The 56,449-nt window shown below is 66.1% G+C and carries 54 protein-coding genes (1 of these 54 cut by a window edge); 25 read left to right on the forward strand and 29 right to left on the reverse strand.

The window, feature by feature from the left end; all coding sequences use genetic code 11:
• Positions 1 to 236 precede the first annotated feature (236 nt).
• The 8 genes from olsB to sppA form a co-directional block, all read right to left on the reverse strand.
• On the reverse strand, positions 237 to 1,166 hold the full coding sequence (gene olsB, locus SMD10_RS01580) for a l-ornithine N(alpha)-acyltransferase (protein WP_432757153.1): 930 nt from the start codon (positions 1,164 to 1,166) through the stop codon (positions 237 to 239).
• 200 nt (positions 1,167 to 1,366) lie between these two features.
• Positions 1,367 to 2,359, reverse strand: a complete 993-nt coding sequence (gene acuI, locus SMD10_RS01585; protein WP_331683888.1) for an acrylyl-CoA reductase (NADPH) — start codon at positions 2,357 to 2,359, stop codon at positions 1,367 to 1,369.
• A 29-nt stretch (positions 2,360 to 2,388) separates the two neighbouring features.
• Entirely contained in the window at positions 2,389 to 2,907 is a 519-nt protein-coding gene (gene lspA, locus SMD10_RS01590) for a signal peptidase II (RefSeq protein ID WP_331683889.1), read from the reverse strand.
• Positions 2,908 to 2,916: 9 nt separating this feature from the next.
• Entirely contained in the window at positions 2,917 to 3,783 is an 867-nt protein-coding gene (locus tag SMD10_RS01595; RefSeq protein ID WP_331683890.1) for a TrmH family RNA methyltransferase, read from the reverse strand.
• Complete coding sequence (locus SMD10_RS01600) at positions 3,770 to 4,882, reverse strand: RsmD family RNA methyltransferase (protein ID WP_432757154.1); 1,113 nt, start codon at positions 4,880 to 4,882, stop codon at positions 3,770 to 3,772. The genes SMD10_RS01595 and SMD10_RS01600 overlap by 14 nt, the downstream gene beginning before the upstream one ends.
• A 54-nt stretch (positions 4,883 to 4,936) precedes the next feature.
• Positions 4,937 to 5,308 (reverse strand): LapA family protein, encoded by a 372-nt coding sequence (locus SMD10_RS01605; RefSeq protein WP_331683892.1) that lies wholly within the window; start codon positions 5,306 to 5,308, stop codon positions 4,937 to 4,939.
• Between the two features lie 419 nt (positions 5,309 to 5,727).
• The gene (locus tag SMD10_RS01610) at positions 5,728 to 6,012 is read right to left on the reverse strand and encodes an integration host factor subunit beta (protein WP_331683893.1); all 285 of its coding nucleotides are present in this window, start codon (positions 6,010 to 6,012) and stop codon (positions 5,728 to 5,730) included.
• A gap of 118 nt (positions 6,013 to 6,130) precedes the next feature.
• A complete protein-coding gene (sppA, locus tag SMD10_RS01615) occupies positions 6,131 to 7,090 on the reverse strand; it encodes a signal peptide peptidase SppA (protein ID WP_331683894.1) in 960 nt (319 codons plus the stop codon).
• Between the two features lie 195 nt (positions 7,091 to 7,285).
• Between sppA and lptC the strand changes: the two genes are divergently transcribed.
• The 6 genes from lptC to ptsN all read left to right on the forward strand — a co-directional run bounded on the left by lptC (position 7,286) and on the right by ptsN (position 12,405).
• On the forward strand, positions 7,286 to 7,999 hold the full coding sequence (gene lptC, locus SMD10_RS01620; protein ID WP_331683895.1) for an LPS export ABC transporter periplasmic protein LptC: 714 nt from the start codon (positions 7,286 to 7,288) through the stop codon (positions 7,997 to 7,999).
• A 7-nt stretch (positions 8,000 to 8,006) separates the two neighbouring features.
• Positions 8,007 to 8,588 (forward strand): LptA/OstA family protein, encoded by a 582-nt coding sequence (locus SMD10_RS01625; RefSeq protein WP_331683896.1) that lies wholly within the window; start codon positions 8,007 to 8,009, stop codon positions 8,586 to 8,588.
• Between the two features lie 114 nt (positions 8,589 to 8,702).
• Entirely contained in the window at positions 8,703 to 9,476 is a 774-nt protein-coding gene (gene lptB / locus SMD10_RS01630) for an LPS export ABC transporter ATP-binding protein (protein WP_432757163.1), read from the forward strand.
• A gap of 137 nt (positions 9,477 to 9,613) precedes the next feature.
• Positions 9,614 to 11,056: an RNA polymerase factor sigma-54 gene (rpoN, locus tag SMD10_RS01635; protein WP_331683897.1), complete on the forward strand. Its 1,443-nt coding sequence runs from the start codon at positions 9,614 to 9,616 to the stop codon at positions 11,054 to 11,056.
• Between the two features lie 242 nt (positions 11,057 to 11,298).
• On the forward strand, positions 11,299 to 11,874 hold the full coding sequence (hpf, locus tag SMD10_RS01640; RefSeq protein ID WP_331683898.1) for a ribosome hibernation-promoting factor, HPF/YfiA family: 576 nt from the start codon (positions 11,299 to 11,301) through the stop codon (positions 11,872 to 11,874).
• A 66-nt stretch (positions 11,875 to 11,940) separates the two neighbouring features.
• On the forward strand, positions 11,941 to 12,405 hold the full coding sequence (gene ptsN / locus SMD10_RS01645) for a PTS IIA-like nitrogen regulatory protein PtsN (protein ID WP_331683899.1): 465 nt from the start codon (positions 11,941 to 11,943) through the stop codon (positions 12,403 to 12,405).
• A 137-nt stretch (positions 12,406 to 12,542) separates the two neighbouring features.
• Here ptsN and SMD10_RS01650 read toward each other — a convergent pair whose 3' ends face one another.
• The 5 genes from SMD10_RS01650 to SMD10_RS01670 all read right to left on the reverse strand — a co-directional run bounded on the left by SMD10_RS01650 (position 12,543) and on the right by SMD10_RS01670 (position 16,438).
• Positions 12,543 to 12,791, reverse strand: coding sequence for a BQ00720 family protein (locus SMD10_RS01650; protein WP_331683900.1), 249 nt, complete (start codon positions 12,789 to 12,791; stop codon positions 12,543 to 12,545).
• A gap of 39 nt (positions 12,792 to 12,830) precedes the next feature.
• Positions 12,831 to 13,271, reverse strand: a complete 441-nt coding sequence (locus SMD10_RS01655) for an Hsp20 family protein (protein ID WP_331683901.1) — start codon at positions 13,269 to 13,271, stop codon at positions 12,831 to 12,833.
• A 246-nt stretch (positions 13,272 to 13,517) separates the two neighbouring features.
• Positions 13,518 to 14,015, reverse strand: coding sequence for a peptide-methionine (R)-S-oxide reductase MsrB (gene msrB / locus SMD10_RS01660; protein WP_331683902.1), 498 nt, complete (start codon positions 14,013 to 14,015; stop codon positions 13,518 to 13,520).
• Between the two features lie 169 nt (positions 14,016 to 14,184).
• Complete coding sequence (gene arfB, locus SMD10_RS01665) at positions 14,185 to 14,619, reverse strand: alternative ribosome rescue aminoacyl-tRNA hydrolase ArfB (protein WP_331683903.1); 435 nt, start codon at positions 14,617 to 14,619, stop codon at positions 14,185 to 14,187.
• Positions 14,620 to 14,827: 208 nt separating this feature from the next.
• Positions 14,828 to 16,438 carry a phosphoenolpyruvate carboxykinase gene (locus tag SMD10_RS01670; RefSeq protein WP_331683905.1) on the reverse strand — a complete coding sequence of 537 codons (1,611 nt, stop codon included), beginning with the start codon at positions 16,436 to 16,438 and terminating at the stop codon, positions 14,828 to 14,830.
• Between the two features lie 694 nt (positions 16,439 to 17,132).
• Between SMD10_RS01670 and SMD10_RS01675 the strand changes: the two genes are divergently transcribed.
• From SMD10_RS01675 to SMD10_RS01720, 10 genes are all read left to right on the forward strand, one after another.
• Positions 17,133 to 17,831, forward strand: coding sequence for a response regulator transcription factor (locus SMD10_RS01675; protein WP_331683906.1), 699 nt, complete (start codon positions 17,133 to 17,135; stop codon positions 17,829 to 17,831).
• Between the two features lie 13 nt (positions 17,832 to 17,844).
• A complete protein-coding gene (locus SMD10_RS01680; protein ID WP_331683907.1) occupies positions 17,845 to 19,653 on the forward strand; it encodes a sensor histidine kinase in 1,809 nt (602 codons plus the stop codon).
• Positions 19,650 to 20,123, forward strand: a complete 474-nt coding sequence (locus SMD10_RS01685) for an HPr kinase/phosphorylase (protein WP_331683908.1) — start codon at positions 19,650 to 19,652, stop codon at positions 20,121 to 20,123. The genes SMD10_RS01680 and SMD10_RS01685 overlap by 4 nt, the downstream gene beginning before the upstream one ends.
• Before the next feature lie 195 nt (positions 20,124 to 20,318).
• Positions 20,319 to 20,720, forward strand: coding sequence for a PTS sugar transporter subunit IIA (locus tag SMD10_RS01690; RefSeq protein ID WP_331683909.1), 402 nt, complete (start codon positions 20,319 to 20,321; stop codon positions 20,718 to 20,720).
• Positions 20,717 to 21,055 (forward strand): HPr family phosphocarrier protein, encoded by a 339-nt coding sequence (locus tag SMD10_RS01695; protein ID WP_331683910.1) that lies wholly within the window; start codon positions 20,717 to 20,719, stop codon positions 21,053 to 21,055. The genes SMD10_RS01690 and SMD10_RS01695 overlap by 4 nt, the downstream gene beginning before the upstream one ends.
• Before the next feature lie 84 nt (positions 21,056 to 21,139).
• Positions 21,140 to 21,601 carry a GNAT family N-acetyltransferase gene (locus SMD10_RS01700; RefSeq protein WP_331683911.1) on the forward strand — a complete coding sequence of 154 codons (462 nt, stop codon included), beginning with the start codon at positions 21,140 to 21,142 and terminating at the stop codon, positions 21,599 to 21,601.
• Positions 21,602 to 21,809: 208 nt separating this feature from the next.
• A complete protein-coding gene (gene ahcY, locus SMD10_RS01705; RefSeq protein WP_331683912.1) occupies positions 21,810 to 23,201 on the forward strand; it encodes an adenosylhomocysteinase in 1,392 nt (463 codons plus the stop codon).
• Between the two features lie 378 nt (positions 23,202 to 23,579).
• A complete protein-coding gene (locus SMD10_RS01710) occupies positions 23,580 to 26,003 on the forward strand; it encodes a sensor histidine kinase (protein WP_331683913.1) in 2,424 nt (807 codons plus the stop codon).
• The gene (gene tsaE, locus SMD10_RS01715; protein ID WP_331683914.1) at positions 26,000 to 26,539 is read left to right on the forward strand and encodes a tRNA (adenosine(37)-N6)-threonylcarbamoyltransferase complex ATPase subunit type 1 TsaE; all 540 of its coding nucleotides are present in this window, start codon (positions 26,000 to 26,002) and stop codon (positions 26,537 to 26,539) included. The genes SMD10_RS01710 and tsaE overlap by 4 nt, the downstream gene beginning before the upstream one ends.
• Positions 26,540 to 26,647: 108 nt before the next feature.
• Complete coding sequence (locus SMD10_RS01720; protein WP_331683915.1) at positions 26,648 to 27,388, forward strand: nucleotidyltransferase family protein; 741 nt, start codon at positions 26,648 to 26,650, stop codon at positions 27,386 to 27,388.
• A 22-nt stretch (positions 27,389 to 27,410) separates the two neighbouring features.
• Here the strand turns inward: SMD10_RS01720 and SMD10_RS01725 are convergent, their stop codons facing one another.
• Positions 27,411 to 28,382: an AraC family transcriptional regulator gene (locus SMD10_RS01725; RefSeq protein WP_331683916.1), complete on the reverse strand. Its 972-nt coding sequence runs from the start codon at positions 28,380 to 28,382 to the stop codon at positions 27,411 to 27,413.
• Between the two features lie 103 nt (positions 28,383 to 28,485).
• On the opposite strand from SMD10_RS01725, the gene SMD10_RS01730 reads away from it, so the two are divergent.
• The 5 genes from SMD10_RS01730 to trxA all read left to right on the forward strand — a co-directional run bounded on the left by SMD10_RS01730 (position 28,486) and on the right by trxA (position 37,470).
• Positions 28,486 to 29,250, forward strand: coding sequence for an SDR family oxidoreductase (locus SMD10_RS01730; protein ID WP_331683917.1), 765 nt, complete (start codon positions 28,486 to 28,488; stop codon positions 29,248 to 29,250).
• A 141-nt stretch (positions 29,251 to 29,391) separates the two neighbouring features.
• Positions 29,392 to 30,282 (forward strand): SDR family oxidoreductase, encoded by an 891-nt coding sequence (locus SMD10_RS01735; protein ID WP_331683918.1) that lies wholly within the window; start codon positions 29,392 to 29,394, stop codon positions 30,280 to 30,282.
• A 97-nt stretch (positions 30,283 to 30,379) separates the two neighbouring features.
• Positions 30,380 to 33,487 carry a double-strand break repair protein AddB gene (addB, locus tag SMD10_RS01740; protein WP_331683919.1) on the forward strand — a complete coding sequence of 1,036 codons (3,108 nt, stop codon included), beginning with the start codon at positions 30,380 to 30,382 and terminating at the stop codon, positions 33,485 to 33,487.
• Complete coding sequence (gene addA, locus SMD10_RS01745; protein ID WP_331683920.1) at positions 33,484 to 37,086, forward strand: double-strand break repair helicase AddA; 3,603 nt, start codon at positions 33,484 to 33,486, stop codon at positions 37,084 to 37,086. Before addB ends, addA begins: the two co-directional genes overlap by 4 nt.
• A 60-nt stretch (positions 37,087 to 37,146) precedes the next feature.
• Positions 37,147 to 37,470 (forward strand): thioredoxin, encoded by a 324-nt coding sequence (gene trxA / locus SMD10_RS01750; protein WP_331683921.1) that lies wholly within the window; start codon positions 37,147 to 37,149, stop codon positions 37,468 to 37,470.
• A gap of 117 nt (positions 37,471 to 37,587) precedes the next feature.
• On the opposite strand, the gene SMD10_RS01755 is transcribed toward trxA, so the two are convergent.
• From SMD10_RS01755 to SMD10_RS01780, 6 genes are all read right to left on the reverse strand, one after another.
• On the reverse strand, positions 37,588 to 38,922 hold the full coding sequence (locus SMD10_RS01755) for a bifunctional folylpolyglutamate synthase/dihydrofolate synthase (protein ID WP_331683922.1): 1,335 nt from the start codon (positions 38,920 to 38,922) through the stop codon (positions 37,588 to 37,590).
• A gap of 9 nt (positions 38,923 to 38,931) precedes the next feature.
• Positions 38,932 to 39,888 (reverse strand): acetyl-CoA carboxylase, carboxyltransferase subunit beta, encoded by a 957-nt coding sequence (accD, locus tag SMD10_RS01760; RefSeq protein WP_331683923.1) that lies wholly within the window; start codon positions 39,886 to 39,888, stop codon positions 38,932 to 38,934.
• 103 nt (positions 39,889 to 39,991) lie between these two features.
• Positions 39,992 to 40,828 (reverse strand): tryptophan synthase subunit alpha, encoded by an 837-nt coding sequence (trpA, locus tag SMD10_RS01765; protein WP_331683924.1) that lies wholly within the window; start codon positions 40,826 to 40,828, stop codon positions 39,992 to 39,994.
• 39 nt (positions 40,829 to 40,867) lie between these two features.
• Entirely contained in the window at positions 40,868 to 41,200 is a 333-nt protein-coding gene (gene cutA / locus SMD10_RS01770; RefSeq protein ID WP_331683925.1) for a divalent-cation tolerance protein CutA, read from the reverse strand.
• A gap of 2 nt (positions 41,201 to 41,202) precedes the next feature.
• Positions 41,203 to 42,423, reverse strand: coding sequence for a tryptophan synthase subunit beta (gene trpB, locus SMD10_RS01775; RefSeq protein ID WP_331683926.1), 1,221 nt, complete (start codon positions 42,421 to 42,423; stop codon positions 41,203 to 41,205).
• A complete protein-coding gene (locus SMD10_RS01780) occupies positions 42,420 to 43,091 on the reverse strand; it encodes a phosphoribosylanthranilate isomerase (protein ID WP_331683927.1) in 672 nt (223 codons plus the stop codon). The genes trpB and SMD10_RS01780 overlap by 4 nt, the downstream gene beginning before the upstream one ends.
• A 59-nt stretch (positions 43,092 to 43,150) precedes the next feature.
• On the opposite strand from SMD10_RS01780, the gene SMD10_RS01785 reads away from it, so the two are divergent.
• Positions 43,151 to 43,669, forward strand: coding sequence for a hypothetical protein (locus SMD10_RS01785; protein WP_331683928.1), 519 nt, complete (start codon positions 43,151 to 43,153; stop codon positions 43,667 to 43,669).
• Between the two features lie 111 nt (positions 43,670 to 43,780).
• Here the strand turns inward: SMD10_RS01785 and SMD10_RS01790 are convergent, their stop codons facing one another.
• The 6 genes from SMD10_RS01790 to polA form a co-directional block, all read right to left on the reverse strand.
• Entirely contained in the window at positions 43,781 to 44,554 is a 774-nt protein-coding gene (locus SMD10_RS01790; RefSeq protein WP_331683929.1) for a M48 family metallopeptidase, read from the reverse strand.
• Positions 44,555 to 44,764: 210 nt separating this feature from the next.
• The gene (locus SMD10_RS01795) at positions 44,765 to 45,199 is read right to left on the reverse strand and encodes a DUF2852 domain-containing protein (RefSeq protein ID WP_331683930.1); all 435 of its coding nucleotides are present in this window, start codon (positions 45,197 to 45,199) and stop codon (positions 44,765 to 44,767) included.
• Between the two features lie 165 nt (positions 45,200 to 45,364).
• Entirely contained in the window at positions 45,365 to 45,919 is a 555-nt protein-coding gene (locus SMD10_RS01800) for a GNAT family N-acetyltransferase (protein WP_331683931.1), read from the reverse strand.
• A 15-nt stretch (positions 45,920 to 45,934) separates the two neighbouring features.
• Complete coding sequence (locus SMD10_RS01805; protein ID WP_331683932.1) at positions 45,935 to 46,228, reverse strand: DUF1330 domain-containing protein; 294 nt, start codon at positions 46,226 to 46,228, stop codon at positions 45,935 to 45,937.
• A gap of 15 nt (positions 46,229 to 46,243) precedes the next feature.
• Complete coding sequence (gene pyrF, locus SMD10_RS01810) at positions 46,244 to 46,987, reverse strand: orotidine-5'-phosphate decarboxylase (RefSeq protein ID WP_331684179.1); 744 nt, start codon at positions 46,985 to 46,987, stop codon at positions 46,244 to 46,246.
• Positions 46,988 to 46,995: 8 nt separating this feature from the next.
• On the reverse strand, positions 46,996 to 49,926 hold the full coding sequence (gene polA, locus SMD10_RS01815; RefSeq protein ID WP_331684180.1) for a DNA polymerase I: 2,931 nt from the start codon (positions 49,924 to 49,926) through the stop codon (positions 46,996 to 46,998).
• A gap of 593 nt (positions 49,927 to 50,519) precedes the next feature.
• On the opposite strand from polA, the gene SMD10_RS01820 reads away from it, so the two are divergent.
• The 3 genes from SMD10_RS01820 to SMD10_RS01830 all read left to right on the forward strand — a co-directional run bounded on the left by SMD10_RS01820 (position 50,520) and on the right by SMD10_RS01830 (position 55,024).
• Positions 50,520 to 51,911, forward strand: coding sequence for a M20/M25/M40 family metallo-hydrolase (locus SMD10_RS01820; protein WP_331683933.1), 1,392 nt, complete (start codon positions 50,520 to 50,522; stop codon positions 51,909 to 51,911).
• Between the two features lie 67 nt (positions 51,912 to 51,978).
• Positions 51,979 to 53,802: a glycoside hydrolase family 15 protein gene (locus tag SMD10_RS01825; protein WP_331683934.1), complete on the forward strand. Its 1,824-nt coding sequence runs from the start codon at positions 51,979 to 51,981 to the stop codon at positions 53,800 to 53,802.
• Between the two features lie 70 nt (positions 53,803 to 53,872).
• Positions 53,873 to 55,024 (forward strand): DUF3616 domain-containing protein, encoded by a 1,152-nt coding sequence (locus SMD10_RS01830; RefSeq protein ID WP_331683935.1) that lies wholly within the window; start codon positions 53,873 to 53,875, stop codon positions 55,022 to 55,024.
• Positions 55,025 to 55,036: 12 nt separating this feature from the next.
• Here the strand turns inward: SMD10_RS01830 and SMD10_RS01835 are convergent, their stop codons facing one another.
• The 3 genes from SMD10_RS01835 to SMD10_RS01845 form a co-directional block, all read right to left on the reverse strand.
• Positions 55,037 to 55,843 carry a fructosamine kinase family protein gene (locus SMD10_RS01835; RefSeq protein WP_432757155.1) on the reverse strand — a complete coding sequence of 269 codons (807 nt, stop codon included), beginning with the start codon at positions 55,841 to 55,843 and terminating at the stop codon, positions 55,037 to 55,039.
• Entirely contained in the window at positions 55,840 to 56,313 is a 474-nt protein-coding gene (locus SMD10_RS01840) for a low molecular weight protein-tyrosine-phosphatase (RefSeq protein WP_331683936.1), read from the reverse strand. The genes SMD10_RS01835 and SMD10_RS01840 overlap by 4 nt, the downstream gene beginning before the upstream one ends.
• Positions 56,314 to 56,434: 121 nt before the next feature.
• Positions 56,435 to 56,449, reverse strand: the 3' end of a protein-coding gene (locus SMD10_RS01845) for an ABC transporter substrate-binding protein (protein ID WP_331683937.1). Its footprint extends 933 nt past the window's final position; the window shows 15 of its 948 coding nt (coding positions 934–948); its start codon lies beyond the right edge, outside the window — the gene reads right to left on this strand; it ends in the stop codon at positions 56,435 to 56,437.

Here is a 56,449-nt window from a genome sequence, read left to right on the forward strand (position 1 = left end):
GCGCGACAGACCGCCCTCCAGCACCGCCGAAACCACCCGAGCTCGCAAATCCATCGAATAGGGTCGCGCCATCCGTGCTGGCCTCCAACTCCAGCCCGTATGGTGAATCACATTTCCAGCCCCCAGGGAATCCCAGCCCGATTCCGCCTATAGCCATCCCGCTCTAGTCGGGAGCGCTCAATTGAAGCCGTGGCAAAGCGGTCGGCACCGCGCCGGACGGCTCGTCCAATGCTGCGTTAGGCCGCGAAGCGACCGGCGTCCGCCCCGTAATGGCCGATGTAGCGGGGATTGATGTTTTCCACCGGCAGCACGATCAGAACGTCCGTGGTGCCGAACTGCCGATCGACCACCGCGCCCTCGCCGACATAGCCGCCGAGCCGCAGGTAGCCTTTGAGAAGAGGCGGCAGCGCTGCCAGCGCCCGGCGTGGGTCGGAACACTCGCCGGTGACGTGGACGCCGCGGCCGGGCAGCGCCCGCACCCGCCATTCCGGCGGCACCGTCCCCTGGCTGTTCAGGAACGACAGCGGCAGGGCCAAGACCTCGGGCGAGGTTCCGGCCAACGAGGCGCAGCCGAACAGGACATCGATCTTGTGCTTCAGCACATAGGCCCAGATGCCCTGCCACAAGAGCTCCACGGTGCGCTTGCCGCGATAGTCCTTCAGCACGCAGGAGCGGCCGAGTTCCAGGAAGCGCTTGCCGGGATGGCGGGCGATCAACGGCCCGATCTCGAATTCCTGGGCCGTGTAGAAGCCGCCGGCGAGCGCCGCCGAATCGGCGCGCATCAGCCGATAGGTGCCGACGATCTGTTCCGTCAGAATCGGGCTGCGGCTGGTGTCGAGCACCAGCAGGTGGTCACAGAAGCGATCGAAGCCGTCCTTGTCGCGCCGGGTGACCCGCTGCAGCGCCGAGGGCTGGGCCGCCATCTCCTCGTAGAACACATGATAGCGCAGATGCTGGGCTGCCTTGACCTCCTCGCGGGATCGCGCCAGCCGCACTTCCAACGGACCGAGGCGCCCGAGCACCGTCGACATCGGATCGAACCGGGTCCCGAAACGCGGCATCGGGACGAAGGCGCGCATCTTGGCGCCGAGCGGCTTGACCTTTGCGCCGAACGGCACCTGGAAGCGCCGGACGTGTCTGTCTTCAGCCATCTGCAACAGGCTCATCGCCATCCTCCCGGCCACGGATTCGAAATCGCCGTCGATCTGCAATCGACGCCTGCCGTCAAATCGAGCGCATTTCGATCCTCTAGCCAACGGCAGCGACAGTTTGATGACCGCGCCATCATCGCCGTGCCCACCGGAAACCAAGACCATTTTGCTCAAATGTTGCGTCATCCGCAAGCAACCGGCTCCGGGAAGAGCAATCACCCCATCGTCACCACCAGCCGGCCGCGAATCTGACCTTCGGTGATTCGCTGTGCCGCCTCGGGAATATCGTCGAAGGCGATCTCGGTGGTGATCGCCTTGAGCTTGCCCGGGTCGAGGTCCTGGCCCAGCCGGCGCCAGGTCTCGGATCGCTTCGGCATCGGGGTTCGCGGCGCGTCGATGCCGTGCAGCGAGACGCCGCGCAGGATGAACGGCGCTACCGAGGCCGGCAGATCCAGACCCTGCGCGTTGCCGCAGCAGGCGACCGCCCCCTCGGCCATCGTCGAGGCCAGGACATTGGCGAGCGTATGGCTGCCTGCCGTGTCGATGCCGGCGGCCCAGCGCTGGGGGCCGAGCGGCTTTGCCGGTCCCGACAGGTCCCGGCGGTCGACGATCTCCGCCGCTCCCAGGTCCTTCAGATAGGCCGCCCCGTCCGGACGGCCGGTCACCGCGACGACGTCCCAGCCGAGCTTGGCCAGCACCGCGATGGCGACCGAGCCGACGCCGCCCGAAGCGCCGGTGACGACGATCGGGCCGCGCTCCGGCGTTATGCCGGCGGCCTCCAGCGCCATCACGCAGAGCATCGCGGTGAAGCCCGCTGTGCCGACCGCCATCGCGTCGCTCATGGAAAAGCCTTCCGGCAGCGGCACCAGCCAGTCGCCGCTGACCCGGGCGCGAGCGGCATAGCCGCCATAATGGCTCTCGCCGACGCCCCAGCCGTTGAGCACCACCTTGTCGCCCTCGCGCCAGCCGGGATGCGACGACGCGATCACCGTCCCGGCAAGGTCGATACCGGGGATCATCGGCCAGCGGCGGACGATCGGCCCCTTCCCGGTGACGGCGAGGCCGTCCTTGTAGTTGACGGTCGTGGCCTCGACCGCGATGTCGACATCACCCTCCATCAGGTCCTCGGGTCGCAGGTCGACGAACTCGGCCGATTGGGTCTTGTCTTCCCCGCGCGAGACGAGAAGCGCCTTGAAGGTGTTAGCCATAATCTGACTCCTGCGTTACAGTGGATAGCTTAGCGGCGGTCGCCCGCGCCGCCTCCCGGAGCGTCCGCGCCAGCCCGCGCGCGGCCGCGATTTCGCTCGAGAATGAACTCGTCCAGCAGGATCAACCCCGCCCCGACGGTGATGAAGGCGTCGGCTAGGTTGAAGATCGCGAACGACCAGACCGGCGTGTGAAACAGAATATAGTCCACGACATAGCCGAAGCGCAGGCGATCGATCAGATTGCCGACGGCGCCGCCGACGATGATCGCGAAGGCGACATGCGTCACCCAGCGATGGCGCGGCGTCTTCCACCACAGCCAGCCGACGAAGACGAGAACCAGGGCCGCGATCACGGACAGGCCGACATCGCCGAAACCGGCAAACATCGAAAAGGCGATGCCGTCGTTGTGGGCATGATAGAGCGCCAGAAACGGCAGCAGTTCGACCGGTTCGCCGAGCGGCAGGCGGGCCATGACCAGCGCCTTGACCGCCTGATCGAGCAGGATGGCGAGCCCGATGATCGCCGCATTGCCGGCAAAGAGCCTCATGGCGCCGTCCTACAGCCTCAGCGCCTTGCGCCGCGCCTCGAAGAGCATGACGCCCGTGGCGACCGCGAGATTCAGGCTGTCGGCGCGCCCGGCCTGGGGGATGCGCACCAGTATGTCGCAGGCGTCGGCCAGCGCATCGCTGAGCCCCGCCTGCTCGTTGCCCATGAGGAGAAGCGTCGGCTGCCCGCCGTAATCGGGCTCGCGGTAGTCGACGGAACCGGCCATGTGGGTGCCGGCGACGAGACCGGAAAAGCCGCCGCGCCACGCCAGGAAGTCGGCTTCCGACAGTCGCGCGATCGGCATCGCGAAGATCGAGCCCATGGTCGCCCGCACCGCCTCCAGCGAGAACGGGTCGACCGTTTCGCCGACCAGCATGACGCCCTGCGCGCCGACCGCGTCGGCGGTGCGCAGCACCGTGCCAAGATTGCCGGGGTCGCGCACCCGGTCGAGCGCGACCACCACGCCGGCCGTTCCGAAGTCGAGCTTGGCGGCCGGCACGACGCGATGGCGAAACACGCCGATGGCGCTTTGCGGATTGTCGCGCCGGCTGATCGCCGACAGCACCTTGTCATTCGCCTCGATCACGTCGGCGCCCAGCGCCACGGTGCGCGCCGCGGCCTTGGCGAGCAGCGGCTGGTCGAGAAGCGCCTTAGCGACGACCAGTGTCTCGATGCGCCAGCCGGCGTCGAGCGCATCGAGCACCAGCTTCAGGCCCTCTGCCAGGAACAGCCCGGTTTCTTCGCGATACTTCTTCTGGGCCAGCGCGCGGATGTCCTTGACCAGCGGATTGGCCGTACTGGTCACCTCCTTGACGCGGCCGGGCGCCGCCGTCGGGGCGCGGCGCGGGGTCTGCTCGTGGGGCCTATCGCTCGGCATCGTCGGAAATCCAGCGCGAGAACAGCGAGGTGGAGAGGAGGCGGGCGTCCTCGCCCGCTTCGGCGATGACGAGTTCGCCGGCCTCGATCCGTCCGCCGAGGCCGCGGAACTGCTCCGCCATCAACGCCGACAGCGAATAGAAGGAGGCGCGGATCGAATAAGCGGTGAGAATGACGAAAAGCGGCCTCGGGCTCAGAAGCTCGCGCGTGAGGTGAAGCAGATAGGGCAGATCCTCGAACAGCTGCCAGACCTCGCCCTTGGGGCCGCGCCCGTATTTGGGCGGATCGAGCAGGATCGCATCGTAGCGGCTGCCGCGCCGCACCTCGCGCTCCGCGTAGCGCACCGCATCCTCGCAGATCCAGCGAACCGGCCGATCGCCCAACCGCGCCAGTTCCTGGTTCGCCCGAGCCCAGGCGATGGCCTTCTTCGAGGCGTCCACATGGGTCACCTCAGCCCCGGCGCGCGCCGCCACCAGCGAGGCGATGCCGGTATAGCCGAACAGGTTGAGCAGCCGCAGCGGCCGCTTCGCTTCGCCGATGCGCTCGGCCATGAACGACCAGTGTGCCGCCTGCTCCGGAAACACGCCAACATGACGGAAGGAGGTGAAGCGGCCGAGGAACGGCAAACCGTCATAGGCGAGCGGCCAGGTCTCGCCCAGCGGTTCGAGGGGAAAGCGCCAGCGGCCGGTGCCCTCTTCGTCGGTATCGCCGGTAAAGACGGCATCCGCGTTGTCCCAGCGCGCAACGTCGACCCGTCGCGGCCAGATGGCCTGATTCTCCGGCCGTCGCACCGTCAGCGCCCCGTAACGCTCCAACTTCTCGCCATCGCCGGAATCGAGAAGTCGGTAGTCCTCGCTCGGCTCCGCCGTCAGGATCACCGGTTGGCGCAAATGTGGCCGCGCGCCCGACCGATGCGGCAGAGGCGGACGCGCGATGGGTTCGGCCACCGGCGAGGCCGGAGAGCGGGTCGGGCCGGGGCGGTCCTTTCCCTGCGGCGCAGAGCCACGACGCTTTTGCGGCCGCGACGTCTCCGATCTTGCGGGCTCGGCCGATGGCCGGCGCGGTCGGCGCACTCTCATCTCCAATGCTGATCCGTCCATCCAAGTCCGGGCGGCGTCCCTGCAAAGCCGACGCCGTCGGGAAACGCCGGCGTTCTACGCGGATCTCACCGGGGCCAGGGCCGTGGACGTGGACGTGGACGCGCCCTCGCGTTCGGTGCGCAGTCGCTGCGCCCGCTGCCGGGCCTCCTCGGCCTCGCGCCGAAGCCGCTCCACCTCGTTCTTCCGGCGCCAGGCGGTGCGGCGGTAATGCGCCTGGGTGAACCAGGTGCCGATGCCTCCCAGCACGACGCCGACGATGAGTGCGACCATCAGTAGCACGAACAGCGGCGCCGTCACCTGAAGCTGCGGCATCGTTCCCAAGGGATCGAGCGAGATCGCCGTCATCTGGCGATTGGCGACACAAAAGACGATCAGGATGATCGCCAGAGGGATCAGGATGACGATGGAGAGGAGCTTGGAGATCATGAACCGTTCCCACCAGATGCCAGAGCCAGAGCACCAGGCCCGGCGCGGCGCGCACGAGGCCAGCATCGCAAAGCCGCTCTAGGCCCTTGTTCGTTGAAGCTTGGCGTTGTCGAGAAAGACCGCACCCCTTCGACACCCTGCTCTTGAGCGGACACGAGCATTCTCGGGACCTACCGAGAAGAGCCGGTTCCGCTCCGCCTATCCCGGCCTTGTCGCACGATCCGGCCCGCGAAGGAAAGCGGTCTGCCGGAGGTCGTGGATCAAGGCACCGGCAGCCGAGCCGGTACGGTCTAGTATGGGAGCGGCGATGGGCGCGTCAATCGCGGAAGCCTCACGCATTGCGTTCGCCAACCGTCGAGCAGCCGGCCGTCCGCAACGAGGCGGGCGGCGCCATGCGCCGGTCGTTCGAGGGTCGGCGGTCAGGCCAGGCGGTTCAGCCGCTCGCGCAGCTCCTTGCCGGCCTTGAAGAAGGGAACCCACTTCTCCTCGACCTCGACCGACTCGCCGGTGCGCGGATTGCGACCCGAGCGCGGTGGCCGGTTCTTCACCGAAAAGGCACCAAAGCCGCGCAACTCGACCCGATCGCTCTCGCAGAGCGCCTCGGTGATCTCATCGAAGATCGCGTTGACGATCGTCTCGACGTCGCGCTGATAGAGATGAGGATTGCGGCTCGCGATGATCTGCACGAGTTCGGACTTGATCACGGACGTTCTCCAGCGAGGCGCCGGCTCGCAGTATTCGTGGCAGATACCCGTCGACGGCGCCTTTATTGGCGGCATTCTTGTTGGCGTGGCGGTATCGGAGCCCCCTATCCAGGACCGCCTAGGGAAGCTGCCAGAGCGACACGAGACCGTCAAGTCGCCGGCCAGGACCGATGATCGCATCCGTCAGGCTTTCGGCGCCGGGGTCGAGCCCCAGAACCGCGAACAGCGCGGATCGCGATGCGCCGAAGATCGACCACGAATCCTTGTCCACCGGCTTCCGGTCAATGATGTCGAGACCTTCCGGGACGCCCTTCTCACCCTCGAGCCAGGCCCGGATCTCGGCCTCGCCGCCGATGGCGTCGACCAGCCGATTGCCGAGCCCCTGATCGCCGGTGAAGATCGACCCGTCGGCCAGCGCCCGCGCCTCGGCCTCGCTCATGCCGCGACGCTCGGCGACCAGGGCGACGAACCACTCGTAGGTGTCCATGACCAGACGACGGATCATCGCCTCGGCTTCGGGCGAAGAGGGATGGAAGGGCGACGGTTCGGCCTTGAGCGGCGCCGACTTCACCGCCTTGACGTCGACGCCGATCGTATTGAGCAGATCCGAGGCGTCGACATATTGGAAGAGTACGCCGATCGAGCCGACGATCGAGGTGTGACGCGCGACGATGTGATCGGCGGCGCTGGCGATCATGTAGCCGGCGGAGGCGGCGAGCCCGCCAACCTCGGCGACCACCGGCTTGGCCGTGGCGAGCGCGCGGGCGGCCGTGAACAGTGTCTCGCCACCCACCGTCGTGCCCCCGGGCGAGTCGATCCGCAGAATGACGGCGTGGACCTTCGGATCGTCCTTGAGGTCCTCCATCAGCTCGATCAGCTTGCGATCCTCGGTGATGACCCCTTCGATCGAGACCCTGGCGATCTGGTCACGGCCGAGGCCGCCGCCACCGGGCAGGCGCAGCGCCAAGGCGATCGCGATCACCGCCAGCACCAGAATCGTGACGGCGGCGATCCGCCAGAAGGTGAGTTTGCGGCGCAACCACCGCCGGTCGAGCAGATCGTGAAGGTCGCTTGCCATGAGTCACATCCGATGGAGGGCTGCTGGCGATCGATAATGTCTTAAGCATATCCTGCCAAGAGGAGGGATGTCAGAGGACGCAAAATGCCCATATTGGGAGGCAATGGTGGCATCCCGGCGACAGGCGCCGGCTGGCATTTGGAGCTTTAGCGCGTCCAAATGCCCAATATAGCTTGGGAAATGCTGAAAAGGTTGGTGTCCAAGACTTTCGATCCGGCGATTGCATCCGCCCGTGGCGCGGCCGACGGTCCGTCGAGCCATCCGCATAACGATCGCCTGGAAAAGGAATTCCGGCGGGCGCGGCGCCATTCGGTCATCGTGCGCATGCTGAAGCTCGGCCTGCCTCTGCTCGCGGTCCTGATCCTTCTGGGCGCGGCCGTGGCGACGTGGATCGCCCGCAATCTGCCCGAAGACATGAGCGTTTCGGAGACCAGCATCGCCGATGGACGGGTGGTTATGGAAAATCCGCGCCTGACCGGCTTCGACAACAAGGATCAGCCCTATTGGATGGTGGCGGACCAGGCGTTCCAGTCCCTCACCTCGGGCGAGATCGAGCTCGACGGCATTCGCGCCAATATCACCCTCGGCGACGGCAGCACGGCCGACATCACGTCCACGAAGGGCTTTTTCGACCCCGACAAGCAGACCTTGTCATTGTCCTCCGACGTTCACGTCGCCACCTCCGACGGCACCACGATGGATCTCGATCAAGCCGAGATCGACATTGCAGCCGGCCAAATGGTCGGACAGGGCCCGGTATCGATCCTCAGACCCCACCAAACCGTCGACGCCGGGAGCATAACCGTCGAAAATGGCGGCAAGCAGTTGTCTTTCGGCGGCCGGGTCAAGATGATGCTATTGCCCGAGGGCCAGGATTCCATGGATCGACAAGCAAACGAAAGCCGGTAGAACCGACATGAAACGAGCTTCCTTCATTCACCTTGGATTGACGCTTTTCCTGGCGGCGGCCATCGTCCCGGTCGCCAGCGCCCAAACGACCAGCCGGTTCGGCGGTCTGCAGATGTCCAGCGACCAGCCGATCGCCATCGAGTCGGACCAGCTCGACGTCGACGATGCCGGCGCGACCGCCACCTTCACCGGAAACGTCGACGTCGTGCAGGGCGAGACGCGGCTGAAGACCAGCAAGCTGGTGGTCTTCTATTCCCAGAGCGCGGCCAATCAGACGGCCGGCGGCGAAGCGGCTCCCAGCGCCGGCGGGCAGACACTGCCGGGTGGCAACGACGACATCGAGCGGCTGAAGGCCACCGGCAAGGTCTATCTCAAGACGAACGGCCAGATCGTCACCGCCGACGAAGGCGATTTCAATCTCAAGGACCAGCTGGTCGTCATGACCGGCAAGGAGGTGGTGCTGACCCAGGGCGAGAACGTCGCCGTAGGTTGCAAGCTGACGGTTCACACCGACACCAACATCGCACAGCTCGACAGCAGTTGCGGTGCCCCGGGCCGCGTCAAGATGATGATCGGCGGCCAGAAATAACAGCGATGCGGTGACGCCGTTGCGCGCCGCGACAACGGCCGATCCGTCGGCGCCGGACACGAGCATTCCAGTATGAACACCGAGTTTCGACCCATGGCGGGCAGCGACGAGCCCATGGCCACGCAATCCCATCGGCCAGACGGCATGACGGCGACCGAGAGCGGAGCCGGCGCGCTGACGGCGGTCGGCCTGACCAAGTCCTATCGCGGCCGCCGTGTGGTCGACGACGTGGCGGTCGCGGTCAGGCGGGGCGAGGCGGTCGGCCTGCTCGGTCCGAACGGCGCCGGCAAGACGACCTGCTTCTACATGATCACCGGGCTCGTCCCGGTCGACAAGGGGCGGATCGAACTCGACGGCCGCGACATCACCGGCGTGCCCATGTACCGCCGGGCGCGACTGGGCATCGGTTATCTGCCGCAGGAGGCCTCGATCTTCCGCGGCCTGTCGGTGGAAAACAACATTCGCGCCGTGCTCGAGGTCGTGGAGCGCGACAAGGCCAAGCGCGAGGAGCAGCTGACCGCCCTGCTCGAGGAGTTCCACATCGACCATCTGCGCAAGCAGTCGTCCACGTCGCTGTCGGGCGGCGAGCGGCGACGCTGCGAGATCGCCCGGGCCGTCGCCACGCGGCCCACCTTCATGCTGCTCGACGAGCCCTTCGCCGGTGTCGATCCGATCGCCGTGGCGGACATCCAGGCGCTCGTCCGCCATCTGACGCAGCGCGGCATCGGCGTCCTCATCACCGACCACAATGTGCGCGAAACCCTCGGCCTGATCGACCGAGCCTACATCATGCACGGCGGTTCGGTGCTCACCCACGGGCGCCCCCAGGAAATCGTCGACAACATCGATGTCCGGCGCTTTTATCTTGGGGACCAATTCACCTTCTGACCCGATCCCGTGCGTTTCTTGGCGCGGCGTTGCGCGACTCAGCGTTGACAAGCCAGTCGCCGACCCGCTTTGATGGGGACCACCGGCCGCTTCCGGTTGGATCTGCGGCGTTGGGAATGGGGTAGTCACAAGCGCTCATGATGCTGTCGGCCAAACTTCAGCTCCGCCAGGCGCAGTCGCTGGTGATGACGCCGCAGCTTCTGCAGTCGATCCGGCTTCTCCAGTTCAATCACCTGGAATTGCGCTCCTTCATCGAATCGGAAGCGGAACGAAACCCGCTGATCGAACTGGTCGAGGCCGGCTCGGAAACCTCGCAGGACGGCGTCTACGTTTCGTCCGCCCCCCGGGACGCGACGGCAACCGTAACGCGCAGCGACGGCGAGGCTCCGGCCACGGCGCGGGGCGGCGAGACGGGTTGGACCGGCGGTGACGGATCGACGGCCTCGCAAGACAGCTCGGGCTGGATCGAGGACCTGCCGGAGACCGGCCGTTCGTTGATCGCCCACGCCGAGGCGGAGGTCGCTCAGGTGCTGCGCGATCCTATCGATCGCGCCATCGCCCAGGCCCTGCTCGACCATCTGGACGAGGCCGGCTATCTGCGCTGTGCCAGCGACGTGGTCGCTGCGGGGCTCGGGGTCGAGCTCGGGCGACTGGAGCAGGTGATCAAGACACTGCAGCGCGAGGTCGAGCCGGCGGGTCTGTTCGCCCGTGACCTGGGCGAATGCCTGGCTCTCCAGCTCGCGCGGCTCGGTCGGCTCGATCCGGTGATCGAACGCGTGCTCGCCAATCTCGACCTGCTGGCCCGGCGCGATTTCGCCGGCCTGAAGCGCCTGACGGGTGAGGACGAAATGGGGCTGATGGAGATCCTCAAGGAGATCCGCCAGCTCGATCCCAAGCCCGGCCGCGCCTTTTCCCAGGAACCGGCCGCCCCGATCGTGCCCGACGTGCTGCTGACGAGGGCGGCGGATGGAGGCTGGCGGGTCGAACTCAATCCCGAGACGCTGCCGAAGGTGCTCGTCGACGTCGACTACGTGCGGCGCATCTCCAAACATGGCCTGCCGGACGAGGAGCGCTCCTTCGTCACGGATTGCCAGCACTCGGCCAACTGGCTCGTGCGCTCGCTCGACCAGCGCGCACGCACGATCCTGAAGGTCGCCGAGGAGATCGTGCGCCGCCAGTCGGCCTTTCTCGACCATGGCGTCACCCATTTGCGGCCGTTGACGCTGATGGCGGTCGCCGAAGCGATCGGCATGCACGAATCGACGATCAGCCGCGTGACCTCGAACAAATACATCGCCACGCCGCGGGGCATCTTCGAACTCAAATACTTCTTCACCGTCGCGATCGCCTCGAGCGCCGGAGGCGACGCGCATTCGGCCGAAAGCGTCAAGCATCGGATCCGGCAGCTGGTGGATGCCGAATCGCGCCAGACCGTGCTGTCCGACGACGACATCGCGGCGCGGCTCAAGGAGGAGGGAATCGATCTGGCCCGTCGCACCGTCGCCAAATATCGCGAGGCCCTGGCGATCCCGTCGTCGATCCAGCGCCGACGCGAGATGAACGCACGCCAGCCCGCCTGAATGAAACTTCGCAGCGAACCGGAAACTGGCCGGAAACTGTTGGGCGGCGCTTCGCGTTGACAGTATGGGCGATCGTTCCTAGAAGGCGCCACCCATAAAGGTCCGACGGTTGAATCCAATACCGCGCCACAACAACGGCCCCTGAAGCAGATGCCGATCACCTCCGTTCTTCCAGTCGCCGCAGACATGAATCGAGGGATCGAGGCAGGTTCAGGCGGCGCATCTCTCCAAGGAGAATTTCGATGAGCCTTCGCGTTTCGGGCAAGCACATGGACGTCGGCGAGGCGTTTCGCACGCGAATCGAGGAGCGTCTCGACGAGGCCGTCACCAAATATTTCGACGGCAATTTCTCCGGAACCGTCGTCGTGTCGAAGGAAAGCGGGCGCTACTCGACCGACTGCACGGTCCATCTCGACACCGGCGTGATCTTCCAGGCGGCCGGCCAGGCGCATGAGCCGCAGTCTTCGTTCGAGGAGGCCGCCGGCCGCATCGAAAAGCGTCTGCGCCGCTATAAGCGCCGGTTGAAGGACTATCGGAGCGAAGGCAGCAGCCGCAACGTGGCCTATACGGTCATGGAGGCGATTCCCGAGGAGACCGAGGAGCTGCCGGAGAACTACGCTCCGGCGATCGTCGCGGAGACGTCGCTGGAGCTCGGAACCATGAGCGTCGCAGGCGCCGTGATGGAGCTCGACCGGCGCGACAGCCCGGTCGTGATCTTCCGCAATGCCGCCAATGGCGAGGTGAATATCGTCTACCGCCGCACCGACGGCAATTTCGGCTGGGTCGACCCATCCAGCTATCGGGGCGACAACGCTTGAGTTACGCGCAAGCTTGTGCGGCCAGGTTTTGCGCCGTCCGATGCTCTAGGCGGAAGGCAGCAGGCGATGGACTTTGATGATCTCATCGAGCAGGATGCCATTCTTCCCGCTCTGAAGGCCAATTCGAAGAAGCAGGTCCTGCAGGACCTGGCGCAGAAGGCTGCCGAGGTGACCGGTCTGCCGGAGCGCGACATCTTCGAGACCGTGCTCCAGCGCGAGAAGCTGGGCTCGACCGGCGTCGGCAACGGCATCGCGATTCCGCACGGCAAGCTGGCGGGCCTGGATCGTATCGTCGGGGTGTTCGGGCGGCTCTCCCGTCCGGTCGATTTCGATGCGCTGGACGAGCAGCCGGTCGACCTGGTGTTTCTGCTGCTGGCGCCCGAGGGCGCCGGCGCCGATCATCTCAAGGCCTTGTCGAAGGTGGCACGCCTGCTGCGCAATCCGGACACGGTCGAAAAGATCCGAAGCTCGCGCGACGCCAGCGCGCTCTACACCCTCATGACGCAAGCAGCCCCGCCGCATGCCGCCTGACATGGATCACCGAGCCTGAGAGCTTCGTGAACCCAAAGCGGCCGCATGGACGGGGCTGAAAATCGTCTGGAGGGCTCCCGGCAGCGATGCCTATTGGCCACAATCGGCTGCGACAACCGCTGGGCCGCGTCGGTCTCTCAATGAAGGCTGAGCGTCATCAACTCGTTGGCGGAGGCGCTGGCCAAGACGCTGCCGCGATCGTCCGATACGGCCAGCGGCGTGCCGTCGGCGGAAAACAGGGCCCACAGGTTGAGACCGGGGCGGATCGACTGGACGGACGGGAACTTGGCGCGCATGTCGTCGGACGTCATCTGGCGCAGATAGGCCAGATGGCCTTCGCCCATGGCAGCGAATTCGTCCTGGGTGATGTGATCTTCATGACGCATGGTACTTCGTCTCCTTGAGAGGCAAACGCAAATCACCGGTCATTCGATGACGGCGATGTCGATTTTTCTGACCACACGCTCGGGTTCGGGCCTGGCCAGGTCGATGAAGAGCAAGCCGTTCTTGAGTTTCGCCCCGAGGATGCGCATGCCGTCAGCCAACAGAAAGCACTTCTGGAACTGGCGGGAAGCGATGCCCCGATGCAGGTATTCCCGATCCTTTTCCTCGGTCTGACGACCGCGAATGATCAGCTGGTTCTCCTCCGTCGTCACCTCCAGATCGCCCGGCTGGAAGCCGGCCACCGCGAGCGTGATGCGCAGGAAATCCCCCACTCGGTCATCCGTGTCGTCACAACCGGCCCGCACACGCTCGATGTTGTACGGAGGATAGCCGTCACCGCCCTTCCCGATCCGCTCGAGGGTCTTCTCCACGCTGTCGAAGCCCAGGAGCAGAGGGCTGGAGAACGGCGTTAGGCGACTCATCACGAAAGTCCTTTTTCAAAGCGACTTTTTCGAGGGCCCGATTGGCACCCTCGTCTCTTCGTTCCTTCATATGGCGGCCGCCCTGGACGGCTTCAATGGCGGCCGGACAGACCGTGATGCGTGCCGATCGATGATGCGGCCACCTGGTAAAGGATGTTTTATGATGACCGGCGGCGCGTCCCACGGCCGGTCCGGCCGTGGGATCCGGCGGACATGAACGCTGCGATCCGAACGGCGAGATCGCCGTCAGGACGCGGCTTCGGTCTGGAAGTTCAACGCCACGCCGTTGATGCAGTGCCGCTTTCCCGTCGGCTGGGGGCCATCGTCGAAGACGTGGCCGAGATGGCCGCCGCAGCGGGCGCAATGCACCTCGGTGCGCGGGTAGATGAGCTTGTAGTCGGTGCTCATGCCGACACCGCCGTCGATCGCCTTCCAGAAGCTCGGCCAGCCGGTGCCGGAATCGAACTTCGTCTTGGACGAATAGACCGGGTTGTCGCAGCCGGCGCAGGAATAGGTCCCGGTCTTCTTGTTGTCATTCAACTGGCTCGAAAACGGACGCTCCGTCGCTTCCTCGCGAAGCACGGCGAACTGCTGTGGCGTCAATTTCTTGCGCCATTCGTTGTCGGACATGGACACGGGAAAAGAAGCTTCGCGCCCTTCCGCGGTGCGGCGGCCGTACAGGAGACCGCCGGCAGCGGCTCCCATCACGGCGATTCCGGAGAGCAAAACGTTGCGGCGGTTCATACTGACCTCCCTCGATCGGTTGGACCATTGCGTCGCCAGACGCGTTTCGGTCCTGCCGATATGGCAAGACCGGCGCCGACACGCCAGCCGCAAGACCCGTCCGGAGGGAGATCGCACGCTCTTGTGACGATTTGAGAGGTCCGACGAGCCTTCGATCGCGCTGGCGCGATCAATCGTCGATGCGACCTCGCATTTGCTTGATCTGCGAACGTCCCCGCTTGGCCTTGAGGCGGCGCTCGACGGCGCCCTTCGACGGACGCGTCTTCTTGCGTGGCGGCGGCGGCGGAACCAGCGCCTCCCGGATCAGGCCTGCGAGGCGCTGGCGGGCGTCCTCGCGATTGCGGTCCTGGGTACGAAACCGCGAGGCCTCGATCAGGATGTCGCCATCCTTGGTGGCGCGACTGCCGGCGAGCCTCAGCAGGCGCTGGCGGACATCGTCGGAGAGAGCCAGGCAGGCTGCGGCCGCGAAGCGGAGCTGGACGGCGGTGGCCACCTTGTTGACGTTCTGGCCACCCGGACCGCCGGCGCGAATGAAGGTCTCGGACAGATCGGCCTCCGGAATCGTCACACGACGACTAACCGAAAGTCCCTTTTCTTCATCCATCGCTACGATCCCTCGAAGGCCTTGACCATCCTCTTAAGCGGATCGGCAACGACCTGCCATCCCTGCGACCCGATGGGGTGCGATAGAACTCGGCCCACCGAGTGCCGATTGCCCGACGATAGCCCCCGTCGAACCGGCCAGGACACCGGGCAATAAAAAAGGCCCGCGGCCGAAACCGCGAGCCCGCCCCTCCCAGGGTGTCCTGGGTCTATTCTGCGGCCATCGCCGAGGCCGGAGCCGCCTGCATGACGTCGCTGTCGACATGCGCTTCGAACTTGGAGAAGTTCTTGCGGAACATGCCGACCAGCTTCTGGGCCTGCGCGTCGTAGGCGTTCTTGTCGGTCCAGGTCGAGCGGGGGTCGAGAATGCCGCTGTCGACACCGGGCACCGCGACCGGCACCTGGAAGCCGAAGTTCGGGTCGACGCGGAACTCGGCATCGTTGAGCGAGCCGTCCAGCGCCGCGTTGAGCAGCGCCCGGGTCGCCTTGATCGGCATGCGCTTGCCGACGCCGTACGCGCCGCCGGTCCAACCGGTGTTGACCAGCCAGCAATCGGCCCCATGCCCGGCGATCAGGTCACGCAGAAGATTGCCGTAGACCGAGGGATGGCGCGGCATGAACGGCGCGCCGAAGCAGGTCGAGAAGGTCGCCTCGGGCTCGGTGACCCCGCGTTCCGTGCCGGCGACCTTGGCGGTGTAGCCGGACAGGAAGTGGTACATGGCCTGCGCCGGCGTCATCTTGGCGATCGGCGGCATGACGCCGAAGGCGTCGGCCGTCAGCATGATGACGTTCTTCGGATGGCCGCCGCGGTTGGTTTCGCTGACATTCGGGATGAAGTGCAGCGGATAGGCGACGCGGGTGTTCTCGGTGAGCGAAGCGTCGTCGAGGTCGGGAACCCGGTCCTCGTTGAGCACCACGTTCTCCAGCAGGGCGCCGAAGCGCCGCGAGGCGGCATAGATCTCCGGCTCGGCCTCGGCCGAAAGACGGATCAACTTCGCGTAGCAGCCGCCTTCGAAGTTGAAGAGGCCGTTTTCGCCCCAGCCGTGCTCGTCGTCGCCGATGAGGATGCGATTGGGGTCGGCCGACAGCGTGGTCTTGCCGGTCCCGGACAGGCCGAAGAACACGGCCGAATCGCCTTCCTTGCTGATGTTGGCCGAGCAGTGCATCGGCATGACGCCCTTGGCCGGCAGCAGGTAGTTGAGGAAGGTGAAGACCGACTTCTTGATCTCGCCGCCGTAGCGCGTGCCGCCGATGAGCACGATCTTCTTGTCGAAGTTGCAGCCGATGATCGTCTCGCTGCGGCAGTCGTACTTGGCCGGATCAGCTTTGAAGGACGGCAGGTCGATGATCGTCATCTCCGGCACGAAAGAGCCCAGCTCTTCCTTGGACGGACGGATCAGAAGGTTGCGGATGAACAGGGCATGCCAGGCATATTCGGTGACGACACGCACGTTGATGGCATTGGCCGGATCGGCGCCGCCGACCAGATCCTCGACGAACAGGTCCTTGCCCTCGGCAAAAGCCTTGAAGTCTTCGTAGAGCGCGTCGAACGCCTCGGGCGCCAGCGCCTGGTTGTTGTCCCACCAGACGTTATCCTCGGTCGTCGCGTCCCGCACGACGTACTTGTCCTTGGGCGAGCGTCCCGTGTGCTGGCCGGTCGTGACGCTGAGCGCGCCCTGGTCCGTGAACTGGCCTTCGCCGCGCCGGATCGCGGTTTCGTTCAGAATAGCTTCTTTAAGATTCCAGCGAACCGATGCAAGATTTCGCAACCCCGTGGTCTCGATTCCCTGCGCTGGATTTCTGTAGCCGATCTCATCCATAACGCTTTGTTCTCCTGCCCTCATTCGGTGCTTGCCCTGGGAATGCTCCTCGATACAGAGATACCGTCAACCGGGCAACACGGTTTTGGATTGATGCGCGCTCATACTAGGTTATTAATCGATTTATCTATCTCACCCCAATCTCTAATCGATTTATCTAGTTTCCGAAAATCTGCTATTCTGTCGCAGGCCGTTAATCTTGCCGCTTCGGTCAAATTAAGGCCGCCTTTGCAATATGCTTCGGTGGCAACGTTTTTCTCAACCGGCGACACGACTTTGGCGATTTTCGTCCATACCAGCGACCGGGTGCCGCAGCGCCTATCCGGCCGCAGGGCGTCCCGAAGCACCCTCGGCGCCCTGACTGCCCTTTTGGCTCTGACGGATATCGACAAAAGGGTTCCGATCGCTATGACGGAGATCAAGACCGCCGGACAAGGCGAAAGCCGGGGTGGCCGAAAGGCTCCCGGACTTGCCTCGGCGCACGCCACGAACCATCTCTTGCGCACGGGCGGCGGACAGACGCGCCGGCGCCACCACGCAGAAAGGGACTTCGCGCTGCAAGAGGCGTTGATGCGACGATGTCGCACAGCCAGCAAATCGGGTAAGAGAGACCAGCGGCCGCACCGAACGAGGCATGGCAGCGCAGTCACCCTAGCCCACCATCGCGTTCGCAGCGCCAAGGGAGAATGACAGGATGCCAACCATCGCGCTCGTGGACGACGACAGAAACATCCTGGCCTCCGTGTCGATAGCGCTGGAAAACGAGGGCTACCGCGTCGAGACCTACACCGACGGCGCCTCGGCCCTGGAAGGGCTGCAGGCGCGCCCCCCCCATCTGGCCATTCTCGACATCAAGATGCCGCGCATGGACGGCATGGAACTGCTGCGTCGTCTGCGCCAGAAGTCCGATCTGCCGGTGATCTTCCTGACCTCCAAGGACGAGGAGATCGACGAACTCTTCGGTCTCAAGATGGGCGCGGACGACTACATCAAGAAACCGTTCTCGCAGCGCCTGCTGGTCGAGCGGGTGCGCGCCATTCTCCGGCGCGGTGCGGCGCGCGAAATTGCCAAGACCACGGCCTCGCCCGATGCCTCGCTGGAGCGCGGCCAGTTGGTGATGGATCAGGAGCGCCACACCTGCACCTGGGCGGGCCAGCCGGTCACCCTGACGGTGACCGAGTTCCTGATCCTGCACTCGCTGGCCCAGCGGCCCGGCGTGGTCAAGAGCCGGGATGCGCTGATGGACGCGGCCTACGACGAGCAGGTCTATGTCGACGACCGCACCATCGACAGCCACATCAAGCGCTTGCGCAAGAAGTTCAAGGCCATCGACGAGGAGTTCGACATGATCGAGACCTTGTACGGCGTCGGCTATCGCTTCCGCGAAACCTGAGACGCACCCGGCCATGGTGGCGGACGCCCACACGGATTCCTCTGAACGGGCGCCGCTTCGTCAGCGGCGCGATGCGGCGGTCCGCAAGCGGCTGCGGCGAGTGCCGTTGGCGCGCCGCTGGCTGATCCGGATGCATTGGGCGCTCGGCCACACGATCTTCTCCTCGCTCACCCGGCGCATCGTCTTTCTCAACCTGGTCGCGCTGATCGTCCTCGTCTCCGGCATTCTCTATCTCAACCAGTTTCGCGCCGGTCTGATCGATGCGCGGGTGGAAAGCCTGCTCACCCAGGGCGAGATCATTGCCGGTGCCATCGCCTCTTCGGCCACCGTCGAGACCAATTCGATCACGCTCGATCCGGAGAAGCTCCTTGAGCTGCAGGCCGGCGATACGCTGGAGCCCGGCTCGTCGATGTCCGACAGTTTGGATTTTCCGATCAATCCGGAGCGCGTGGCGCCGCTGCTGCGTCGATTGATCTCGCCGACGCGTACCCGCGCCCGGCTCTATGACCGCGACGCCAACCTGATCCTCGATTCCCGCCATCTCTACACGGGCGGCCAGATCCTGCGCTACGACCTGCCGCCGATCGAGACCGAAGAGGCGGGCTATCTGGAAAAGGCGATGGAATGGGTGCGCAGGCTGTTCCAGCATAACAGCCTGCCGATCTACAAGGAGGTTCCCGGCGGCTCGGGCACCGCCTATCCGGAAGTGATGAACGCGCTCACCGGCGGTCCGGCGACCGTCGTGCGGTCCACCGAAACGGGCGAATTGATCGTCTCGGTGGCGGTGCCGATCCAGCGCTTCCGCGCGGTGCTCGGCGTCCTCATGCTGTCGACGCAAGGCGGCGACATCGACAAGATCGTCCAGGCCGAGCGCATGGCGATCGTGCGCACCTTCTCGGTCGCGGCGGGCGTCATGATCACCCTGTCGATCCTGCTGGCCTCGACCATCACCACGCCGTTGCGCCGCCTCTCCGCCGCAGCCGTGCGGGTGCGGCGCGGCACCCGCGGGCGCGAAGAGATCCCCGATTTCGGCGATCGCACGGACGAGGTCGGCGACCTCGCCAGCGCGCTGCGCGACATGACCAACTCGCTCTACGCCCGTATGGACGCCATCGAGAGCTTCGCCGCCGACGTCAGCCACGAGTTGAAAAATCCGCTGACCTCGCTGCGCAGCGCCGTCGAGACGCTGCCCGTCGCCAAGACCGAAACCTCCCGGCAGCGTCTGATGGAGATCATCCAGCATGACGTGCGCCGCCTCGACCGGCTGATTTCAGATATCTCCGACGCCTCGCGCCTGGACGCCGAGCTGGCGCGCGAGCGGGCCGACAAGGTCGACCTCGCGCCGCTGCTCGATTCCCTCGTCCACGCCGCGCGCAGCCATGGCACGCCCGATCGGCAGCTTTCGATCGACCTTTCCATGACGCCGCAGCCTGCCGGGCCGAAGACCTATTCGGTCGTCGGTCACGATTTGCGTCTCGGCCAAGTCTTCACCAACCTGATCGAAAACGCCCGCTCCTTCGTGCCGCCCGACGACGGCCATATCCGCGTTTCGCTGCGCCGGCGCGGCAGCCGGATCGTGGCGACCGTGGAAGACAACGGGCCCGGCATCCGGGCGGAGGACATCGACCGGATCTTCGAGCGCTTCTATACCGACCGGCCCGCCGGCGAAGCCTTCGGCCAGAATTCGGGCCTCGGCCTGTCGATCAGCCGGCAGATCGTCGAGGCGCATGGCGGCACCCTGAAAGCCGAGAACATCATCGATCCGGACGCACCGGACGGCATCGGCGGCGCCCGCTTCATCGTGACGCTGAGCGCCGAATGACCGCGCCCGATGCCGCGCCGTTCAATATCCATGCCTGTGCCCTCGTGGTGGCGAAAGAGGGCGTCCTCATTCGCGGCGCGGCGCGCAGCGGCAAGTCGTCCCTCGTCTTGACGATCCTGCGCCGGGCCGAGGCCCTGGGGCTGCGTTGCGGGCTGATCGCCGATGATCAGGTGCGGGTTCGAGTGACGCCGCTGGGGCTGGAGGCCACTTGCCCGGTTTCGATCAAGGGACTGATCGAAGTCTCCGGCGTTGGTATCCTGCGTCAGCCGACGATTGACCATGGGTTGCTGAGCCTGGTCGTCGATCTCTTGCCGTTGGGGGAGATCGAGCGCCTGCCGGACGCGCCGCGGGCCGAGATCGCCGGAGTGCGGCTGCCCCGCATCACGCTTCCGGCCCGCCAGGCGAGCTTCGCGGCGGATGTGGTTCTGACGGTGCTCGCGGCCGATCCAAGCTGGAGCGACGCTGGGTGAACGATCGCCGATACCCACGAAATGACTTGCGCATTCTGGCCGGAGTGCGAAGATGACGCCTGAGACTTTCGCTGCCATGGCAGCCGAAGACCATTTCAATCGTTTTGGTATTTGCAAGACGATGATAGAGGGAGCGACCCCTGGGCCGGACAGGCGAGCCGCCGGCGCAGGACCTGAAATCGGAGCATTTTCTGCATGATCGGACTGGTGCTGGTCACCCATGGTCAGCTCGCCCACGAGTTCCGCAACGCGGTGGAACACGTCGTCGGGCCGCAGGAGGCCTTCGAGACGATCTCCATCGGCCCCGAAGACGACATGGAGCGCCGCCGCACGGACATCGTCGAGGCGGTCGGCCGGGCGGATCGTGGCGATGGCGTCATCATCCTGACGGACATGTTCGGCGGCACACCGTCCAACTTGGCCATCTCGGTAATGGACGGTCAGCGCATCGACGTGCTCGCCGGCGTCAACCTGCCGATGCTGATCAAGCTGGCCAGCGTGCGCCAGGATCGTCCGCTGGCCGAGGCGCTTCGCGACGCGCAAGAGGCCGGCCGCAAATACATCAACGTGGCAAGCCAGATCCTGAGCGGGAAATGAGCGCGATCGAGCCGAGCGAAGAGACCACCGACCCCGCCCGATCGTCGGCAGCCGATGGGGTTGCTGAATACTGCCGGACCCTGACCATCGTCAACAAGCGCGGCCTGCACGCCCGCGCCTCGGCCCGCTTCGTGCAGGTGGCCGAAGGCTTCGACGCCGAACTCACCATCACGCGCGACGGCGTGTCGGTGGGCGGCCAGTCGATCATGGGTTTGATGATGCTCGCCGCGAGCCAGGGCACGACGATCGACGTCACCGCCTGCGGCCCGGAGGCGGAAGCCGCGATCGAGGCCATCGCGGCGCTGGTGGCGGACTGCTTCGGCGAAGGGTGCTGAACGACGGCTCATTGAGCGGCAAGCCGCCCATCGGAGACCGCATGCGCTCCATCGCAGCCAAGGATCCCATTGCGGAACGAAACCATGCCGTTGAACTTGGCAATTCGGGAAGCGGACAAAGGCGACTACGATGCGATCGCCAATGTCTGGCACGCCGGCGCGTCCCGAATGGATGGCTTGCCCGGCCCAACGCCGGGGCTCGATGACTTCCGCGCTCGGCTGGAGAAGGAACTGGCCGAGGGGTGGGAGCTATTTGCCGCCTGCGACGGCGTCCGGATCGTCGGCATGTTGGCCTTGAAGCCACGCGAACGCCGGCTGGACCAGCTGTTCGTCCTGCCGAGCGAGCATGGGCGCGGAATCGGGCGCGCCTTGTTGGATTTCGCAAAGCGTCGAATGGTCGACGGCTTCAGGCTTCGCACGCCGGCCTTCAACGAGGCTGCGCAACGCTTTTATGCGCGCGAGGGGCTTCGGCCGGCCGGCGAAGGACGCCATCCGAGCAATGGACGTCCCGTTCGGTTCTACGAGTGGCCGAACGCCGCCTCATAGGAACGCTACCCGGCCTCTGCCGCCAGCGAGGACGGAGACGATGAAACTGTCGGCGCCGCAATATCTCGTTCACCGACTCAAGAGATCAGCATATAAAAATATCTTTATATGACTTGTCGTGGCATGCTCGGGCTGCTAGAGCCTGAGGCCACGGTGGGGGAGTTGTTCCCTCACGTCCTTTTTCAGACACGAAGCCGAAGTGAGAGACATGGTCGATTACGTCGTCAAGGATATTGCGCTCGCGGATTGGGGCCGCAAGGAACTCGATATCGCGGAAACCGAGATGCCCGGCCTGATGGCCTGCCGCGAGGAATTCGGCGCCGACCAGCCGCTCAAGGGCGCGCGAATCTCCGGCTCGCTGCACATGACGATCCAGACGGCCGTCTTGATCGAGACCCTCAAGGCGCTCGGCGCCGACGTCCGCTGGGCCTCGTGCAACATCTTCTCGACCCAGGATCACGCCGCCGCGGCGATCGCGGCGGGCGGCACCCCGGTCTTCGCGGTGAAGGGCGAGACGCTGGAGGAATACTGGACCTACACCGACCAGATCTTCCAGTGGCCGGACGGCAACCCGTCGAACATGATCCTCGACGATGGCGGCGATGCCACGATGTACATCCTGCTCGGCGCCCGCGCCGAGGCCGGCGAGGACGTACTGTCCAGCCCCGGCAGCGAGGAGGAAGAGGTTCTGTTCGCCCAGATCAAGAAGCGCATGGCCGAGACGCCGGGCTTCTTCTCGCGCCAGCGCGATGCGATCAAGGGCGTGACCGAAGAGACGACGACCGGCGTCAATCGCCTCTACCAGTTGCAGAAGAAGGGGCTCCTCCCCTTCCCGGCGATCAACGTCAACGACAGCGTCACCAAGTCGAAGTTCGACAACAAGTACGGCTGCAAGGAGTCGCTGGTCGACGGCATCCGCCGGGCGACCGACGTGATGATGGCCGGCAAGGTCGCCGTGGTCTGCGGCTATGGCGACGTCGGCAAGGGCTCGGCCGCCTCGCTGCGCGGTGCCGGCGCTCGGGTCAAGGTGACCGAGATCGACCCGATCTGCGCGCTGCAGGCGGCCATGGACGGCTTCGAGGTCGTGGGTCTCGACGACGTCGTCTCCACCGCCGACATCTTCATCACCACCACCGGCAACAAGGATGTCATCCGTCTCGAGCACATGCGCGAGATGAAGGACATGGCCATCGTCGGCAATATCGGCCATTTCGACAACGAGATTCAGGTCAGCGCGCTGAAGAATCTCAAGTGGACAAACGTCAAGCCGCAGGTCGACCTGATCGAGTTCCCGGGCGGCAACCGCATGATCCTCCTGTCGGAGGGTCGCCTGCTCAACCTCGGCAACGCCACCGGGCATCCGAGCTTCGTCATGTCGGCGTCCTTCACCAACCAGACGCTGGCCCAGATCGAGCTCTTCACCAAGAGCGAGCGCTACGACAACCAAGTCTACGTTCTGCCGAAACACCTCGACGAGAAGGTGGCGCGCCTGCATCTCGGCAAGCTCGGCGCCAAGCTCTCCGAACTCTCCGAGGAGCAGGCGGCCTATATCGGCGTGACGCCCCAGGGTCCCTACAAGCCGGAACATTATCGCTACTGATCGACGCGCTCGATCGCGGCTGGCCGAAACCAGCCCTCAAAGCCGACCATTCGGGGCCGCCAGGTTGCAAGTCGACCGGCGGCCTCGCCTTTTTTGACGACCGTTACATTCTTGCGCTTTGCGTGAATCCCGCCAAGGTTTACAGTTCGTTAATCGTGTCGCCGGCGGGTGGGCCGACGGCGCGGAGGGGACAGGAGTTCACTCTCGAGATGCGGCTGAGAGGACGAGGGCACTGTGCGGAATGGATCGAGACTTCCGCTTGCGCAAAGGGGGCGCGAGCGGCTGAGATGGCAGGCGGTTTGGAATAGAGACCCAACCTGCAACCGACGAACGGAATTGATCGAATCAGTACGCAGGGGGTGGTGGATCGCCGCCGCTGTGTGTCTGTTTGCCCAAGGCGCCCACGCGCAGGCGCTCGATCTCGGTCGCGCCGGTACGCTGTCCCCCGAAGACATCGTCTTTCTCGCCCTCTACGCGCTGACCATCGGCGCGGTGATGCTGGCTGCGGTGTGGCTGATCCGGCAACGGGCGACCATCAGCGCCGAGAATGACACCCTGCGCACAGCTCTGGCGGAGAGCCAGTCGGACGCAGAAGCCTGCACCGCGATCCTGGCCGCCGACGACCAGCGCGTCATCCTCTTCAACGGTTCGGATTCGCCGCAGTCTTTCGGCAGGCTGCCGCCGGAAACCGGTTCGCCGGTCGAGACGGGCCGCTTCCTGTCCTTCGACCAGTGGCTGCCGAAAGACGATGTGATCTCGCTCGCAGGCCTGATCGATCGGCTCAAGGCGACGGCGGAATCGTTTCACCAGGAGATCCCGATCGACGGCTCGGTGATCGACGTCGCCGGCAAGACCATCGGCGGCATGGCCATCGTCCGGTTCTCGGCCGTCAAGGGCATGCGCGAGGAACTGGTGGGGCTGCGCGCCGAAAACACCCGGGTCGTCGCCACCGTCGAAACGCTTCAGGCCCTGGCCGACGACCTGCCGATGCCGATCTGGCTGCGCGACGCCGAGGATCGAATCGTCTGGGTCAATGCGGCCTATGCGGCCGCCGTGGATGCCGCCTCGGTGGCCGATACGGTGGATCGGCAGGTGGAGTTCTTCAACGCCTCCGACCGTGCGAGCATCACCGCCAAGCGTCGCGCGTCGAACGCCTTCCGCGGCGAGTTGACCGCCGTCGTCGCCGCCGATCGCCGCAACTTCCGTGTCGTCGAGACTTCCGGTCCGGTCGGTTCCGCCGGGATCGCGGTCGATATCTCGGAAGCCGAACTGGTGCGCGCCGAACTGCGGCAGATCGTCGAAAGCCACTCGGCCATGCTCGACCGTCTGACCACCGCCGTTGTCTCCTTCGACGAGAAGACCCAGCTCAGCTATTACAACGCCGCCTTCCAGAGGCTGTTCAGCCTGTCGGCCACCGAGCTCGAAGACACCCCCGACCACATCACCCTGCTTGATCAGCTTCGCTCGCGCGGCATTCTGCCCGAGGATCGCCCGCTGCGGGTGTTGAAGGAGGAAACCCTGGAGGCCTACCGGGCGACCGAGCCGACCGAGGCGATCTGGCATCTGGTCGACGGGCGCACGCTGCGGGTGGTCTCCAACCCGCAGCCGCAGGGCGGCACGACTTGGCTCTTCGAAGACCTGACCCAGATGCTGGAACTGGAGAGCCGGCTCAATTCGCTGGTTCGTCTGCAGGGCGAGACACTGGACTATCTGAACGAGGCGGTCGCCGTGTTCGGCCAGGACGGGCGGCTGCGCCTGTCCAATCCCGTGTTCGCCGAGACCTGGGGGCTGGGCGAGGAATTTCTGAAGGCCAAGCCGCATATCCGGGCAATCGCCGAGCAGACCTCGGTGTCGATCGTGCCCCGGCAGAACGGTGGCGCCAACGTCGGCTGGGACGATTTCGTGCGCGCCGTCACGGCCTTCGACGACGGGCCGCGGGAGCCGGAGACCGGCGAGGCGGAACTCGCCGACGGCACCGTGAAGACCTATTCGATCGTGCCCCTGCCCAACGGCCAGACGATGCTGACCTTCGTCGACATCTCCGTCGCCCGCCATGCCGAGCGGATGCTGCGCGAAAAGAACGAGGCGCTGGAGCAGGCCTACAAGATCAAGAACGACTTCGTGCAGCACGTGAACTACGAACTGCGTTCGCCCCTGACCAACATCATCGGCTTTTCGGCGTTGCTGCGCTCCAGCGACATCGGCCCGCTCAACGAGCGTCAGAGCGAATATCTGGACTACATCTCCACCTCCACCTCGACGCTGCTCACCATCGTCAACGACATTCTCGACCTGGCGACCATCGATGCCGGGATCATGGAGCTGGAACTCTCCGAGGTCGACATCGCCAAGACGGTCGAGCATGCCGCCGAAGCCGTCCGCGAAAGGTTGCGCGAGAACGACATCGTCCTGGACATCGACATCGCGGCCGCCGGCGACACCTTCCTGGCCGACGGCCACCGGGTCACGCAGATCCTCTTCAACCTGCTGTCGAACGCGGCCAATTTCGCGCCCTCGGGCTCGACCGTCGCGCTGAGGGGATGGCAGGCTGACAAGACGGTATGCTTCTCGGTCTCCGACGAAGGACCCGGCATCCCGCCCGACCTGATCGCCAAGGTGTTCGACCGCTTCGAGGCCGATCCCTCCGGAGGCCGCCAGTCCGGGGCCGGCCTCGGCCTGTCGGTGGTCAAGAGCTTCGTCGATCTCCACAAGGGCACGGTCGATATCTCGGCCGGCTCGGGGGGCACCACGGTGACCTGTTGTTTTCCGACCGGAGAGGCGCGGCGGGAGGCGGCTGAGTGATCCTGCCGTCCGGGCATGATGCGCCTTACCGCGAACTGCACGCCGCCTTCGACGGCGATCACCTTTTCATCCCATTGGCCGACGAATCGGCGACCCAGAATCTGGGCCGCATTCTGGCGGGGATCGTCGCGGCCGGTGAGGTGATCGCCCTGCGCGGCGATCTGGGCGCCGGCAAGTCGACGCTGGCGCGCGCGCTGATCCGGGCTCTGGCCGCCGATTCGGATCTCGAAGTGCCTTCGCCCACCTATACGCTGGTCCAGTCCTACGACACCGAGCCTCCCGTCTGGCATTTCGACCTCTACCGGCTCGGCGATCCGTCGGAACTGGCCGAACTCGGCTTCGAAGAGGCGGCCGAGGATGGCGTCGTCCTCTGCGAATGGCCGGAAAGGGCGGGAATCGAGACGATCGCCTCGCTGACGATCCTGCTGGAGGCGACCGACGGCAATGGCCGCCGAGCACTCGTCTCAGGCGTATCGCCCATGATCGTTCGCCTTTGCGATGCATTGGGCGTTAACCCGCACGCCAAGAAATCGTGAACCGCGAGCGGCAAGGCGAGCCGCACCGTTTTCAACCGTGTTCCAGGGGTGTATGGCGACAGCTCTTCCCACGACCGACAATGCGCCAGCACCTCACGGATCGACCAGATGACGGACGAGCAGCACGATAAATTTCGGCCTTCGGCGGCGATGATCCTGGCGGCGGGGCTGGGCAAGCGGATGCGGCCGATCACCTCCACCATCCCGAAACCCCTGGTCGAGGTGCGCGGCAAGGCGCTCATCGACTACGGTCTCGACACCTTGGCGCGCAACCGGATCGGCAAGGTCGTGGTCAATGTCCACTATCTGGCCGACCTGATGCAGGCGCATCTCAGGAAGCGCAAGGATCTGGAGGTCGTCGTGTCGGACGAGCGCAAGCGCCTGCTCGACACCGGCGGCGCCGTCGTCAAGGCCCTGCCCGAACTGGGCAGCGACCCGTTCTTCGTGCTCAACGGGGATACCTTCTGGGTGGACGGCTATCGCGACAATCTCGATCTGATGACCGATCTTTGGAATCCCGAGCGCATGGACATCCTGCTGCTCATTGCCGACATGGCGCAGGCCACCGGCTACGAAGGGCGCGGCGACTTTGCCATGGATGTCGAAGGACGGCTGGCGCGGGTGCCGGAGCGCGACATGTCGCCGTTCATCTATGCCGGAGCGGCGATCATCAAGCCGGAGGTCTTCGCCGACATGGAGCCGGTGCCGTTTTCGCTGAATCGCGTGTTCAACCAGGCGATCCAGACGGGTCGACTGTTCGGCGCCCGCCTCGATGGGCTGTGGATGACCGTCGGCACACCCGAGGCGGTGGAACGGGCCGAGGCCCGCCTCGTCGCCAGCACCGCCTGAAGAGGCGCCGACCGGCCGCCGCTCATTCGGCGGCGGAGAGCACCCGGCTAGGCTGGGTTCGGTCGCCGGGCTCAGGCCTCGGCCTGGCGCTCCGGCCACGCGCATATTGCCGGGGCGGCTGGCCCATGACGCGCTTGAAGGCGGTCGAGAAGGCGCTCTCGGATTCATAGCCGAGCGACAAGGCGATCGACGAGACCGGTTCGCGCGCGCCCGCCAGCCGGTCGCCGGCCAGAAGCATCCGCCACTGGGTCAGATATTCCATTGGCGCCATTCCGACGGTCTGCTTGAAGCGCTGGGCGAAGGCCGAGCGCGACTTGCCGATCTGCGCCGCCAGTTCCTGAAGCGTCCAGTGATGCGCCGGATCGCCGTGCATCGCACTGATCGCCGCGTTCATCTGCCGGTCCGCGAGCGCGGCCAGCAAGCCGTTGCCGGTCGGCTCATCCGCCAAATGCAGTCTCAGAACCTCGATCAGCATCGTATGGGCCAGATGCTGAAGGATGAGGAAACCACCGGGCTGGACCGCACGCAGTTCCTGCATCATCCGCTCCATCGACCAGCGGAGCGAGGACTGATGGGTGCCGCGGCGGATATGAACGATCGGCGGCAGCATCTCGAGCAGCCGGCCGGCCGGATCACCGGCGAGCGCAAAACGATTGGAGACCAGGAAGCAGTCGCCGCCGCCATTGTACGTGACGATGCCGCCCTGGCGCGCGACGGAAAAGACGTTCGAGGCTGCAGTCGCGGGCAGCGCCAGATCGGTCGCCAGACGGAACGGCCGGCCGAGCGGCAGCACGAAGCAATCGCCCTCCTCCAGCCGCACCGGTTCGGCCACGCCCTCGACCGCGAGCCAGCAGGAGCCCGCGATCACGGCGCCGGTCTTGATGCTGTTCTGCTGGTCGGAAAATTGGATTGCCCAATCGCCGCCGGCGTCGAAGCCGGCCGACATGTAGTTTTGCGGTTTGAGCAGCGACAAAAGATCTGAAAGCGGATCCATCACCCCAGTCCGGACGATCGCGAAGAATTCATGGACGCTATAGCATGGATCGTATCCCGACAAGCGACTACCTAGGCTCCGATCTCAGCTTCAGGGCCTTCCCATGCACCTCACCGGCAACACAATTCTCATCACCGGCGGCACCAGCGGCATCGGACGCGCGCTGGCCGAAGCCTTCCACGATCTCGGCAATCGGGTCGTCATCGCCGGCCGGCGTCAGAATCTTCTCGACGACATCATCGCGGCCCGTCCCGGTATGCGCGGGATCGCACTCGATGTCACCGAACCGTCCTGCATCGACGCCTTCGCCACTCGCATTCGTGAGGAGGTTCCGGACCTCAATGTGCTGATCAACAATGCCGGAATTTCCCGGGCCGAAGACATCGCAGGCGACGATACCGATCTCGCGGTGCCGCGCGCGATCGTCCAGACCAACATTCTGGGCGTCCTGCATCTGACCGCAAGCCTTTTGCCGATTCTCAAACGGCAGCCGAGCGCGACCATCGTCACGACCTCGTCCGGTCTCGCCTTCGTTCCGCAGACCGGCTATCCGACCTATTGCGCCAGCAAGGCCTTCCTGCATTCCTGGCTGCAGTCGCTGAGGATGCAGCTTGCGGGAACCGCCATCGAGGTTCTCGAACTCGCGCCGCCCTATGTGCAGACCGAATTGCTCGGACCCGGCCAGGCGAGCGATCCTCATGCCATGCCGCTGGCCGGCTATATCGCCGAGGTCATGCAGATCCTCGAGACGAAAAGCACGCCGCAGGGCGAGATTCTCGTTGAGCGGGTCAAGGCGCTGCGCCATGCCGAGAGGACCGGCACCTACGAAGAGGCCTTCGCCCTCCTCAACGGCCCCAACAGCCATTGATCGACACCACCGCCGATTGGACGATCGCCAAAAAACTACGGATTTTCGAACATGGTTCGTATCCGGAAGGCGTCATAAATCGACGTCACGAGCGGCCGCACCGGCGGCCCCGCCAACCATCATCACACGAGGAGAAGTGCCATGCGCATTTTTGTCACCGGCGCCTCGGGCTTTGTCGGCTCTGCCGTCATCCAGGATCTCATTGCGTCCGGCCATCAGGTGCTCGGGCTCGCCCGTTCCAACGCCTCCGCCGAAGCGCTCAAGGCCACGGGCGCCGAGGTCCATCGGGGCGATCTCGAAGACCTGGAGAGCCTGCGTAGCGGCGCCGCCGATGCCGACGGTGTCATCCATACCGCCTTCAACCACGATTTCTCGAAGTTCGTGGAGAATTGCGCTCTGGACGAGCGCGCCATCCAGGCTCTTGGCTCGGCCTTGGCGGGCTCCGGCCGGCCGCTGATCGTCACGTCCGGGATCGGCGTCCTGAGAGGCAACGGCCTTCTCACGGAGGACGTCCGGCGCGATCCCAATACCCCTAATCCACGCGTATCGGAGGAAGCCACCGACCGGGTTGCCGAGCAGGGCGTCCGCACCGCACTGATCCGGCTGGCGCCCTCCGTCCACGGCGACGGCGACCACGGCTTCGTGCCGCTCCTGATCAACATCGCGCGCCAGAAGGGCGCCTCGGCCTATATCGGCGACGGCCAGAACCTCTGGCCGGCCGTGCATCGGCTCGACGCGGCTCCGCTTTTCCGGCTCGCGCTCGAAAAGGGGACGCCCGGCACCCGCTACCATGCCGTCGCCGAGGAAGGTCTGCCGTTTCGCGACATCGCCGAAGTCATCGGGCGCCGGCTGAACCTGCCGGTGGTCAGCAAGACGCCCGAAGAGGCGGGCGAGCATTTTGGCTGGTTCACCCATTTCGCGTCCATGAACATTCCCGCCTCCAGCGAGTGGACGCGCCAGCAACTGGGTTGGCAGCCGACGCAGCCGGGACTGATCGCCGATCTCGACCGGCCGAGCTATTTCGAACGCTGATCGGGCCGTCGAGCGATCACGACCGAGCGCTCGGAAAGCCTGTGTGTTTTCGCGCCGGACGGGTGTGCTCGCCCGCCCGGCGCGGTAGATTCGTCCTATGCGCCCATCGGTCATTTCGATTCCCCCCGGAGTCCCGTTCCTCAAGACGCTGGCCGAGGCCGTACTGGCGGGCCGCATCGTTAAGGGGTTCCGCCATACGGACGATCCCCTGGCGCTGGCCGACGTCAGCATCTATGTGCCGACGCGTCGTGCGGCGCGCGCCCTGGCGGCGGAATTCGCCGCAGCGCTCGGCGGCGAGGCCGCGATCCTGCCCGCCATCCGGCCCTTGGGCGAAATCGACGACAGCGCCCTGTTCGAGCCCTCGGACGGGATAGGCGATCTCACCGCGACCATGGATCCCCTCGAACGGCGATTGCTGATCGCCCGCCTCGTGCGCCTCTGGAAGGAACAGATCTCGACCGAGACGCTGCGGATGCTGGCGGGCGATGACGTGCACCTGCCGGCCTCCTCGGCCGATGCGCTCTGGCTGGCGGGCGACCTTGCCAGCCTGCTCGACCAGGTGGAGGACCAGGCCGCCGACATGGCCGGGTTTGCCGAATTAGCGCCGGATCGCCTGGCGCATTGGTGGCAGCTCACCCTGACCTTTCTCAAGATCCTCACCGAGCATTGGCCGTCCGTTCTGGCCGAGCGCGGCCTGATCGACCCGGCCCGGCAGCGGAACCTCTGGCTGCACCGAGAAGCCGAACGACTGTCGGAAGAAGGCTCGGCAGGCCCGACGATCGTCGCCGGGACGACCGCGACGGCGCCGGCCACCATCGCCTTTCTCCGTGCGGTCGCCAACCTGCCGCAAGGCGCCGTGGTGCTGCCCGGGCTCGATCGCGATCTCGACGAGGCAAGTTTCGCCGCGATCGATGTCGCCCGCTCCATCGCGGCGCCGGGCCATCCGCAGTACGGATTGAAGCGCATTCTCGCCGGGATCGGCGTGACGCGCGACATGGTCGAGCCGCTTTCGCACGATTTGACAGACGGCCGGCGCGAGCGCGAGCGCTTCGTCTCCAATGCTCTGCGGCCTGCCGAGACCACGCATGTCTGGGCCGAAACCAGGAGTTTCGACCCCGCCGCCCTCGACGGGCTCGCCCTGATCGAGGCGGCCGACGAGCGCGAAGAGGCGCTTGCCGTCGCCTGCGCGATGCGCGCGGCGCTGATCACACCCGATGCGACGGCCGCGCTGGTGACCCCTGACCGCAACCTGGCGCGGCGCGTCGTGGCGGAACTCGCCCGCTTCGGCATCGCGGCCAACGACTCGGCCGGGCGGCCGCTCGCCGCGACGCCGCCCGGCACCCTGCTCCGGCTCGCCGCCGAAGTGGCGCTGCGGCCCGGCGACCCGGTGCCGCTGCTGGCGCTGATCAAGCACCCGCTCGCCCGCTTCGGCCTGACGGCGGACGCGGCGCGCCGGGCCGCGCGAACCCTGGAGATGATGGCGCTGCGCGGTGGCTCGGGTGTCGCAGACGTGGTCGGCCTGGCCAAGCTCTACAAGAAGCGCCGGGCCGCGAACGAGGCCGGCGAAGAGCGAATGCCGCGGCCAGTGGAACTGATCGCCGACGAGGACCGCGATCTGGCCGCGCTCGTCGCCGAACGCCTGGAGGAGGCCCTGGCGCCGCTGACCGAGCTGCGCGCCCATGCCCCAGACGAGATTGCCGCGTTCGCCACCGCTGCATGTCGGGCGCTGGAAGCCCTGTGCCGCGACCCGGACGGCGACGCCTCCAATCTTTATGCCGAAGAAGCCGGCAGCGGCCTCGCCTCCTTCCTCTCCGATCTGGTGCGCGCCCCTTCGACCGGCTTCGCCTTCGAGCCGGCGGAGCTGCCGGACGTGCTCGCCGCGCTGATGAGTGGCAGGACGGTGCGCCCGCGTGGCGGTCTGTCGGCCCGCGTCTTCGTCTGGGGCGCGCTGGAGGCGCGGCTGCAGCGGGTCGACACGGTGGTACTCGGCGGCCTCAACGAGGGCACATGGCCCGCGGCCGCGCGCAACGACGCCTTCCTGTCGCGCGTGATGCGGGCCGATCTGCTGCTCGACCCGCCGGAGCGGCGGATCGGTCTCGCCGCCCACGATTTCACCATGGCGCTCGGCAGCGAGCGCGTGGTGATGAGCCGCGCCATGCGTGCCGGCGGCGCGCCGGCGATCGCCTCGCGCTGGCTGCAGCGCATTTTGACGGTGGCCGGCACCGAGGGCGGCGCGCGCCTCCGGGCCGATGGCGAGGTCTATCTGGCCCATGCCCGCGACTTGGACAGTCGCCCCGACGAGCCGCGCATCGAGCCCCCCGCCCCGCGCCCGCCGCTGGCACGTCGCCCGAGCCAGCTTTCGGTGACCGAGGTGGAGACCCTGGTGCGCGATCCCTATGCGGTTCACGCGCGCCGGATCATGAGGCTCGAGGCCTTGCCGCCGCTGCTGCGCGACCCCGGCGCGGCCGATCGCGGCAGCCTGTACCACCGCGTCCTCGCCCGCTTTGCCGAAGCGCCGCTGGAGCCCGCCGACGCCGAAGCCGAGGCCCGCCTGCTGGCGATCGCGCGCGAAGAGTTTCTGACCGAGGATCTGCCGCCGGAAATCGAAGCCGTGTGGTGGCCACGCATGGAAACGCTGGCGCGCCGCTTCGTCGAATGGGAACGCAGCCGCGACCCGAACATCGCCGCCCGCCACCCGGAATGCCGCGGCAAGATGGAGTTGCCTGACGTCGGCCTGACGCTCACCGGCTTTGCCGACCGCATCGATGTGACGACCGGCGGCGGCGTCGAGATCATCGACTACAAGACCGGCACCAGCCCGTCGGTGAAGCAGGCGCGCACCCTGCTCGCCCCGCAGCTGCCGCTGGAAGGCGCCATGGCGAAACTCGGCCAGTTCGACGGGCTGAACGAGGCCCCGGCCTCGGTCGCCGATCTTCTCTATGTGCGGCTACGCGAGCGTGACTTCTACGAGGAGCGCCTGTCGCATCAGGACAAGAAGACCGGCGAGGTCACCACCGCCGACGATCTGAGCGAGGCAGCGCTGGAGAAGCTGCGAGGGCTCGCCGCCGCCTATCGCGATCCCAAGCGGCCCTACGTCTCGCGGACACGGCCGTTCCTCGCCGGCGACTTCTCCGGCGACTACGATCATCTGGCGCGGGCGCGCGAATGGTCGGTGGGCGACGAGCGCGGCGGAGAGGGCGAATGAGCCTGTCGATTTCCGCCGCGACGCGGCAGGCGCAGGGCACGGCCTCCGATCCGAGGCTGTCGGTGTTCGTCTCGGCCAATGCCGGCTCGGGCAAGACCCATGTTCTGACCGAGCGCGTGGTGCGGCTGCTGCTTTCGGGCGCCGAGCCCGCGCGCATCCTCTGCCTGACCTATACCAAGGCAGCTGCGGCCGAGATGTCCACGCGCGTCTTCAACCGGCTATCGAAGTGGGCGACGACGGACGAAGCCTCGCTTGCCGGCGAGATCGGCCGGCTCGATGGGCGGCCGCCGGGCGCTGCCCGGCTGGCGGAGGCGCGCCGTCTGTTCGCCCAGGCGCTGGAAACGCCGGGTGGCCTCAAGATCCAGACGATCCACGCCTTTTGCGAGGCGATCCTGCACCAGTTTCCGCTCGAAGCCGGCGTGCCCGGCCATTTCGAGGTGATGGAAAGCGCCGAGAGCGCCCTGCTGATCGCCGAGGCCCGGCGCATGCTGATCGCCGGCACCACCGGCGGCGGCGTGGATCGACGAGCGCTGGCGGAGGCCTTCGCCGATGCGCTCGCCTTCGGCGGCGAATTCGGGCTCGACCGGCTGATCTCGGAGATCGTCGCCAAGCGCGACCGGCTGCGGCGCCATGTCGAGCAAGCCGGCGGGCTGGATGGCGCGACCCGCCTGTTGCGCGAGGCGCTGGAGATCGGCGACGCCGACAGCGAGGAGACGATCATTTCCGACGCCTGTCCGCCGGCCGGCCTCGACGACGCGTTCTGCGAGAGCCTGAGCCAGGTGGCCGCGACGAGCAGCAAGGTCACCGACCAGAGGCTCCTGGAAAAGCTGTCCGCCTATAGGGCGGCGACCGATCCTCATGCCCGCTACGACGCGCTGACGGCTCTTCTCATCAAGAAGGACGGCGAGCCCTACAAGCTCGGCAGCCTTGCTACCAAGGCGGTCTCGACCTTCCACGAGGATTTCGCCGACCGCTTCGAGCAGGCGACCGCGCACCTGCTCGAAATCCGCGAGAGACTGGCGACGTTGCGTCTCTTTCGCGCCAGCGCCGCCGCGCTCGTCATTGCCGACCGGCTGGAGCGCGACTACGGCACGCTGAAGCGCCGCCGGGGGCGCCTCGACTTCGAGGATCTCATCGCCCGCACCGCCGATCTCCTGGCGCGCTCGGAGGCTGCCGACTGGGTGCACTACAAGCTGGACAAGGGGCTCGACCACATCCTCATCGACGAGGCCCAGGACACCAGCGCCCGGCAGTGGCAGGTCGTGCGCTCGCTGGTCGAGGAGTTCTTCACCGGCGAGAGCGCCCGCGACGGCACGCGCACGGTCTTCGCCGTAGGCGACGAAAAGCAGTCGATCTATTCGTTCCAAGGCGCCTCGCCCCTGATGTTCGCCGAAGAGCGCCGGCGCATCGGCGAACGCGCCGAGGAAAGCGGCCAGGCCTTTCAGCGCATCGAGCTGCATCAATCCTTCCGCTCGGCATCGGATGTACTGGCCGCCGTCGATGCGGTGTTCGAGGATCCGGACAACCGCAAGGGCCTGTCGTCCACCGGCGAGGCGCCAAGTCATGCGTCCGCGCGCGCAGAGCCCGGATTGGTGGAGGTCTGGCCCGAGGTCCAGGCCGTGGCCGCGATCGAATCCGAGGACTGGCTAAAGCCGCTCGACTTCCAGCCCGACAGCGCTCCGGCCAACGTTCTGGCGCGCCACATCGCCGAGCGGATCGACCAATGGCTGGGCGATCCGATTACGGTGAAAGGCGAGACGCGCCCGATCACGCCCGGCGACGTTCTGATCCTGGTGCGCAAGCGCTCCGCCTTCGTCGATGCCATGGGCAAGGCCTTGCGCGACCGGGGCATCCGCGTCGCCGGGGCCGACCGTCTTGTGATCACCGATCATATCGCGGTGCAGGACCTGATGGCGCTCGGGCGCGCCGTCGCCAACGCCGAGGACGACCTGTCGCTGGCCGCCGTGCTGAAGAGCCCGCTGTTCGGGTTTTCCGACGACGACCTGATGGCGCTCGCCCTGTCCAGAGGGTTGCGCGACGCGCTCTATCTGGCGCTGCGGCGCCTGGCGGGGCCGGATGGCGAAGCCCGCCTGCCGGACTTCGTGCCGGAAGGCGCACGCGCCGGCCTGCGCGAGAAGGCCGCCTTTGCCTTCGACAAGCTGGAGACGCTGCGCGGGCGGTCCGGCTACGAGGGGGTCTTCGCCTTCTACGCCCGCGTCCTCGGACCGGAAGGCGGACGCGCCCGGCTGACGGCGCGGCTCGGCCGCGACGCAGGCGAGGTGATCGATGCGTTCCTCGACCTGGCGCTGGCTGAAGAAAGCACCTCGCACGCCGGCATCGACGCCTTTCTGGCCAATCTCGAAGCCGCGCCGCCCGAGATCAAGCGCGAGATGGAGCATGGCCGCGGCGAGGTCAGGATCATGACCACCCACGCCTCCAAAGGCCTGGAAGCGCCCGTGGTCTTTCTGGTCGATCCCGGCTCGGCACCCTTCGCCCACACCCACGGTGCCCGGCTGCTGGCCTGGGAGGCCATGCCGGGACTGGTGCCCGGCCAGGCGCCCGGTTTCCTCTGGCGGGCCGACAAGGCGCTGGACGTCGGGCCGGTGACGACGTTGAAGGACGCGGAGCGCGCCGATGCGGAGGACGAATATCGCCGCCTGCTCTATGTCGGCATGACGCGCGCCGCCGACCGCCTGGTGATTTGCGGCACGGCTGGCATCCGCGGACCGAACGAGCAGTCCTGGCTCCAGCGGGTGCGGGCGAGCCTCAGCCCCAAATGCCAGGAAATCCACGACGCGGACGGCGCGGTGGCCGCGTGGCGATTCGGCACGGCGCCGGTAGGCAAGAAGCTCGCGCCGGCAGCCGCATCGGCAGCGCCGCGGCCGGCCAAGCTGGAGCTCTCGGTGCTGCCGCCGGAGCCGCTGCCAACCCGGCCACTGACGCCGTCCTCGGCCGGCGCCGTCTATCCGATCGAGACGGAGGACGATGCACCGATCCGCCCGGCCGATGGGTTCGTTTCGCCGGTTCTCGGCGAGGCCGGCCAGCCGCCGCTCGCGATCCGCCGCGGTCTCATCGTCCACAAGCTTCTGCAGGTCCTGCCCGATCTGCCGCGTGACGAGCGCGAGGATGCGGCGCGGCGCTACCTGGCGACGGTGGTGCAAACGCTGCCCGAGGGTCAGCGCGAGACCGCCCTCGCCTCGGTGCTGGCGATCCTCGATGATCCGGCCTTCGCGCCGATCTTCGCGTCCGGCAGCCGGGCGGAGGTCTCGCTGTCGGGCCGCGTCGAACTGGGCGGCCGGCGCTATACGGTCAGCGGCACCGTCGACCGGCTGGCCGTGGCGGCCGATCATGTGCTCATCATCGACTTCAAGACGAATCGCGTGGTGCCCGAGTCGCCCAAGGCCGTGCCCGAGGCCTATGTCCTGCAGCTCGCACTTTATCGCGAGGTGCTGCGCCCGCTCTATCCCGGCCGGCCGGTGCGGTCCGCCTTGATCTTTACGGAAGCACCGCGTTTGATGGGCATCGACGACAGCGCGCTCGACGCGGCGCTGGAGCGGCGGGCACAGGCCGCGCGGAATGGTAGTGGACCAAGCGCTTGATTTCGCACCGCCAGCCTTCTACCTCTCTGGCAAAGTTTTCTGTTTGAAGGAGCCACTCCCATGGCCACGAAGAAGATCGACAGCAGCAATTTCAAATCCGACGTCCTGGACAGCGACAAGCCTGTCATCATCGACTTCTGGGCCGAGTGGTGCGGACCCTGCAAGATGATTGCGCCGAGCCTCGAGGAAATCTCCGACGAGATGGATTCGATTTCGATCGTGAAGGTCAATATCGACGAGAATCCCGATATCGCCGCCCAGTACGGCGTGCGCTCGATCCCGACGCTGATGATGTTCAAGAACGGCGAGCCGGCGTCGATCCAGGTGGGTGCCGCGCCGAAGTCGAAGCTGGTCAGCTGGATCAAGGGCGCTACCGCCGCCTGAGGATCCACGAGCCGACAGCGCTCGGTCGATATTCAAAAGGCCCGGCCGGTTCGGCGCGGGCCTTTTCATTGCTTGCAGCTCAATGGCGTTCAGCCTGGGGCGATCAGCCTGGGGCGATCAGTCCGGCGACAGGCCGCTCTGGGCCAGCACCTCGCCGACAAGGTAGAGCGAGCCGCAGATCAGGAAGCGGGGGGCGGGATCGCTTCTCCACCCGGTCGACACCAGTCGGATCGCTTCTTCGACGCTGTCGCACGGCTCGGCATCGAGCCCGGCTTCGATCGCCGCGTCGGCCAGATCGTCCGGATCGAACCCGGCGTCGGTGGTATGCAACGGCACGGTGAAGACATGCCGCGCCATGCTGGTGAAGGACGAGAAGAACCCGACCGGGTCCTTGGTCTTCAGCATGCCGACGATCAGGAACAGCGGCCGCTGCACCTTGTCCTCCATATCGGCGATCGCCTCGGCGATCACGGCACCGGCACCGGGATTATGGCCACCGTCGAGCCAGAGCTCCGAACCGGGCACGGCGAGAGCGGCGAGGTAGCCCGAGGTGATGCGCTGCAGCCGGCCCGGCCAGCGCGCCGTCGTCATCGCCGCCTCGATCGCCGCTTCGCTCGGCCGAAAGCCGGAGTGGCGCAAGGTGGCGATGGCCGCGGCGGCATTGCCGATCTGGTGACGCCCCGGCAGGCGCGGCATCGGCAGATCGAGAAGCCCGGCTTCGTCCTGATAGACGAGGCGGCCATGCTCTTCGAACGCAAAATAATCCTCGCCGAACACCGTCAGCGGCGCGCCGAGCCGATCCGCGGTCGACTTCAACACGTTGAGCGCGGGATCTTCGAGCTGCTGGCCGATGATCGCGGGAACGCCGGGCTTGATGATGCCGGCCTTCTCGGCCGCGATCAGTTCCACCCGATCGCCCAGATAGTGCTGGTGGTCGAGCGAGATGGTGCTGATCACCGACGCCGCCGGCCGATCGATGACGTTGGTGGCGTCGAACCGCCCGCCGAGCCCGACCTCGATGAGGGCGGCATCGGCCGGATGCTCGCTGAACAGGAGAAAGGCGGCGGCGGTCAGGATCTCGAAGACAGTGATGGGGTCGTCGCCATTGGCAGCCTCGGCCCGGGCGATGGCGTCCGCCAGTTCGGCGTCGTCGACCAGGCGCCCGCGCTCACCACGACGCCCAAGCCGATAGCGCTCGTGCCACTCCACCAGATGCGGCGAGGTATGCACGTGCACCGCTCGCTGGTCCGCCTCGAGGATCGCCTGCAGGAAGGCAAGCGTCGAGCCTTTGCCGTTGGTGCCGGCGACATGGATCACCGGCGGCAGGTTGAGCTGAGGATTGCCCAACCGCGGCAGCAGGGCGCGGATGCGGTCGAGGGTAAGATCATACCCCTTGGGATGCCGCAGCAGAAGATTCTCGATCTCGGCTCTGGCCAAGCTGGTTGTCGTCATCAATGAGCCTTACTCGGCGGCTTCCGACTGGCGCGTCTCATCGACCCCATGGGCCAGCATCAACTGCTCGCCGCCCCTGATCTCGCTGGTCCGTAGCTCGCTCAGGGCGAGATCGCTCGGCGTCTTGGTCATCACCTTGAGCAGGCAGGCGATCTTCGTCTTCAGATCGTGCCGATGGACGACCATGTCCACCATGCCGTGCTCGAGGAGATATTCCGAACGCTGGAACCCTTCGGGCAGCTTTTCGCGGATCGTCTGCTCAATGACGCGCGGGCCGGCGAAGCCGATGAGCGCGCCCGGTTCGGCGATGTGGACGTCGCCCAGCATCGCGTAGGACGCGGTGACGCCTCCCGTGGTCGGATTGGTGAAGACGACCACGTAGGGAAGTCCGGCTTCCTTGAGCATGTCGACGGCGACCGTCGTGCGGGCCATCTGCATCAGGGACAGAATGCCTTCCTGCATGCGCGCGCCACCCGACGCGGCAAACAGCACCAGCGGCCGATGCAGCTCGATCGCCTTCTGGAAGCTGGCGACGATCATCTCGCCAGCGGCGGTGCCGAGCGAACCGCTCATGAAGTTCGGCTCATGAACCACAGCCACGATCGGCAAGCTTTCGATCGTGCCGAGCGCGCCGATCACCGCGTCCTCGACCTCGGTCTTCGCCCGCGATTCCTTCAACCGGTCGACGTAGCGCTTGGCATCGCGAAACTTCAGCGGATCAGCCGCCACCTTGGGCTGCTCCAGAAGCTCGTAGTCGCCCCCGTCGAAGAAGGCGGCGAGCCGGTCCTTGGCGCCGATCCGCATATGGTGGCCGGAGGACGGCACCACCCACTGATTGGCCTCCAGGTCCTTGTGGAACACCATCTCGCCCGTCTCCGGACACTTGATCCACAGGTTCTCCGGCACCTCGCGCCGAGACAACAGGCTCGACATTCTCGGGCGGACGTAGTTGGTGATCCAGTTCACGGCTGTTTCCCGTTCGGCAGTTGGACCAAACGAATGCGCTTACCGCATCCGGTCAGCAATGGCCATTCGTAAAGCGTGTCTGTGCCCTTAGTTGGGCCTCCGATCAGGCCTCGGCAAGGCGCGCGGCGCGAACCCCGTCGGCCAGCCCCCGAACCAGCGACACCACCGCATCACGAGTCTGGGCCGTCGCTCGCCCCTCTTCGTCGAGCGAGCCGGCGATCGCCGAGACCAGTGCCGAACCGACCACCACGCCATCGGCGGCCCTGCCGATCTCCGTCGCCTGCTCGGGCGTCCTCACGCCGAAGCCGACGCAGACCGGAAGGTCGGTATGGCCCTTGATCCGCGACACGGCGGCTTCGACCTTGCCGACATCCGGCGCGGCCGAGCCGGTGATGCCGGTGATCGACACGTAATAGACGAAGCCCGAGGTGTTCTTCAGCACCGCCGGCAAGCGGTGATCGTCGGTGGTGGGTGTGGCCAGGCGAATGAAGGCGAGCCCCTTGGCGAGCGCCGGCAGGCACAGTTCGTCGTCCATCTCCGGCGGCAGGTCGACGACGATCAGCCCGTCCGCACCGGCCTGCAACGCCGCATCGACGAAGGCCTCGACGCCATAGACATAGATCGGATTGAAATAGCCCATCAGGATGATCGGCGTCGTCCGGTCGCTCTCGCGAAAACGGGCGACGATGTCGAGCGTCTTTTTCAGCGTGGCGCCGCCTTCCAGAGCGCGGCGTCCAGCCTGCTGGATCGCCGGCCCGTCTGCCATGGGATCGGAAAACGGCATGCCCAATTCGATCAGGTCGGCGCCCGCCTCGGGCAGCGCGCGCACGATGTCGAGCGCCGTCTCGCCGTCCGGATCGCCCGCCATCAGGAAGGTGACAAGGGCCGGCCGGCCTTGCGCTTTCAGGGCCTTGAAGCGCTCTTCGATGCGTTTTGTCATAGCGGGCTTTCAGTGAATTCAGACGACCGGAGCGGGATCTCAGGCGCCGGGCGCGCAGGTTTCGGCAATCCAGGCGCGAGTGGACTCGTCGACGAAGGGCACGGAATGGCCGAAGATCGCCGGCGTCTCGTAGGGATGGTGTTCGCGGATCGCCGCCGCCACGTCGTCGAAGCGGTCGGCGCGAGTCTTGATAGCGACCGGCACTTCGTCGTGACGCTCCTTCTCGCCCTTCCACCAATAACGACTGTCGACCTCGGCGCCGATGTTCACACAGGCGACCAGCCTGGCGTCGAGCAACGCATGGCTGAGCTGGCGCGCATCCTCCAGCGTGGGACAGGTGACATGGATCTCGACGATGTCGACCTCGGCCATGCCTAGAGCTCCAACCCCATGGAGGCGGCGACTGTGTGGACGTCCTTGTCGCCCCGGCCGGACAGGCAGAGCACGATGGTCTCGTCAGGCCCCATCGTCGGTGCGAGCTTGATCACCTGGGCGAGGCCATGCGCCGATTCCAGCGCCGGGATGATGCCCTCCGTGCGCGTGCACAGATGGAAGGCGTCCATCGCCTCCTGGTCGGTGATCGGCGCATAGGTAACGCGGCCGGTGTCTTTGAGCCAGGCATGCTGCGGCCCGACGCCGGGATAGTCGAGGCCCGCCGAGATCGAGTGCCCCTCGAGGATCTGGCCGTCCGCATCCTGCAGCAGATAAGTGCGATTGCCGTGCAGCACGCCCGGCCGGCCGCCGTTCATCGACGCGGCATGGCCGTTCTCCACATCCATGCCATAGCCGGCCGCCTCGGCGCCGTAGATCGCCACCTCCGAATCATCCAGGAAGGCGTCGAACATGCCGATGGCGTTCGATCCGCCGCCCACGCAGGCGACGACGGCGGAGGGCAGCTTGCCGGTCTGCTCCCGCATCTGCTCGCGCGTCTCCTGGCCGATGACGCCCTGGAAGTCGCGCACCAGCGCCGGATAGGGATGCGGGCCGGCGGCTGTGCCGATCAGGTAATAGGTCGAGTCGACATTCGTCACCCAGTCGCGCAGCGCCTCGTTCATGGCATCCTTGAGCGTGCCGGCGCCCGCCGTGACCGGGCGCACCTCGGCGCCGAGCAGGCGCATGCGGAACACGTTCGGCTTCTGCCGCTCCACGTCGGTCGCGCCCATGAAGACGACGCAGGGCAGGCCGAAGCGCGCGCAGACCGTGGCGGTCGCCACGCCGTGCTGGCCGGCGCCCGTCTCGGCGATGATCCGCGTCTTGCCCATCTTTCGGGCGAGCAGGATCTGGCCGAGGCAATTGTTGATCTTGTGGGAGCCGGTGTGGTTCAGCTCCTCGCGCTTGAAATAGACCTTGGCGCCGCCGAGTTCCGTCGACAGGCGCTCGGCGAAATAGAGCGGCGAGGGACGGCCGGTGTAATGCGTGGCGAGGCTTTTCAGCTCGCCCTGGAATTCGGGATCCTGCCGCGCCTCCTTCCAGGCCTTCTCCAGGTCGAGGATCAGCGGCATCAGCGTCTCGGCGACGAAGCGCCCGCCATAGATGCCGAAGCGGCCCTCTTCATCGGGGCCGGTGCGATAGGAGTTGGGAAGCGGCTGGTTCACGAAGCTTTCCGTTCTTGGCTATGGGCGCCGGCGGCCTCGATCGCATCGAAGAACCGATGGATCAGGGCGACGTCCTTCACGCCGGGCGCGCGTTCGAGGCCGGAGGAGACGTCGAGACCCGAAAGGCCCGGACGGCCCAAGGCATCGGCCACGTTATCGGCATCGAGCCCACCGGAAAGCATGTATCGCGTTTGTCCGTCAAGCGCGTCGAGAAGCCGCCAATCGAAGACCACGCCGTTGCCGCCCGGCAGATCGGAGCCCTTCGGCTTCTTGGCATCCAAAAGCAGCCGGTCGGCCACTCCCTGATAGGCGGCGACCGCCGCGACATCTTCGGCGACGCCGATCGGCAGCGCCTTCATCACCGGCAAGCCGAAGCGCTCCTTGACCTCGGCCACCCGCTCGGGCGCCTCGCGGCCGTGGAACTGCAACCAGTCGGGCGAGACACGGCGGGCGACATCTGCGAGGAAATCGTCGTCCGGGTCGACGGAGACGACGACGGTCAGCGCGCGATCGCCGACGACACGGCGCAACGCCGCCATCGCATCGAGATCGAGGTGCCGCGGGCTCTTGGCGAAGGAGATGAAGCCGATATGGCTGGTGCCACGCGACAGCGCGGCGGCAATCGCGGCCTCGTCCTTCATTCCGCAGGTCTTGATGTCGAGCGTCATTCTCGCCTCGGGCTGCAACTCTGAAACTCGGATAACCCGCTTATCGCGCGCGGGCTGGTTTGGAGCAAGCGAAGACGGCCCTGCCAGATTTCGAGCCTGTCGGAAAGCCGCTCAATCAGCTTGGAAAATCGGCCATCCCGACGACGACTCCCGACGCCCCCGGATATCCGAGGACGCACAATCGGCCGTCGGGACAAGGCGGCGTCTCTATCGACCCTGCCCAAAAACGATTGACCCAGATCAATGTAAGCGGAACTTACTATAACCTCTTTGTGGATCCTGATTCGAGAATACATGGATTTCAAAAGTTGCCGCAATTCGTCCTTTGGCTCGCTTTCGGCTATACTCTCATCGGGGTGTTGACGCTGTTCGTGCTCGCGCAGCGAAACAGTTTGCGGCGCATGAGCTATCCTTCCTGCCAACCCCGCTCGCGCTGGCAAATCGCAGGACTGACATTGTTCTGGCCGACCTATTGGACCTATCGGCTGCGGCGGCGACGTCGGGTGGCCCGTCATGTTCGCAAACCATGGTCGCCGACGCCGGCGGTACGCTTGGATTCGGTGGCCCGCCGCTGTTGACGTCACGGATTCCAGACCTTCCGGCCTCGGCGATCGCTCCCTCCCGCCGCACGCCATGGCTGGAGCTCGCCGCGTCGGCCCGCGGAGCCGTGAGCGCTGGACGAGATCCGGTCAGGCCGCGCCGAAATCGATGCCGTGCAGCGAACCGCCGTGGCGCTTGAGCCAGGCCTTGCCCGCCTCCATCGAGGGGCAAAGCGACCGGCAGACCGCCCAGAAGCGGGGGCTGTGGTTCATTTCGCGAAAATGCGCCACCTCGTGGGCGACGAGGTAGTCGAGGACGTAAGGCGGCGCCATGACGATGCGCCAGGAGAAAGCGAGGCGGCGGTCATGGGTGCACGAGCCCCAGCGGCTGGTCGTATCCTTCAAGGTCATGGCGCGCGGCTTGAGCTCGACGGCGGCCGCATGCTTGTCGACCGCGGCCTGGAGCCGCCGGCGCGCCTCCCGCTTCAGCGCGTCCGCCACGCGGCGCGGCAGATGCTCGGACGCCCCGCCGACAAGGAGGCGGGACGGTTCGTCATTCTGGCCGATGACGAGTGTGGTGACGCGGCGACTGGGTTCGTGGACGATCTCCAGCAGGCCTCCGGCGAACGGAAGCATGGCACCATGGGTCACTGTCAGACGCTTCGGCGCGATCGACAGCCGGCTCTCGGCCCAGCCGCGATGGCGATCGAGAAAGTCGAGAACGGTCTCGTGGCGGGTTCGCGGCGGCACGGTGACCGTCAGGCCAGCGCCGCCGGGCGTGATGCGCATGATGATGCGCTTGGCGCGCGGATTGCAGCGCACCGTGAGTGGCACGTCGCCGTTGGAAAGCGCCAGCACCTCTGGAAAAGACAACGCGGCAGGGCGGCGAGATTGGGCGATCTTTTTCAGAAGAGGCACCGTCATAGGGCCGTAGTTTAGCCGATTCGCCGCGCAACCGCGCCCGGTTTCGTTCCTGCCGCTCTCATCCGGTCTCACAGGTTTGCTGCCGCCGATCGCGATGTGCCGGTGACGGCGGGGTTTCGGTCGTCATCACGGACTGGCGGCGAGAGCGCAAACGAAAGCGGCGGCGCCTCGTCGGCGCCGCCGCTTTTTCAGTCATCGTCGGCACGGGGATCAGCCGTCGATGGTGGTCTCGCCGTCGGCTTCCGGCCGCTTGCGGCGGCGGGAGGCCATGAAGCGATCGAACTCTTCCTGGTCCTTGGCCCGGCGCAGCTCGCGGGCATAGTCCTCGAACTCGGCGGCGGCCTCGTTCAGCTTGCGGCGCTCCTCGTCGAGACGAGCGAGTTCCTTTTCGCGCCAGTCGTCGAAGGCGACGTTGCCGGTGCGGTCCATGCCGAACCCGTGGCGCCGCATTCCGGCGCGGCGCATGCCGCACATCACGCGGTCGGTCGACCGGTTCACGTCACGGCGAAACCCTTCGAGGCGGTCTCCCCACAAAATATAGGCGATCATAGCCAATCCCAGCGGCCAGTAGACCATGAACCCGACCACCATCAGAGCGATAGTCGCAGGCGTCCATGCAGGGCGAATCAATGCTTGCGAAGTCATGTTTTAGCTTCCCTTGTAAAGACCGCGAGGCGCGCGCATCGCACAAAAACCAGATGGTTATGCCAAAAACTCCGTTCAATATCGTCGATACCGATTTTTAGTCTTGGCGTACCGATTTCTCTCCTTCGATCGACATCCGGGCGGGAAAGGCTTCGGCCACGACGACTAAAGGCGGCACACCATGACGCAGCGCTGCGCAGCCAGTGCCGAAGTCGGCGCCTCCGCGTGGAACTGCATCCGCATCGCAGCGGTCAGCCGATCGTCCCCGATCCGCTCAAAACCATGGCGTGCATAGAAGGGTGCGTTGAACGGGACATCCACGAAGGTCGACAGGCCGAGAGCGAGATGTCCGCGCCGGCGTGCCCGGTCCAGGGTCGCCCGCAGCAGGGCCGTACCAAGACCTCGCTGCACGAATGCGGGGTCGACCGACAATTCGGCCAGCCAATAAAGGTCTTCCAAGGCGAACGCAGCCGCAAAGCCAGCGGGCTCGCCTGCCAGTTCACCGGCAACGAGCACACCGTGACGGTCGAGCCACGCTTGATAGTCGGCAAGCGTACCCGGCCAGCCCGTGGCATCGGGATGGCCGGCCGCCTGCAGTAGGGTCGAGGCCGCACGCTCGATGCGCAGCAGCTCCGCGTCGTCGCCCGCCATCCTCATCCGGATGCCGAAGCCGCTCGGCGCCAAATCGCCGAACCCATCAGTCGAGGCGGCTGACGTCATGGCACGTGCTGCCGTTCAGTCGTCGATGCCCTCGACGACGACCAGCTCCGAATCGGCCACGTCCTGGCGTATCGCCTTGGCTTTCTGATAGGCCTCGCTCGCATAGCAGGCCTTGGCGGCCGCAAGGCTGGGAAACTCGATCACCACGTTACGGGACCGCGCGTTGCCCTCCAGTTCGACGAAGGGACCGCCGCGTGCGAGGAAGCGGGCGCCGTGGGCCTCGAAGGCCGGCTGTGCCGCTGCGATGTAGTCTTGATAGCGCTCGGGCTTACGCACATCGACCCGGGCGATCCAGTACGCTTTCGGCATTCTTTTTCTTCTCCTTCAACTCCGGCCGGCAGCCGTCATCTCGGCCAGGATGGCCGTGGCGGCCGTGCGCGGGTCGGCGGCTTGCACGATCGGACGCCCGACGACAAGATGGCTCGCGCCGGCGTCCAACGCGCTTGCCGGCGTCGCAACCCGCTTCTGATCGCCCGCCGCGCTGCCGGCTGGCCGTATGCCGGGCGTGACGATCGCCATGTCGGGTCCGACGAGAGCGCGCAGATCCTGTGCCTCCGACGCGGCAGCAACGAGACCACCCATGCCCGCGTTCCGCGCCTGGGTCGCGCGCCGACGCACGAGGTCGGAGACGGAGGCCTCATAACCGATCGCCGCGAGGTCCGCATCGTCGAGCGACGTCATCACGGTGACGGCGAGCAGCGTCAGATCCGCCCCCTCGGCCGCCCTGACGGCCGCCTCCATCGCATGGGGATAGGCGTGGATCGTGGCCATGGTCGCGCCAAGGCGGACGATGCTCTCGACACCCTTCTCAACGGTATTGGAGATGTCGAGAAGCTTGAAGTCGAGAAACACCTTCTTGCCGGCGTCGACGAGCTCTCGCACCAGCGGCAGACCGCCGGCGAAACCCAACTGATAGCCGATCTTGTAGAAGCGTACGGTATCGCCGAGATCCGCAATCAGACGCTCGGCTGCTTCGCGGCTGGAGACGTCGAGGGCCACGATCAGGCGCTCGGCGGGATCGAGGGCCGCCCTGGCCGGCGCGGCGTGATCTCGATCGGCTATGGGCATCGACAGGCTCAATGCGCTTCCTCCCAATTGGCAGCGGCACGCGCTTCGACCTCCAGCGGGACCGAAAGTTCGACGACGGGCGCAGCAGCGTTTTCCATGATCTCTCGCACCACCGGAATGGTGGCCTCGATTTCGTCCTCGTCCACTTCGAACACCAGTTCGTCGTGAACCTGCAACAGCATGCGGGCCGACAGGCCGGCGGCCGTCAACGCGTCCTCCATGCGGATCATCGCACGGCGGATGATGTCGGCGGCCGTCCCCTGGATCGGCGCATTGATCGCGGCGCGTTCCAGCGCGGCGCGCACCGAGGGGTTGGAATGCTTGATGTCCGGATAGTGGGCACGCCGACCGAACAGCGTCTCGACGTAGCCATGCTCGCGGCAGAACGCCTTGGCCTGGTCCATGTAGCCGCGAATCCCGGGGAAGCGCTCGAAATAGCGGCGGATATAGGCGCCGGCTTCCTCGCGCGGGATGGCGAGCTGGTTGGCGAGCCCGAAGGCCGAGATGCCGTAGACGATGCCGAAATTGATCGCCTTGGCGCGCCGCCGGATCTCCGCCGGCATGCCCTCCACCGGCACGCCGAACATTTCCGACGCGGTGGTCGCGTGGATGTCCTGCCCTTCGCGGAAGGCCGCCTTCAGCTCCGGAATGTCGGCGACATGGGCGAGGATGCGAAGCTCGATCTGGCTGTAGTCGGCCGAGACGAGCTTCTTGCCCGCAGGCGCCACGAAGGCGGTGCGGATCGCCCTGCCCTCTTCCGTCCTGACCGGGATGTTCTGCAGGTTGGGCTCCGACGAGGACAGCCGTCCGGTGGTGGTCGACGCCATCGAGTAGGATGTATGAATCCGGCTTTCCCCGTCCATATAAGCCGGCAAAGCGTCGGTATAGGTTCCCTTCAGCTTGGTAAGCTGTCGCCAGTCGACGATGCGCGCCGGCAGATCGTGGGTCAGCGCCAGCTCCTCGAGAACCTTCACGTCGGTCGACCACTGGCCGGTCTTGGTCTTCTTGCCACCGGGCAGGCTGAGCTTGCCGAAAAGGATCTCGCCCAGTTGCTTGGGGCTGCCGGGATTGAAATGCTCTCCCGCCAGTTCGGCGATTTCCTCCTCAAGCTGCGCCACCTTCTGGGCAAAGCGGCCGGAGAGGCGCGACAGGATCTCGCGGTCGACCTTGATGCCGCGCTCTTCCATGCGCACCAGCACCGGCAGAAGCGGCCGCTCCAGCCGTTCGTAGACCGCCGTCATGCCTTCGGCGGCGAGCCGGGGCTTGAGGACCTGCCAGAGACGCAGCGTGACGTCGGCATCCTCGGCCGCATATTCCGTCACCTTGTCGATGCCGCAATGGGCGAGCGCCAGCGCCGCCTTGCCGGACCCGCAGAGCTCCTTGTAGGTGATCGGGCGATGGCCGAGGAAGCGTTCCGACAACTCGTCCATGCCATGTCCCTCCAGCGAGGAGGAGGCGTCGAGCGCGTAGGAAATCAGCATCGTGTCGTCGAAGGGCGCGATGCTGATGCCGTGCTTCATCATGACCAGGCAGTCGAACTTGAAATTCTGCCCGATCTTCAGGATCGCGGGATCCTCCAGCGCCGGCTTCAGAATGGCCAAGGCCTCGGCGAGCGGGATCTGCGGCCCGACGCCGTCGTCCTGACCGCCCTCGCTCCAGAGATCGCCGGTCGTCTCCGGCGAGCAATGGGCGATCGGCACGTAGGCCGCGCGCCCCGGCGCGACGGCGAAGGAGACGCCGACCAGGTCGGCGCTGACCGCCGACAATGAATTCGTCTCGATGTCGAAGGCCATGAGCCCCGTCCCGCTCGCCTCTGCCATCCAGGCGCGCAGCGTCTCGACATCGCGGATCGTCACATAGGCGGACCGGTCGATCGACACCGGCTTGGCGGCCGCGAGCACCGCGGCCGAATGGGCGCGCGGGTCGAGCGGCAGCACCGTCGAACCGTCCATCGCCGCCACTGTCTTCGCCGTTGGCGCCGCGTCGAGATCGGGACCGCGGCCCGCCCCTTCCACGGCGACATCCGCCGCTTCGACACCGCCGGCATCGAGCTCCAGACGCGCGGCCACGCGCCGGGTGAGAGTGGTGAACTCCATCGCCTTCAGGAAGGCGACGAGCTTCTCGCCGTCCGGCTCGTTGATGAAGAGGTCGTCGAGCGGCGTATCGAGCGGCGTATCGCAGTCGAGCGTCACCAGCCGTTTCGACAGCCGCGCCTGGTCGGCGAAGGCGACCAGGTTCTCCCGCCGCTTGGCTTGCTTGATCTCGCCCGCCCGCGAAAGAAGCGTTTCGAGATCGCCATACTCGTCGAGGAGCTGGGAGGCCGTCTTCGGACCGATGCCGGGCACGCCCGGCACGTTGTCGGAGGTATCGCCGACCAGCGCCTGAAGATCGATCATCTTCTCCGGATAGACGCCGAACTTTTCCTTGACCTCTTCCGGCCCGAGCCGCCGGTCCTTCATCTGGTCGTAGAGGATGACGCCGGGACCGACGAGTTGCATCAGGTCCTTGTCGGACGAGACGATCGTCACATCCGCGCCGGCGGCGACGGCCTGCCTCGTATAGGTGGCGATGAGATCGTCCGCCTCGTAGCCCTGCTTTTCGATGCAGGGCAGGTCGAAGGCGCGCACCGCCTCGCGAATCAGCGGGAACTGCGGAATCAGGTCCTCGGGCGGCGCCTCGCGATTGGCCTTGTAGGCATCGTAGAGTTCGTTGCGAAACGTTGTGGCCGAATGATCGAAGATCACCGCGAAATGGGTCGGCGCGACGCCGACCGACGTGTCGCGCGATTCCTCGACCAGCTTCCACAGCATGTTGCAAAAGCCGGACACGGCGCCGACCGGCAGGCCGTCCGATTTTCGCGTCAATGGAGGAAGCGCGTGGTAGGCCCGGAAGATGTAGGCCGAGCCGTCGACGAGGAAGAGGTGATCGCCCTTTTGCATAAGATGCTGGTAGCGCGCCCGCGAGACCGAGTCCATCGCTACGGACCGGATCGAACGACCGGCGGGAACGGCCTTTCGAGTGACCCTCGACGAGCGGACCAAGTCATTCATATTGCAGAACAATAAGGCGGCGCGGTGAAAATTTGGCGGCCTCTGGGAGCATCTCACGGGGATGTGACGAAAAAAAAGATGTCGGATCTTGAAACCAATTTCGCCCAGCGTCATTTTAACAACAACGGCGAGGCAATCGCCGCCTTCGGCCGATAGCTCGTCCCCCGCTCTCGAGCCGAATGCAAGAAAAGCGGATCGTCCCTATCCCCCTCTCCGGGACCTCCGTCTTAAAGAAAGCGAGCCGTCACGGTGTTCCCCCTCCAGGCCGTGGCGGCTCCTTTTTTATCTCCCTTCCCATTTCCTTCGAAAACGTCGTTGTCCGTAGCCTTCGGCAGCCGGCGATCGTGAAAAGCCGGTAAGCTCGCTTTCCAGCGCCGCGCGGCTGTCCTACCTTTCGCTCCTGCCAGCCGGCACGGCCCGAGGCGCTTCGGATGGCGCCTTCGCCGCACCATTTCCGATTTGTGCCGCACAAGGAGTATCCCATGGCCAGCCTCGACAGCGTGCTCGCCTGCCTCGATCTCAATCTGGAGCGCTCCGTCGCCAGGCTCGGCGATCTTCTTCGCATCCCTTCGATCTCTACCGATCCCCAATATGCGTCCGATTGCCAGCGCGCCGCCGAATGGCTGGCCGGCGATCTTTCGGCCATCGGCTTCGACGCCAAGGTGCACGAAACGCCGGGCCATCCGATGGTAGTCGCTCATCATCCCGGACCAACGGGCACCCCGCACGTTCTCTTCTACGGCCATTACGACGTCCAGCCGGTGGTGCCGCTGGACCTATGGGACAGCGATCCGTTTCAGCCCGAGTTGAAGACCATGCCGGACGGCAGCAAGCGGATCACCGGCCGCGGCTCCGCCGACGACAAGGGCCAGCTCATGACCTTCGTCGAGGCCTGCCGCGCCTATAAGGCGGAAACCGGCGCCCTGCCCTGCAGCGTCACCGTGCTCTTCGAAGGCGAGGAGGAGTCGGGCTCGCCCTCGCTGGTGCCGTTCCTCGACGCGCACAAGGCCGAACTTGCGGCCGACATCGCGCTCGTCTGCGACACCAACATGTGGGACGCGGAGACGCCGGCGATCTCCACCGGCCTGCGCGGCCTGGTCGGCGAGGAGATCACGGTTCACGCCGCCAACCAGGACCTTCATTCCGGCTATTTCGGCGGCGCCGCGGCCAATCCGATCCGGGTGCTGTCCAGGATCCTGGCCGGATTGCACGATGACGACGGCCGGGTGACGCTGCCCGGCTTCTACGACGACGTCGAGGATCTGCCCGACGAGATCCGCAAGATGTGGGACGGGCTCGGCTTCGATCCGGCCGCCTTTCTCGGCTCGGTCGGCCTCTCGGCGCCAGCCGGCGAACGCGACCGATCCATGCTGGAACAGCTCTGGTCGCGGCCGACCGCCGAGATCAACGGCATCTCCGGCGGCTATACCGGCGAGGGCTTCAAGACCGTGATTCCGGCGGAAGCCTTCGCCAAGGTCTCGTTCCGCCTGGTCGCCAACCAGGACCCGGCCAAGATTCGCGCCGCCTTCCGCACCTATGTCGAAGAGCGCCTTCCGGCCGACTGCACGGTAAGCTTTGCGCCGCACGGCGGCTCGCCCGCGATCAAGCTTCCCTTCGATTCGCCCTATCTCGAAAAGGCGCGCGTGGCGCTCTCCGACGAATGGGAGAAGCCGGCCGTGATGATCGCCATGGGCGGGTCGATCCCGGTGGTCGGCGAATTCAAGAGCCGGCTGGGCATGGAGTCGCTGCTGATCGGCTTCGGCCTCGGCGACGACCGCATCCACTCGCCGAACGAGAAATACGAACTGACCTCGTTCCAAAAAGGCCAGCGCTCCTGGGCGCGCGTGCTCGACGTGCTCGGCCGGATGGGCTGACACTTCTACGGCGGCACGCTCACCGGAGGAGCCGTGCCGCCGCGACAGACAAGGCTCGGAGATCCTTTTGCACCGTAAAATCGAAGACTATGCGCTGATCGGAGATTGCGAAACCGCGGCTCTGGTCGGCAAGGACGCGTCGATCGACTGGCTCTGCTTTCCTCGCTTCGATTCCTCGGCCTGTTTTGCCGCCCTGATCGGCGACGAGGACAACGGCCGCTGGCGCATCGCGCCGGCCGGCGAGGCCTTTGCCGTCAGCCGCCGCTACTGGCCCGGAACCCTGATCCTGGAGACGGAATTCAAGACCGAGAACGGCACGGCTGCGATCATCGACTTCATGCCACCGCGCGACGGCGTGCCCAATCTGATGCGCATCGTGGTCGGCAAGGAAGGCGAGATCGAATTCGACTTCGATCTGGTCATGCGCTTCGACTATGGGCGCTCCGTTCCCTGGGTCAGCCGCCTCGACGACACCACGCTGGCCGCCGTCGCGGGCCCCAGCCTGCTGGTGATCCGCACGCCCGTCGAATTGCACGGCGAGGACATGCACACGCGCGGGCGCTTCCGCGTCTCGGCCGGCGACCGGCTGCCCTTTTCGATCACGCACCATCCCTCCCACCTGGAGCCGCCGACACCGCACGATGCGGAAGCCTGCCTGCGCGATACCGAAGCCTTCTGGACGGAGTTTTCCTCCCGCTGTCCCGAGGTCGACGGCTGGACCGACGACATCAAGCGCTCGATCATCACGCTGAAAGCCCTCACCTATCGCCCGACCGGCGGCATCGTCGCGGCGCCGACGACCTCGCTGCCGGAGCGGCTCGGTGGCGAGCGCAACTGGGACTATCGCTATTGCTGGCTGCGCGATGCCACGCTGACGCTGATGGCTTTCATGGATCTCGGCTATTTCGAGGAAGCGAGCGCCTGGCGCGACTGGCTGATGCGGTCGGTGGCCGGCGATCCGGCCCAGATGCAGATCATGTACGGCGTGGCCGGCGAGCGCGAACTGGTGGAATGGGAAGCCCCCTGGCTGCCCGGCTATCGCGATTCCAAGCCTGTCCGCATCGGGAACGGGGCGGCCGGGCAGCGCCAGCTCGACATCTACGGCGAGGTCGCCGACATGCTGATGCAGGCCCGCAAGGGCGGGCTGAAACCGCATCCCCGTTCGCCCTCGCTGGCCACTTCAGTGATGCCGTTTCTGGAAAAGGTCTGGCGCGAACCGGACGAAGGCATCTGGGAGGTGCGCGGCGGCCGCCAGCATTTCGTCCACTCCAAGGTGATGGCCTGGGTCGCCTTCGACCGTGCCTCGCGGACCGCGGAAGACGAAAGCAACGCTGGGGAACTGGTCCGGCATTGGCGCAAGGTTGCCGACGAAATCCACGACGACGTCTGCGAGCGCGGCTTCGACCCGGAGATGAACAGCTTCGTCCAGAGCTACGGCTCGAAGACCGTCGACGCGAGCCTGCTCCACATCGCCATGACTGGATTTCTGCCGTGTGACGACCCGCGCGTCGTTGGCACGGTCGCGGCGATCGAGAAGCGCCTGCTCAAGAACGGCTTCGTGCTGCGCTACGATACCGGCGAGACCAATGACGGCCTTTCCGGCGAGGAAGGCGCGTTTCTGGCCTGCTCGCTCTGGCTCGCCGACGTCTATATCATGCAGAAGCGCTTCGACGAGGCGAAGGAGCTGTTCGAACGGGTGCGCCTGCTGCAGAACGACGTCGGGCTGCTGGCCGAGGAGTACGATCCGAAGGACGGTATCATGCTGGGCAACTTCCCCCAGGCCTTCAGCCATCTGGCGCTGATCATCACCGCGCTGAACCTGTCGCGCGCCATCGGGCCGGCGCATGAGCGCTCCGACGACCACGAGAGCTCCGAGGTCGTCGAGTCGTAGATCCGCCATAACTTGCCGGCCGGCCATTCCGCCCGATGTTTCGCAAGCATTGGACGGAAGGACTGAGACGATGGCCAAGACACAGCGGAAGCGCAGGACGCCGGCGGCGGGAGTCGAGGCCGATCTCTCCCTCGACCGCAAGCCCTGGGGAACCGCCGACCTCTATTTCGAGCATCACCATCGCCTGGCCCATGTCCAGGATCCGATCTGGCGCGACGTCTCTTCGCTCGCGGTGGTCGGACGATCGGTGTTTCTCAGCTGCGACGAGACCGCGACCGTCGAGCGCGTGGTTCTCGATCCGGAGACCGGTGAGGCACGCGAGCACGCCAATTTCGCGCTCGGCGACGCCTTCGACCTTCCGGATGGCCCGGAAGGCGAAATGGATATCGAAGGTTTGGCCGTGGCCGACGGCTATCTGTGGATCTGCGGATCGCATTCCCTGAAGCGCGACGATCCGGACGACGGCCTGGACGACATGGCCGACATCGACTGGGACGCCAATCGCGGCTTCCTGGGCCGCGTGCCGCTGCTCGACCGGGGCGACGGCGTGTTCGAGCTGGTCGCCGCGATCGATCGACTGGACGGGGAGCCGGCACGCGAGGCAGCGATGCTGCCGATGACGGATTCGAAGAAGACGCCGCTGCGCAAGATGCTGGCCAAGGACCCGCTGATCGGCCCCTTCGTCGAAATTCCCTGCAAGGAGAACGGTCTCGACATCGAGGGCTTGGCCGCGCAGGGCCAAACGGTGCTTCTCGGCCTGCGTGGGCCGGTGCTGCGCGGCTACGCCTTCATCGTTCGCCTGGAGATGAAGGCGAACAAGGATGGCGAACTCAAGCCGAAGAAGTTCGACGGCGGCAAGCGCTATGCCCTGCAGGCGATCGACCTCAACGGCCAGGCCATCCGCGACATGGTCTGGCGCGGGGACCGGCTGCTGATCCTCTCGGGCGCCACCACCGATCTCGAAGCCCTGCAATCGGTCTTCGCCATCGACGACTACGACCCGAGCCGGCCGATCTACCGGGAAGGCGCTCTCAAGCGTGTGCTCGACCTGCCGGCCATCCGGGGTTCGGACCATGCCGAGGGCATCGAGCTGATCGAGGTAAAGGACGCGACCCGGCTCCTGGTCGCCTATGACTCGCCGGCCGACAGCCGCACCGACCCCGCCCAGCGGCGGCTCACCGCCGATCTGTTCGACATTGCGGTGCCCGCGGCGAAAGACTGAGGCGACCCCTTCTCAAGCCTGCGCTTCCGTCAGCAGCCGCTCGACCAGACCGCGATAGCTCACGCCGAACAGCCGCAGATGCACCAGCGCCGGCCAGAGTTGATAGATCGGCCGCCGCTCGGCGAAGCCCGCTTCGAGAGGCAGATAGGCGTCGTAGAAGGCACTGCTGGGCTGACCGAACAGCGACAGCATCGCCAAATCGACCTCGCCGTGACCGTAATAGCAGGCCGGATCGATCAGGCCGGTGACGCGATCGCCGTCCACCAGCACGTTGCCGCTCCACAGATCGCCATGCAACAGCGCCGGCACGGGCCTGGCGGGCAAGCGGCTCGCCAGATCATCGACGAGCCGTTCCAGGCGGCGGGCGAGCGCGGACGGCAAATGGGCGAGATTGACGGCGAGCCGACGCGAGCCCCAGAACGTCGGCCAATCAACGGCCCAGGCATTTTCGATCGCCACCGCCCCGAAGGCGTAGTTTTCGTGCCAGCCATAGCGCTCGCCAGCGGCCGAATGCAGCGTCGCCAACGCCCGGCCCAGGCTTTTCCAGGCATAGCTCAAGCTGCCTCGAGTGGGCAGCAGCTCGATCACCATCGCCTCGTCGTCCACCGCCAGCACGGCCGGCGCCGGGGCCCCCGTTGCCGCGATGGCCGTCAGCATCGCCGCCTCGATGCGCGGACCGGGTCCGCCTTTCACCATCGCCTGGCGGCCATCCGCCAACTCGATCCGAACGACGTCGGAGAGATCGCCTCCATGCACGGTCTCGGTATGGGCGAGCACGCCGCCAAGCAGCGTCACACCGGCTTCGGCCAGCCAGTTCACCCCTGCCCCGCGAGCTCGCGAACCAAGGCGGCCGCCCCCGCGGTCACGTCGGCCCAGGTGGCGTCGAACCCGGCGGCATCGCCGAAATAGGGATCGGCGACCGGCTGGCCGGCCCGACCGGGCACATGATCGAGCAGCAGGCTCAGCTCGGCCGTCGCGTTCTTCGGCCTGAGCCGCTTTAGGGCGGAGAGATTTTCCTGATCGAGCGCGACGATATGGGTGAAACGGTGGAAATCCTCGGGCGCGACCTGACGGCCGCGATAGGTGCTGATGTCGACGCCGTGGCTCCTGGCAACCGCCTGGGCGCGGCGATCCGGCGGCTCCCCGACGTGCCAGCTCCCGGTGCCGGCCGAATCGACGTCGACGGCGAGCCCCTGGGCTTCCGCCTCGCGCCGGAAGGCCGCCTCCGCCAGGGGCGAGCGACAGATGTTGCCGAGGCAGACGAAGAGGACGGAAGGCTGATCAGGCATGGAATTCGGCCTTTCGTCAAACGATGCGACGCAGAAACGATCTCGTCGATATCCGCCCCGCATCGCCCCGGCGAGCGGAACCGGGCCCAGGCTCCCGCCCGGACCCGGCCATTATTGAAGGTCAGCGGGCTGCCGT

Source organism: Consotaella aegiceratis (assembly GCF_036541425.1).
GTDB classification, from domain to species: domain Bacteria; phylum Pseudomonadota; class Alphaproteobacteria; order Rhizobiales; family Rhizobiaceae; genus Consotaella; species Consotaella aegiceratis.

What these genes read in the sequence shown, in the direction of transcription:
- olsB (WP_432757153.1), bottom strand. Translation starts at nt 1,166, where the DNA reads ATGAGCCTGTTGCAGATGGCTGAAGACAGACACGTCCGGCGCTTCCAG.
- acuI (WP_331683888.1), bottom strand. Translation starts at nt 2,359, where the DNA reads ATGGCTAACACCTTCAAGGCGCTTCTCGTCTCGCGCGGGGAAGACAAG.
- lspA (WP_331683889.1), bottom strand. Translation starts at nt 2,907, where the DNA reads ATGAGGCTCTTTGCCGGCAATGCGGCGATCATCGGGCTCGCCATCCTG.
- SMD10_RS01595 (WP_331683890.1), bottom strand. Translation starts at nt 3,783, where the DNA reads ATGCCGAGCGATAGGCCCCACGAGCAGACCCCGCGCCGCGCCCCGACG.
- SMD10_RS01600 (WP_432757154.1), bottom strand. Translation starts at nt 4,882, where the DNA reads ATGGACGGATCAGCATTGGAGATGAGAGTGCGCCGACCGCGCCGGCCA.
- SMD10_RS01605 (WP_331683892.1), bottom strand. Translation starts at nt 5,308, where the DNA reads ATGATCTCCAAGCTCCTCTCCATCGTCATCCTGATCCCTCTGGCGATC.
- sppA (WP_331683894.1), bottom strand. Translation starts at nt 7,090, where the DNA reads ATGGCAAGCGACCTTCACGATCTGCTCGACCGGCGGTGGTTGCGCCGC.
- SMD10_RS01625 (WP_331683896.1), top strand. Translation starts at nt 8,007, where the DNA reads ATGAAACGAGCTTCCTTCATTCACCTTGGATTGACGCTTTTCCTGGCG.
- lptB (WP_432757163.1), top strand. Translation starts at nt 8,703, where the DNA reads ATGGCCACGCAATCCCATCGGCCAGACGGCATGACGGCGACCGAGAGC.
- rpoN (WP_331683897.1), top strand. Translation starts at nt 9,614, where the DNA reads ATGATGCTGTCGGCCAAACTTCAGCTCCGCCAGGCGCAGTCGCTGGTG.
- hpf (WP_331683898.1), top strand. Translation starts at nt 11,299, where the DNA reads ATGAGCCTTCGCGTTTCGGGCAAGCACATGGACGTCGGCGAGGCGTTT.
- ptsN (WP_331683899.1), top strand. Translation starts at nt 11,941, where the DNA reads ATGGACTTTGATGATCTCATCGAGCAGGATGCCATTCTTCCCGCTCTG.
- SMD10_RS01650 (WP_331683900.1), bottom strand. Translation starts at nt 12,791, where the DNA reads ATGCGTCATGAAGATCACATCACCCAGGACGAATTCGCTGCCATGGGC.
- SMD10_RS01655 (WP_331683901.1), bottom strand. Translation starts at nt 13,271, where the DNA reads ATGAGTCGCCTAACGCCGTTCTCCAGCCCTCTGCTCCTGGGCTTCGAC.
- msrB (WP_331683902.1), bottom strand. Translation starts at nt 14,015, where the DNA reads ATGAACCGCCGCAACGTTTTGCTCTCCGGAATCGCCGTGATGGGAGCC.
- arfB (WP_331683903.1), bottom strand. Translation starts at nt 14,619, where the DNA reads ATGGATGAAGAAAAGGGACTTTCGGTTAGTCGTCGTGTGACGATTCCG.
- SMD10_RS01670 (WP_331683905.1), bottom strand. Translation starts at nt 16,438, where the DNA reads ATGGATGAGATCGGCTACAGAAATCCAGCGCAGGGAATCGAGACCACG.
- SMD10_RS01675 (WP_331683906.1), top strand. Translation starts at nt 17,133, where the DNA reads ATGCCAACCATCGCGCTCGTGGACGACGACAGAAACATCCTGGCCTCC.
- SMD10_RS01680 (WP_331683907.1), top strand. Translation starts at nt 17,845, where the DNA reads ATGGTGGCGGACGCCCACACGGATTCCTCTGAACGGGCGCCGCTTCGT.
- SMD10_RS01685 (WP_331683908.1), top strand. Translation starts at nt 19,650, where the DNA reads ATGACCGCGCCCGATGCCGCGCCGTTCAATATCCATGCCTGTGCCCTC.
- SMD10_RS01690 (WP_331683909.1), top strand. Translation starts at nt 20,319, where the DNA reads ATGATCGGACTGGTGCTGGTCACCCATGGTCAGCTCGCCCACGAGTTC.
- SMD10_RS01695 (WP_331683910.1), top strand. Translation starts at nt 20,717, where the DNA reads ATGAGCGCGATCGAGCCGAGCGAAGAGACCACCGACCCCGCCCGATCG.
- SMD10_RS01700 (WP_331683911.1), top strand. Translation starts at nt 21,140, where the DNA reads ATGCCGTTGAACTTGGCAATTCGGGAAGCGGACAAAGGCGACTACGAT.
- ahcY (WP_331683912.1), top strand. Translation starts at nt 21,810, where the DNA reads ATGGTCGATTACGTCGTCAAGGATATTGCGCTCGCGGATTGGGGCCGC.
- SMD10_RS01720 (WP_331683915.1), top strand. Translation starts at nt 26,648, where the DNA reads ATGACGGACGAGCAGCACGATAAATTTCGGCCTTCGGCGGCGATGATC.
- SMD10_RS01725 (WP_331683916.1), bottom strand. Translation starts at nt 28,382, where the DNA reads ATGGATCCGCTTTCAGATCTTTTGTCGCTGCTCAAACCGCAAAACTAC.
- SMD10_RS01730 (WP_331683917.1), top strand. Translation starts at nt 28,486, where the DNA reads ATGCACCTCACCGGCAACACAATTCTCATCACCGGCGGCACCAGCGGC.
- SMD10_RS01735 (WP_331683918.1), top strand. Translation starts at nt 29,392, where the DNA reads ATGCGCATTTTTGTCACCGGCGCCTCGGGCTTTGTCGGCTCTGCCGTC.
- addB (WP_331683919.1), top strand. Translation starts at nt 30,380, where the DNA reads ATGCGCCCATCGGTCATTTCGATTCCCCCCGGAGTCCCGTTCCTCAAG.
- addA (WP_331683920.1), top strand. Translation starts at nt 33,484, where the DNA reads ATGAGCCTGTCGATTTCCGCCGCGACGCGGCAGGCGCAGGGCACGGCC.
- trxA (WP_331683921.1), top strand. Translation starts at nt 37,147, where the DNA reads ATGGCCACGAAGAAGATCGACAGCAGCAATTTCAAATCCGACGTCCTG.
- SMD10_RS01755 (WP_331683922.1), bottom strand. Translation starts at nt 38,922, where the DNA reads ATGACGACAACCAGCTTGGCCAGAGCCGAGATCGAGAATCTTCTGCTG.
- trpA (WP_331683924.1), bottom strand. Translation starts at nt 40,828, where the DNA reads ATGACAAAACGCATCGAAGAGCGCTTCAAGGCCCTGAAAGCGCAAGGC.
- cutA (WP_331683925.1), bottom strand. Translation starts at nt 41,200, where the DNA reads ATGGCCGAGGTCGACATCGTCGAGATCCATGTCACCTGTCCCACGCTG.
- SMD10_RS01780 (WP_331683927.1), bottom strand. Translation starts at nt 43,091, where the DNA reads ATGACGCTCGACATCAAGACCTGCGGAATGAAGGACGAGGCCGCGATT.
- SMD10_RS01790 (WP_331683929.1), bottom strand. Translation starts at nt 44,554, where the DNA reads ATGACGGTGCCTCTTCTGAAAAAGATCGCCCAATCTCGCCGCCCTGCC.
- SMD10_RS01795 (WP_331683930.1), bottom strand. Translation starts at nt 45,199, where the DNA reads ATGACTTCGCAAGCATTGATTCGCCCTGCATGGACGCCTGCGACTATC.
- SMD10_RS01800 (WP_331683931.1), bottom strand. Translation starts at nt 45,919, where the DNA reads ATGACGTCAGCCGCCTCGACTGATGGGTTCGGCGATTTGGCGCCGAGC.
- SMD10_RS01805 (WP_331683932.1), bottom strand. Translation starts at nt 46,228, where the DNA reads ATGCCGAAAGCGTACTGGATCGCCCGGGTCGATGTGCGTAAGCCCGAG.
- pyrF (WP_331684179.1), bottom strand. Translation starts at nt 46,987, where the DNA reads ATGCCCATAGCCGATCGAGATCACGCCGCGCCGGCCAGGGCGGCCCTC.
- polA (WP_331684180.1), bottom strand. Translation starts at nt 49,926, where the DNA reads ATGCAAAAGGGCGATCACCTCTTCCTCGTCGACGGCTCGGCCTACATC.
- SMD10_RS01820 (WP_331683933.1), top strand. Translation starts at nt 50,520, where the DNA reads ATGGCCAGCCTCGACAGCGTGCTCGCCTGCCTCGATCTCAATCTGGAG.
- SMD10_RS01830 (WP_331683935.1), top strand. Translation starts at nt 53,873, where the DNA reads ATGGCCAAGACACAGCGGAAGCGCAGGACGCCGGCGGCGGGAGTCGAG.
- SMD10_RS01840 (WP_331683936.1), bottom strand. Translation starts at nt 56,313, where the DNA reads ATGCCTGATCAGCCTTCCGTCCTCTTCGTCTGCCTCGGCAACATCTGT.